This window comes from Campylobacter concisus UNSWCS, from assembly GCF_000466685.1.
Classification (GTDB): Bacteria; Campylobacterota; Campylobacteria; order Campylobacterales; family Campylobacteraceae; genus Campylobacter_A; species Campylobacter_A concisus_A.
In genome coordinates this window covers 115344-156117 of record NZ_ANNG01000010.1, presented here as the reverse complement: position 1 = coordinate 156117, position 40774 = coordinate 115344, and the positions used below count along the sequence as shown (strand labels likewise).

At 40.3% G+C, this 40774-nt stretch carries 46 protein-coding genes and 1 pseudogene; 27 read left to right on the top strand and 20 right to left on the bottom strand.

Annotated features, from left to right (window positions below):
• The 7 genes and pseudogenes from UNSWCS_RS03955 to UNSWCS_RS03930 all read right to left on the bottom strand — a co-directional run.
• Positions 1-1137: cache domain-containing protein (locus tag UNSWCS_RS03955; protein ID WP_035143435.1), on the bottom strand; the 1137-nt coding region annotated here is incomplete at its 3' end.
• 148 nt (positions 1138-1285) lie between these two features.
• Positions 1286-2104 (bottom strand): pyridoxamine kinase, encoded by an 819-nt coding sequence (locus tag UNSWCS_RS03950; RefSeq protein WP_021087326.1) that lies wholly within the window; start codon positions 2102-2104, stop codon positions 1286-1288.
• 3 nt (positions 2105-2107) lie between these two features.
• Positions 2108-3022, bottom strand: coding sequence for a radical SAM protein (locus UNSWCS_RS03945; RefSeq protein WP_021087327.1), 915 nt, complete (start codon positions 3020-3022; stop codon positions 2108-2110).
• Entirely contained in the window at positions 3012-4034 is a 1023-nt protein-coding gene (hemE, locus tag UNSWCS_RS03940; protein WP_021087376.1) for a uroporphyrinogen decarboxylase, read from the bottom strand. Before hemE ends, UNSWCS_RS03945 begins: the two co-directional genes overlap by 11 nt.
• Positions 4035-4126: 92 nt before the next feature.
• On the bottom strand, positions 4127-4633 hold the full coding sequence (locus UNSWCS_RS03935; protein WP_021087398.1) for a YqhA family protein: 507 nt from the start codon (positions 4631-4633) through the stop codon (positions 4127-4129).
• Positions 4634-4725: 92 nt separating this feature from the next.
• A pseudogene (locus tag UNSWCS_RS12455) lies at positions 4726-4812 on the bottom strand (hypothetical protein); the annotation flags it as partial.
• A 205-nt stretch (positions 4813-5017) separates the two neighbouring features.
• Positions 5018-5947 carry a ribose-phosphate pyrophosphokinase gene (locus UNSWCS_RS03930; protein WP_021084389.1) on the bottom strand — a complete coding sequence of 310 codons (930 nt, stop codon included), beginning with the start codon at positions 5945-5947 and terminating at the stop codon, positions 5018-5020.
• A gap of 173 nt (positions 5948-6120) precedes the next feature.
• On the opposite strand from UNSWCS_RS03930, the gene UNSWCS_RS03925 reads away from it, so the two are divergent.
• A complete protein-coding gene (locus UNSWCS_RS03925; RefSeq protein ID WP_009294214.1) occupies positions 6121-6483 on the top strand; it encodes a DUF488 domain-containing protein in 363 nt (120 codons plus the stop codon).
• On the opposite strand, the gene mnmA is transcribed toward UNSWCS_RS03925, so the two are convergent.
• Genes mnmA through aroQ form a run of 11 tightly spaced genes read right to left on the bottom strand, consistent with a single transcriptional unit; the run spans position 6470 to position 15311 of the window.
• Entirely contained in the window at positions 6470-7522 is a 1053-nt protein-coding gene (gene mnmA / locus UNSWCS_RS03920; protein WP_265182489.1) for a tRNA 2-thiouridine(34) synthase MnmA, read from the bottom strand. The two genes, UNSWCS_RS03925 and mnmA, sit on opposite strands and share 14 nt — an antisense overlap.
• A 16-nt stretch (positions 7523-7538) precedes the next feature.
• Positions 7539-8129, bottom strand: coding sequence for a TIGR00730 family Rossman fold protein (locus tag UNSWCS_RS03915; RefSeq protein WP_021087418.1), 591 nt, complete (start codon positions 8127-8129; stop codon positions 7539-7541).
• Positions 8129-8983, bottom strand: coding sequence for a flagellar motor switch protein FliY (fliY, locus tag UNSWCS_RS03910; RefSeq protein ID WP_021087313.1), 855 nt, complete (start codon positions 8981-8983; stop codon positions 8129-8131). Before fliY ends, UNSWCS_RS03915 begins: the two co-directional genes overlap by 1 nt.
• Positions 8973-10076: a flagellar motor switch protein FliM gene (gene fliM / locus UNSWCS_RS03905; RefSeq protein ID WP_012140115.1), complete on the bottom strand. Its 1104-nt coding sequence runs from the start codon at positions 10074-10076 to the stop codon at positions 8973-8975. The genes fliY and fliM overlap by 11 nt, the downstream gene beginning before the upstream one ends.
• Positions 10076-10780 carry an RNA polymerase sigma factor FliA gene (locus tag UNSWCS_RS03900; RefSeq protein WP_004317527.1) on the bottom strand — a complete coding sequence of 235 codons (705 nt, stop codon included), beginning with the start codon at positions 10778-10780 and terminating at the stop codon, positions 10076-10078. Before UNSWCS_RS03900 ends, fliM begins: the two co-directional genes overlap by 1 nt.
• Positions 10752-11096, bottom strand: coding sequence for a hypothetical protein (locus UNSWCS_RS03895; protein WP_012140116.1), 345 nt, complete (start codon positions 11094-11096; stop codon positions 10752-10754). Before UNSWCS_RS03895 ends, UNSWCS_RS03900 begins: the two co-directional genes overlap by 29 nt.
• 13 nt (positions 11097-11109) lie before the next feature.
• Positions 11110-11976, bottom strand: coding sequence for a P-loop NTPase (locus UNSWCS_RS03890; RefSeq protein ID WP_021087392.1), 867 nt, complete (start codon positions 11974-11976; stop codon positions 11110-11112).
• Positions 11969-13327 (bottom strand): flagellar biosynthesis protein FlhF, encoded by a 1359-nt coding sequence (gene flhF / locus UNSWCS_RS03885; RefSeq protein WP_021087296.1) that lies wholly within the window; start codon positions 13325-13327, stop codon positions 11969-11971. Before flhF ends, UNSWCS_RS03890 begins: the two co-directional genes overlap by 8 nt.
• Positions 13328-13336: 9 nt before the next feature.
• Complete coding sequence (gene folK / locus UNSWCS_RS03880) at positions 13337-13813, bottom strand: 2-amino-4-hydroxy-6-hydroxymethyldihydropteridine diphosphokinase (protein ID WP_021087347.1); 477 nt, start codon at positions 13811-13813, stop codon at positions 13337-13339.
• Positions 13810-14835: a M24 family metallopeptidase gene (locus tag UNSWCS_RS03875; protein WP_021087325.1), complete on the bottom strand. Its 1026-nt coding sequence runs from the start codon at positions 14833-14835 to the stop codon at positions 13810-13812. The genes folK and UNSWCS_RS03875 overlap by 4 nt, the downstream gene beginning before the upstream one ends.
• Complete coding sequence (aroQ, locus tag UNSWCS_RS03870) at positions 14832-15311, bottom strand: type II 3-dehydroquinate dehydratase (RefSeq protein WP_004317604.1); 480 nt, start codon at positions 15309-15311, stop codon at positions 14832-14834. The genes UNSWCS_RS03875 and aroQ overlap by 4 nt, the downstream gene beginning before the upstream one ends.
• An 84-nt stretch (positions 15312-15395) precedes the next feature.
• Here aroQ and UNSWCS_RS03865 point away from each other — a divergent pair, with 84 nt between their 5' ends.
• Positions 15396-16613: a metal-dependent hydrolase gene (locus UNSWCS_RS03865; protein WP_021087374.1), complete on the top strand. Its 1218-nt coding sequence runs from the start codon at positions 15396-15398 to the stop codon at positions 16611-16613.
• Complete coding sequence (gene sppA, locus UNSWCS_RS03860; RefSeq protein WP_021087400.1) at positions 16601-17464, top strand: signal peptide peptidase SppA; 864 nt, start codon at positions 16601-16603, stop codon at positions 17462-17464. Before UNSWCS_RS03865 ends, sppA begins: the two co-directional genes overlap by 13 nt.
• A gap of 54 nt (positions 17465-17518) precedes the next feature.
• On the opposite strand, the gene UNSWCS_RS03855 is transcribed toward sppA, so the two are convergent.
• Positions 17519-17659, bottom strand: a complete 141-nt coding sequence (locus UNSWCS_RS03855) for a hypothetical protein (protein ID WP_021087382.1) — start codon at positions 17657-17659, stop codon at positions 17519-17521.
• Positions 17660-17983: 324 nt separating this feature from the next.
• Between UNSWCS_RS03855 and UNSWCS_RS03850 the strand changes: the two genes are divergently transcribed.
• From UNSWCS_RS03850 to UNSWCS_RS03745, 23 genes are all read left to right on the top strand, one after another.
• On the top strand, positions 17984-19543 hold the full coding sequence (locus UNSWCS_RS03850) for a hypothetical protein (RefSeq protein ID WP_021087366.1): 1560 nt from the start codon (positions 17984-17986) through the stop codon (positions 19541-19543).
• A 159-nt stretch (positions 19544-19702) separates the two neighbouring features.
• Positions 19703-21376 carry a hypothetical protein gene (locus UNSWCS_RS03845; protein WP_021087329.1) on the top strand — a complete coding sequence of 558 codons (1674 nt, stop codon included), beginning with the start codon at positions 19703-19705 and terminating at the stop codon, positions 21374-21376.
• Positions 21377-21452: 76 nt separating this feature from the next.
• Complete coding sequence (locus tag UNSWCS_RS03840) at positions 21453-21977, top strand: hypothetical protein (protein WP_021087315.1); 525 nt, start codon at positions 21453-21455, stop codon at positions 21975-21977.
• A 13-nt stretch (positions 21978-21990) separates the two neighbouring features.
• The gene (locus tag UNSWCS_RS03835; RefSeq protein ID WP_021087417.1) at positions 21991-22509 is read left to right on the top strand and encodes a hypothetical protein; all 519 of its coding nucleotides are present in this window, start codon (positions 21991-21993) and stop codon (positions 22507-22509) included.
• 14 nt (positions 22510-22523) lie between these two features.
• Positions 22524-23450, top strand: coding sequence for a DUF5309 family protein (locus tag UNSWCS_RS03830; protein WP_021087328.1), 927 nt, complete (start codon positions 22524-22526; stop codon positions 23448-23450).
• Position 23451: 1 nt separating this feature from the next.
• Positions 23452-24135: a hypothetical protein gene (locus UNSWCS_RS03825; RefSeq protein WP_021087352.1), complete on the top strand. Its 684-nt coding sequence runs from the start codon at positions 23452-23454 to the stop codon at positions 24133-24135.
• A 3-nt stretch (positions 24136-24138) separates the two neighbouring features.
• Positions 24139-25194 carry a hypothetical protein gene (locus tag UNSWCS_RS03820; protein ID WP_021087409.1) on the top strand — a complete coding sequence of 352 codons (1056 nt, stop codon included), beginning with the start codon at positions 24139-24141 and terminating at the stop codon, positions 25192-25194.
• A 9-nt stretch (positions 25195-25203) separates the two neighbouring features.
• Complete coding sequence (locus tag UNSWCS_RS11470) at positions 25204-25644, top strand: hypothetical protein (RefSeq protein ID WP_021087332.1); 441 nt, start codon at positions 25204-25206, stop codon at positions 25642-25644.
• On the top strand, positions 25641-26000 hold the full coding sequence (locus UNSWCS_RS03810) for a DUF1353 domain-containing protein (protein ID WP_021087291.1): 360 nt from the start codon (positions 25641-25643) through the stop codon (positions 25998-26000). Before UNSWCS_RS11470 ends, UNSWCS_RS03810 begins: the two co-directional genes overlap by 4 nt.
• Positions 25987-26142 carry a hypothetical protein gene (locus UNSWCS_RS11795; RefSeq protein ID WP_021087321.1) on the top strand — a complete coding sequence of 52 codons (156 nt, stop codon included), beginning with the start codon at positions 25987-25989 and terminating at the stop codon, positions 26140-26142. Before UNSWCS_RS03810 ends, UNSWCS_RS11795 begins: the two co-directional genes overlap by 14 nt.
• 42 nt (positions 26143-26184) lie before the next feature.
• Entirely contained in the window at positions 26185-26673 is a 489-nt protein-coding gene (locus tag UNSWCS_RS03805) for a DUF2829 domain-containing protein (protein WP_021087404.1), read from the top strand.
• Between the two features lie 47 nt (positions 26674-26720).
• Positions 26721-27047, top strand: coding sequence for a hypothetical protein (locus tag UNSWCS_RS03800; protein ID WP_021087279.1), 327 nt, complete (start codon positions 26721-26723; stop codon positions 27045-27047).
• Entirely contained in the window at positions 27031-27318 is a 288-nt protein-coding gene (locus tag UNSWCS_RS03795) for a hypothetical protein (RefSeq protein ID WP_021087389.1), read from the top strand. Before UNSWCS_RS03800 ends, UNSWCS_RS03795 begins: the two co-directional genes overlap by 17 nt.
• Positions 27311-27535 (top strand): hypothetical protein, encoded by a 225-nt coding sequence (locus UNSWCS_RS03790; RefSeq protein ID WP_035143427.1) that lies wholly within the window; start codon positions 27311-27313, stop codon positions 27533-27535. Before UNSWCS_RS03795 ends, UNSWCS_RS03790 begins: the two co-directional genes overlap by 8 nt.
• 2 nt (positions 27536-27537) lie before the next feature.
• Positions 27538-27867, top strand: a complete 330-nt coding sequence (locus UNSWCS_RS03785) for a hypothetical protein (RefSeq protein ID WP_035143424.1) — start codon at positions 27538-27540, stop codon at positions 27865-27867.
• Between the two features lie 228 nt (positions 27868-28095).
• The gene (locus UNSWCS_RS03780) at positions 28096-28650 is read left to right on the top strand and encodes a glycosyl hydrolase 108 family protein (RefSeq protein WP_035143422.1); all 555 of its coding nucleotides are present in this window, start codon (positions 28096-28098) and stop codon (positions 28648-28650) included.
• On the top strand, positions 28647-28895 hold the full coding sequence (locus tag UNSWCS_RS03775) for a hypothetical protein (protein WP_021087414.1): 249 nt from the start codon (positions 28647-28649) through the stop codon (positions 28893-28895). The genes UNSWCS_RS03780 and UNSWCS_RS03775 overlap by 4 nt, the downstream gene beginning before the upstream one ends.
• Positions 28892-29494: a hypothetical protein gene (locus UNSWCS_RS03770; RefSeq protein ID WP_021087362.1), complete on the top strand. Its 603-nt coding sequence runs from the start codon at positions 28892-28894 to the stop codon at positions 29492-29494. Before UNSWCS_RS03775 ends, UNSWCS_RS03770 begins: the two co-directional genes overlap by 4 nt.
• 52 nt (positions 29495-29546) lie before the next feature.
• Positions 29547-30785 (top strand): hypothetical protein, encoded by a 1239-nt coding sequence (locus UNSWCS_RS03765; RefSeq protein ID WP_021087390.1) that lies wholly within the window; start codon positions 29547-29549, stop codon positions 30783-30785.
• A 59-nt stretch (positions 30786-30844) separates the two neighbouring features.
• Positions 30845-31144: a hypothetical protein gene (locus tag UNSWCS_RS03760; protein WP_021087367.1), complete on the top strand. Its 300-nt coding sequence runs from the start codon at positions 30845-30847 to the stop codon at positions 31142-31144.
• Positions 31110-31916: a hypothetical protein gene (locus tag UNSWCS_RS03755; protein ID WP_155242295.1), complete on the top strand. Its 807-nt coding sequence runs from the start codon at positions 31110-31112 to the stop codon at positions 31914-31916. The genes UNSWCS_RS03760 and UNSWCS_RS03755 overlap by 35 nt, the downstream gene beginning before the upstream one ends.
• Complete coding sequence (locus tag UNSWCS_RS11940) at positions 31917-37280, top strand: LPD23 domain-containing protein (RefSeq protein WP_021087415.1); 5364 nt, start codon at positions 31917-31919, stop codon at positions 37278-37280.
• A 9-nt stretch (positions 37281-37289) separates the two neighbouring features.
• A complete protein-coding gene (locus tag UNSWCS_RS03745) occupies positions 37290-39575 on the top strand; it encodes a hypothetical protein (RefSeq protein WP_021087280.1) in 2286 nt (761 codons plus the stop codon).
• Positions 39576-39648: 73 nt separating this feature from the next.
• Here the strand turns inward: UNSWCS_RS03745 and UNSWCS_RS03740 are convergent, their stop codons facing one another.
• A complete protein-coding gene (locus tag UNSWCS_RS03740; RefSeq protein WP_021087304.1) occupies positions 39649-40182 on the bottom strand; it encodes a hypothetical protein in 534 nt (177 codons plus the stop codon).
• Between the two features lie 280 nt (positions 40183-40462).
• Between UNSWCS_RS03740 and UNSWCS_RS03735 the strand changes: the two genes are divergently transcribed.
• On the top strand, positions 40463-40699 hold the full coding sequence (locus tag UNSWCS_RS03735; RefSeq protein WP_155242294.1) for a hypothetical protein: 237 nt from the start codon (positions 40463-40465) through the stop codon (positions 40697-40699).
• Positions 40700-40774: the final 75 nt, after the last annotated feature.

Genomic DNA, 40774 nt, shown 5'->3' with positions numbered 1-40774 from the left:
CTCTTTAGCTGTTGATACTGATTGATTAACAGCAGTAGCATCTTGATTAGCAGTGTCTTGTATCTTTTTGATGTTTTCGTTTATGAGTTGTGCCATGACACCGAATTCATCTTTAGAATTTATATATATAGGATCTGCTTTATTTGTCTTATAGTTAAGTAGATCAAAGAAAGATAGTAGGCCTGTTTTTAGTTTGAGGATGATTTTTAGGAGGTAAGACGACATTAGAAGTGAAACTATCACAGAGATGATGATCGCTGCTAAGATAACGCCGATAGCTGAGTAAAATAGCGTATGCAAATCTTTTAAAAGTACATCCTCGTCCATCTCTCCAAATAGGTACCAATCAAGGCTTGGGATATATTTTGAGCCAATTATCAAATTTCTAGTGCCATCAAAGTGACGGATGACGCCGCCATTTTTATTCATCAAGACATCAAATTTCTCTTTGCCAAGGACATCTTTTACATTTACTTTGCCGACCCTGTCGCTCTTTTCTATCTTTACGATGCCACTTGAATCAACCATTAGGAATTTACTGCCCTCACCCATGGTTTTTGAAGTGACTAAATTTAAGATGTCATCAAGGTTCATGCCTATCGCGCTGACGCCATAAAATTTGCCGTCTTTTTCAACCTTGCTATTTACATAAAGCGTTAGCGAGCCAGTAGCTTCTGAGACTTGGATGTTTAGAGAATTTACCTCTTTGCCATTTTTAACGTCAAAGTACCAGCTATCACGTGGATTGTCCTTGCTAAGCTGCTTTAAAATTTTGTCGTTTGTGTAGTAGTTTAGAGTTCTATCAGAGACAAACATCGCCGTTGAGAGGTTAAACGCCTTCATAAGGTCGGTGTTGTAGTTAAAAAGCGTTGCTAATCCGTCTTTTGACTCGCCTTCGTCGATCCACTTAAGAAGATAGTCGTTTTTAGTCATCTGATAAGAGGTGTTAATGACCTTATCTATGGCATAGCCGATCTCACCTGCAACATTTGAGACGGCTAGTGGTAGCTCATCTTTCACAACTTTTTCTGTATATAGATTACGAGCTATGTTGTAACTAATGATGCTAACACCAACCAGTAGCAGCAAGATCACAGCTGTCAAAATAACAGAAATCTTAGTCCTTATTGATTTCATAAATCACTCCTTGATCAATATTTGCGTAATTATTCAACTTTTTATATAAAAGTAAAATTAATTTAAATAAATCTGAAATTTTGTTTTAACTATGTCACTTTGAGGGGTTATAATGACACAAATTTAAATCACTCCCTGCCATAAAGTGCTAAAAATTTCTAAGCAATTTTTCAAACTGCACACCATAGCTTGTGCGATTATTATCTTTTAGCGTGATCTTGATGCTCTCAAGCACAAAATTTGCTGCCTTTTTGATAGCATTTTGCATGCTTTCGCCATTTATAAGCGAGCCAAAAAGCACTGAAGCGAAGATATCTCCAGTGCCGCTTGCGTGAAAGGGCAAATACTCGTGAAAATACTCCACTTTTTCTTTCGTCTTTGCATCGTAAGCTATGATACCACACTCATTTTGCTTGTATCTAATGCCCTTTAAAACGATCTTTTGCGCGCCAAAACTAGCCAAGCCCTCAAGTAGCTCCAAAATGTAGTCCTCGCCGTATTCCTCGCTTAAAAATGACTTTTCACACATAAAACTTGCCTCAGTTATGTTTGGCGTGATTACATGTGCCTTTGTGCAAAGCTCTCTCATCTTTGCCACAAATTTCTCATCAAATCCGTGATAGAGCTTGCCATTATCGCCCATGCAAGGATCAACAAGCCTTAGCAAAGAGCCGCTATCAAATTCAGCAAAGACCTTTTCTATAAGCTCAAGCTGCCTAAAACTACCTAAAAATCCAGTGTAAATTCCATCAAAGCTGATGCCCTCTTTGTGCCAAACCTGCGTTATAGCGTCAAATTCATCAGTTAGATCACGAAAAGTGAAATTTTTAAAGCCAGTGTGAGTTGAGAGCAGTGCCGTTGGCAAGATGCATGCCTCGATGCCTTGGGCGCTGATTATGGGAAGTGCGACGGTGAGCGAGCATTTGCCCACGCACGAGATGTCTTGTATAGTTAAAATTCGCTTCATCTATCATCTTAATTTATAAAATTTAACGCCAGCAACGTCAGTTTGACAAACCACGCCGTCTTGCAAAAGGCTGTTTAAGATTTGCTTTGAGTGCTCTGAGAAATTTTCTTCGACATTTGCCATAGTTTGCGGACGGCGCTCTAGCATGGCTAAAATTTCACTCTTGCTAAATTCATACTTTTGCTCTATCTTGTGAGCCCTAGCTATGGTGACTGGCACGCCTTTTATCTTGCTTGCAAGCTCTTCAAGCCTACTAGCATCAACGCCTTTTACGTTGTAAGCTGGCGGGCGATCTATCGTACCCACATCCACTCGGTGCGGAGCTATCTCATTTATAGCCTCATTAAGCGCTATAAATTCCTCTTCTTTGTCGTTAAATCCAGCCACGACCAAAATTTCAAGCACAAGCTCACCCTTAAATTCCTTGCGAAATTTAGCCATTGCTTTTATAAGTTCATTTACTTCTATGCCACTTTTGTTGCGGTCTATCTTTTTAAATGTGCTTTGCACAGCGCTATCAAGGCTAAATTTAACTATATCAAGCCCTTTTAGCGCTTCAGAAATTTTTTGATCTCTCGCGCCTGAGCCGTTGCTTAGGATTAGAGTTTTTGCCTTGCCTTTTATCTCATTTACTTTTGCCACCAGCTCTTTTAAGTGCGGATAAAGAGTTGGCTCGCCATTTGCTGTAAGCGTGATGACATCGATGTTTTGATGAGATTTTAAAGCTTCTTTTAAAGCGCTTATGATTTCATTAACGCTTGGTGGATTTTCTATCTCTTCAACCGGCTTTGCGCCCTTTAGCTCGCAATAAACACAGTCAAAATTGCATGATTTTTGCTTTGGACTTAGATCGATGCCAAGGCTCATGCCAAAACGGCGTGAATTTATCGGCCCAAAGACCGGAGTGCTATCTTGCACTTTTTCTTTGAACCTCTTTTATGAAATATTTTGCGTTTTCAACTGGCACATCTGGCAAGATCCCATGACCAAGGTTGAAGATATGCGGTGCGCCTTTCATCGTGCTTAAAATTTTATCCACGCCCTCATCGATCGCCTTCTTGCTATATAGCCTTGTTGGCTCCATGTTGCCCTGAAGGACGTATCTTGGGCTAAGTTTTTCTTTCGCTAGTTCGATCGGCGTGCTCCAATCAACGCCAAAAACATCAAATTTACCTGAAATTTTATCCAGATATCCGCTGATACCTTTTGGAAAAACGATGACTGGGATATCTGGAAACTCAGCCTTGACGCTATCAACTATCTTGTTTATGTAGTTAAATCCAAACTCAAAATATGCCTGCTCTTCAAGCGCAGCCGCCCAGCTGTCAAAAATTTGCACCGCATTTACGCCAGCTTTTATCTGCTCTTTGACGTAAAGGATGAGCGCTTGCGTCACTTTTTCTAAAATTTGATGTAAAAATTCTGGATTTTCATAGAGCATCTTTTTGCAGACCGCATAGTTTTTGCTGCCTCCACCCTCTATCATATATGTAGCTATCGTCCATGGTGCGCCGCAAAAGCCAATTAGCGCCTTATCTTTGGCTAAATTTTCTCTTGTAAGTTTGATCGTGTCATAGACGTATGCTAAGCTTTTGACTGATCTTTCGATACTAAGTGCATCAAGTGCGGCCTCATCACGCAAAGGCTTTGTAAAAACTGGTCCCTCGCCCTTTTCAAAGCGCAGATCCATACCCATTTCAAGAGGCACGACAAGGATGTCGCTAAACAAAATAGCCGCATCAACGCCCAAGATATCAACTGGCTGAAGCGTGACCTCGCTAGCCTTTTTATAGTCTTTGCAAAGTGATAAAAAGTCCCCTGCTTTAGCTCTTACAGCCATATATTCTGGTAGATATCTACCAGCTTGGCGCATCATCCAAACAGGCGTGTATGGCGTAGGTTTTTTAAGGCAAGCGTCTATAAAAATCATCAAATTTCCTTTAAATTTTTAAATGGATATTATCCAAAAATAGCTAAAGAAAAGATGTAGGAGAAATTTTAAGCGTAAGAACGCTTAAAATTTTAGTGATCTCCCTTGTGAAGAAAGTAAAGTCCAAGACAAAGTGCAAGGATAGAAGCCGCAAGATAGGCCATCTCAAGCGGAGTTGTGAAATTTGCGTGAAGCACTCTTTGGAAGAAATTTACGATTAAAACCATGACGATCACTTTGCCAAGCTTGTCTTTTAGCTCATCAAGCGAATGCACTTCAAGCACCTTGCTCTGCTTTGACTGCTTTAGCTGTGTGATCTCTGAGATGAAAAGCTCGTAAATTCCAAAGCTAAATATATAAAGAACAAGCGCCATCAAGTATAGATCGATCGCTCCAACTATCTCGCCAACGACCTCTGAGTGGAAATTTTCAACGTGAAAATCTGCAGCAAAGAAATATTTATAAACCTCTAAAAGCACCTTGCCGACATCATAACTTGCGATGATGAAAAGTACGATCGCACCTAAAAGTCCAAAGACTACTGGAAAAAGCGTGAAACTGTTGCTTGCAAGCAAAATTCTCTCGAATATTTTACGCAATAAAAACCCTTTTTGTGAAATTTAAAAAGGGGGTATTTTATAGTTTTTTCCTTAAAATTTAGGTGCAAAATCGCAATTAATTTTAGCTCAGGCTACTCCTGCATCGCGATCCATTTTTGCGCGATCCTGACGGCATTTGTCGCAGCTCCTACGCGGATCTGGTCGGCACTGCACCTTAATTACGGCTTATTTAAATTTTAGTGGCTAGCATGTAGAAATTTAGCGGCGAGATTTCATTGTGATTTTTGTTTATTTGACTTTAAATTTAGGCTTGTTACAAGCATGATTTTAAGTCTTTTGGGCTAGAAATTTAACTCAAAAGACAAATTTCAATTAGCCAAAACGGTAAATTTAGCAGGCTAACGCTTTAGCCTGCAAGGGTTACTAAAACAAGCTATTTACGCTTTCGTTGTGATAAACACGGCGTATCACTTCGCCAAAGAGTGAAGCTGTGCTTAGCACTTTTATACAAGGGAGTTCTTCTTTTAATGGGATCGTATCAGTCACCACTAGCTCGTCTAAAAAGCCAAGTTTTAGCCTATCATAGGCTGGTCCGCTAAGCACTGGGTGCGTGCAAAACGCCATTACGCTCGTTGCGCCACGCTCTTTAAAAATCTCAGCCGCTTTTACTATAGTGCCAGCAGTGTCGATCATATCATCGACCAAGATCACATCTTTGCCTTTAACATCGCCGATCACGTTCATCACTTCGCTCTCGTTTGCCTTCTCGCGACGTTTATCAACGATGACCATATCTAATAAATTTAGATTTTTCGCCAAGGCTCTAGCACGAGCCACGCCGCCTACATCTGGGCTTGCGACGACTGGATTTGGTAAATTTTTAGCTTTTACGTAATCGTTAAAGACAATGCTACCATAAAGGTTATCTACTGGGATGTCGAAAAATCCTTGAATTTGTCCTGCGTGAAGGTCCATCGTCACGACTCTGTCGATGCCTGCTGTTTGCATCATATTTGCCACTAGTTTTGCAGTGATAGGCACTCTTGGGGCTGCTTTTCTATCTTGTCTAGCATAGCCAAAATACGGCACGATCGCTGTTATAGAGCTTGCGCTACTGCGTTTTAAAGCATCAGTTAAAATAAGAAGCTCCATTAAATTTATATTTGCTGGGGCGCATGTTGGTTGGATGACAAAGACATCTTTTCCACGCACGCTTTCGCCGATTTGCACGCTGATCTCACCATCGCTAAATCTTTTTATGCTAGCTTCACTGAGCGGAAGCGACAAATATTGCGAAATTTTCTTCGAAAGCTCGATATTTGCGGTGCCTGAGAAAATTTTATAGCCTCTCATAATAGTAACCTTTTTTAGTGATTTTTATGTTGGGATTTTATCAAAATGAGCTTTAAATTTAAATTTATTTACCAACTAATTTTAGCCAAATTTTATACTCCAAAAGGCAAAATTTACACCAAATTTTTAAACTATTTTATATTTATAAATTTATAAGGACTAAGATAACAAGCATGTTTAAGATATGTAGAATTTACGACTTTATTAAAAGCGACGACGAGAGTTTTAAAGGTGTCTTTATCGATAGACTTTATCCTAGAGGCGTGAAAAAAGAGATCTTTTCTAGCTTCATCTGGCTAAAATCAGTCACTCCATCAAACGAGCTAAGGTCATGGTTTCATGAGGATAAGGAGGCTAGGTTTGATGAGTTTTGCAAAAGATTTAGGCAAGAGCTAAATGGCAAAGAGGAGCAAGAGGGGCTAAAAGAGCTTAAAAAGCTAGAAAAAGAGTATAAAAACGTGGCGCTTCTAACTGCTGTCAAAGAGCCAGAATTTAGCCACGTTAAGGTGATAAAAGAGGCGCTTAGTTCTTTATAAAGCCACTTGCGATGACGCGATCACCTTCATACATCACGCAAAGCTGACCTTGCGCTACGCCAAGTGCGTTTTGATTTAGCGTTAGCTTTGCGGTTTTGCTAGCTTTATCAACCTCTACAAAAGCCTCAAGTCTAGGGCTTCTATACCTTATCTTTGTTTCGCACTCAAATTTATCTTCATCTATAAATAAATTTACGTTTTCAAGCTCAACCACCTTTTGAACAAGGTCATCTTTCGTGCCGACAACGATCTCATTTTTATCAGCGTTTATCTTGATGACAAAGTGTGGCTCATGAGCGCCAAAAACCTCAAAACCACGGCGTTTGCCGATAGTGTAGTGCATGTAGCCTTGATGGCGGCCGATGATATTGCCGTCTTTATCAACCACATTGCCTGGTAAATTTGTGTTGTAGTGCTTGTTTAAAACCTCGATGTAGGTATTTTCCACAAAGCAAATTTCACTGCTTTCTGCCTGCGTAGCGAACTCTTCAAGCACTTTTACGCCTCTTGCTAGCTCTTTTATATCTTTTTTAAATTTATCTCCAAGTGGAAAAATGACATCTTTTAGCACCTCTTTTGGCACCTGAGCTAAAAAGTAGCTTTGATCCTTGCTAGGATCCTTGGCGCAGGTTATAAAACCATCAACCACCTGCACGTAATGCCCAGTAGCAAGCTTCTCGCAGCCATTTGCCTTTGCAAAGTCAAGTAGCGCACCAAGCTTTATAAATTTATTACACAAAGCGCAAGGATTTGGCGTTTTGCCCTCTTTGTAGAGCCTGACAAATGGGTCATAGACATATTCGTTAAATTTATCCTGCAGATCGAGTATATGCACCTTGATGCCAAGATATTCGCCCACTTTTTTGACTTTTCTGATGTTTTCTTCGTGGTATCCTGGCTTTTGATGAAGCATCATGTAGCAGCCTTGCACCTCATGCCCAGCCTCTTGCAGAAATTTAGCCGTCATCGTGCTATCTACTCCGCCGCTCATTGCAACCATTATTTTCATATTTTTACCTTTTTTAAATTTAAAGGCGATATTTTATATCTTATTTTTAAATAGCCAAAATTTCGCTTACGATAAGCTCCAGATCATCGGTGATTTTATATAAGCTTAGATCTTCTTCGTTTATCGTTTTTTGAGGGATCAGCGTCTTTCGTATAAACTCATCAAGCCCTTGCCAAAACTCGCATCCATAAAGAAAAATTTTCACTTTTTTGCTGCCAACATGAGCAAGTACCAAAATTTCAAATAGCTCATCAAGTGTGCCAAAGCCGCCAGGGAAGACGACAAATGCGATAGAGCTGTCAGTTAGGGCAAATTTTCTTGGGCTTAAATTTGAAAAGAGATATTTTGCGGTGACGTATGGATTTGTTTGTTGTTCAAACGGCAGCCTCACGTTTAGTGCGACGCTAGGGGACTTTGCGCTATCAAACGCACCCTTGTTTGCCGCTCTCATTATGCCATCTCCTCCGCCAGTTAAGATGGCAAAACCTAGCTCATTTAGCTTGTAAGCTAGCTCGTATGCCTTTTTGCAGTAGAAATTTTCTTCATCAAATCTAGCCGAGCCAAAGAAGGTTACATTTTTGTTTTTATACTTTAAAACGCTTGGAAATTTTAAGAGATCATTTACTAATTCATTCATTATTTTAACTGCTGAAGCCTCTCGCGTTTTGAGCCTATCTGAGTGATCTGTATGCCGAAGTTGCCATCTATTATGACCACTTCGCCAAGAGCTATCACCTTATCTCCTATCAAAATTTCAAGCGGGTCGTTTGCTAGCTGATTTAGCTCGATGACTGAGCCTATATCCATAGTGAGCACATCTTTTAAGAGCATCCTTTTTGAGCCGATACGAACACGCATTGGTAGTCTAACGTCCATGATAAGGCCGATATTTCTCATCTCTTCTGCGCTAAATTCGCCCTTTAGTGCATGAGGAGCGGCTGCAGCTTTTGCGCCATCTGCTGGCTCACTTTTAGCAGGCTCAAAAAATCTCATAAGCGTGTGATCGCAGACAAAAGCCACATGCTCATTTAGATCCTCGATCTTTATGTTAAACAAAAAAAGCTTTTCAAAAACGCTAAAATCAAGCGATGAGTTTTCATCTAAGAAATTTACATTTATCACCTCAAAGCTGATCTTTGGCATGCCTTTTTGCGCTCCAAGAGAGGTGCTAAATGCGCTAAAAAGGTTTGAAAATATCTCTTTTGCAGCGTCAAGCTCGTCGCTACCGAGGTTTTCATTCTTTGAAATTTCCTCTTCGCCCATCATCCACTCGCTAACTGCGCTTATGAGTACCGGCGTGCAGGCGATCTCAGCTTTTGCATTGATGTCGCCACTTAATGTCACGCTAGCCATGACAACTGGCGGTTTTATCCCGTTTTGCGCTGGCGCGTCAAATTCATTTCTCTCACCGATCTCTGGCGCTCTGCCAGTTAGCCCTTCGATGGTCGCTTTTAACTCATTTGAAAAGATGTTAAAAAATTCATTCGTCATTATCTTCGCTCTCTTCTTCGTTGTTGTGTTCGTTGGCCTCGTCGTATGCCATTAGTTTTGCTTTTCGCTCTTCTTCGTATTTTTCTAGGATGTGTTTGATCTCGTCTTTGTCAGAGCGGATTAGCTGCTCGATCTTGATAGACTTTCTAAATCTATGAAGCCCAACTTCAGCCAAAAATACCTCTTTTTTATCGATGCAAACGATCGCCTTATCATCAGCACCTCTATCAAGCCTTAAGATATCGCCCTCTTTTAAATTTAAAAACTCATTTACGCTAACTATTGATTTACCAAGGATCGCCTCATAAAGCACCTCGGCACGGCCTATTAGCGTTTTTAGCTCTTTGTTTCTACTCTTTTTAGCGCTCGTTTCGCCAAGCATGATGTCTCTGTTTGCAAGGCGCGATAGGATCGGCTCTAGGTAGATGACTGGATAGCATAAATTTATCATGCCGCTTGAGCCACCAACGATGATCTCCATGACGACCATGATGACGATCTCGTTTTGAGATACGATCTGCACGACGTTTGGACTGCTCTCTTTTGCTTCGACGTTTGGATACATATCAGTTATCATCGACCAGCTCTCTTTTAGACGCTGCATGATCATCCTAAGCACCGCATCTAGTAAATTTACCTCGATGTCAGTTAGCTCTCTGTTTGCCTCGAAATTTTCTCCAGTTCCGCCAAGTAAGCGGTCTATCATAGGAAATGCTATGCTTGGATTTATCTCTAAGATGCAGTTTCCATCAAGTGGCTTGATAGAAAAGACGTTAAAGCTAGTTGGACTTGGCAAACTCATCAAAAACTCGCCGTATGTCATCTGATCGACGCTGTGAAGCCTAAGCTCGACGATACTTCTCATAACGCTTGAAATTTGACTAGCTAAATTTCTAGCAAGCTTGTCGTGGATGCCTTTTATCGCGCGGAGCTGCTCTTTACTAACGCGGTTTGGACGCTTGAAGTCATAGATAATGATCTGTTTTTGCTCGCCTTGTGGGCTCTCTTCTATCTCGATATTGCTCGTATCGCCGTCTTCGTCGACGACTTCAAGTAGCGCATCTATCTCTTCTTGACTTAAAATATCAGCCATTAAACCCCCAAGCTGCGTCTGATGCGATCAAGCAAACGTTTATGAATTTGTGAAATTCTACTCTCGCTGATGTTCATTATCTCGCTGATCTCTTTTAAATTTAGCTCTTCGTAGTAGTAAAGCTGAACTATCATCTGATCACGCTCGTCAAAGTCTTTTAACGCACTTTCGATCTTTAAGATAAGATCCTCTTTTTCTACGCTTTTTTCAACATCGCTTTGACCGATTAGCTCCATTTGCTCGTCTATTGGCAAAATGGTGATGATACCGCTAACGCCTCTTGCCTCCCTTATCTTTTCGATATCTTCATTTAGTTTTTCAGCCAGATACTCGTCGCTTGGCTCTTCTTCGTGCGTGTTAAAGTAGTTATCTATCTCGGTATTTATGCTCTTTACTAGCTTTCTGTCGCTTCTACTAACGACATCAAGCGCTCTTAGGTAGTCAAGCATCGAACCATAAATTCTCTTTTTGCCATATCCCCAAAATGAGTCGTTTTGCTCTTTGTCATACTTCCTGCTAAGCTTTATCATCTCTTCAACGCCAACGCTTATAAGGTCGTTTACGTCGATACTTGAAGGCAAGCGCTCCTTTAGCCTAAACGCCATCGCGCGCAGAGCTGGCATGTATTTTAAGACGATCTCGTCTTGCTCTTTTTTAATGGTGCTCTTATAAGCGTTAAGCTGCTTTTGCTTTAGTTCGTACATTTTGCTTACCAGAGTCTAAATTTTCGGTGGTTACTTTTAGCATGATATTTTCCATCCGTTTTTCCCTAACGTTTAGCTCAGAGATGAGATAGTCTGCGATCTCCTCATGTCTTTGCTTGTCAAAAAATTTCTTCAAAGTCCTTTTTACATCGACGTAGTTCATTATCACGATGTGAATTATAAGGTAAAAAAACAAAGTAATAACTAGCGTATAAACGAGCATTTCGATAGGCTCACTCACCTTTAGCAAGGTAAAAACTATGCCTATGAAAAATCCACAAACCGTAAAAAATGCTATAAAATTTTCTGCACGCAAAGCTCAATCTCCATTAAAATTGTTCTATCAAACGCTTAAAGAAGCCCCCAAAGCTCCTGCTTTGCTCATCTTTAAGCACTTTTCGTTCCAACCTATAAAGCAAATTCGAAGCTATCTGCTTGATCTGCACGCTAGCAGAGCCGTAAGCTTCGTCATCTGTAAAGAGTGTCCTTTGCTTTATGCTCCTTGCCACGCTCTTATCAGAAGCCACGTAGCCAATTAGCTCTAAATTTAAGTTTGGTCCGATATTTGCATTTGCCACTCGCTTTACATTTTCATAAATTCTAGTGGCCTCAGCCTCGTTTTTTACCATATTTAGTAGCAAAAGCTCGTTATTTTTAAATCTTGAGACGATCTTTATGACCGCATACGCATCGGTTATCGCCGCAGGGTCAGGCACGGTCACCACGACAACCTCATCAGCTGCCTCTAAAAAGAGCTGCGTACTGCCGCCTATGCCAGCACCGGTGTCGATGATCAAAAAGTCAAGCCCATCAAGCTCGCTAGCCTCATCTAAAAATCTCTCAAATAAAAATTGATTGTTAAATTTCAAAATTTCATCGCCGCTCTCGCCAGGGATGAGGATCAAATTCTTATTTATAGGTATCAAGATATCTTTTAAACTGCACTCGCCTTTTAGTACGTGAAGCAGGTTTTTGCCCATTTTGACGTTTAAAATAACATCAAGGTTTGCAAGGCCGATATCAGCGTCAAAAAGCCCTACTTTATAGCCATTTTGTGACAAGACATTTGCCAAATTTGCACTTATCGTGCTCTTGCCAACGCCGCCTTTGCCGCTTGTAATCGCTATAAAATGCGTATTTTTAGCCTTATTTTGAGACTGGACTAAATTTTGTAGTTTTTGCGCTTGGTTATTCATCGCTAGCCTTTTGCTTTGTAAAGCCGTCAAACACGCACTCTACTAAAAATTCACTCTTTGCCTCCACAAGATCGTCAGGCACCTCTTGACCCACGCTAAAGTAGCTAACTGGCGTGTTTGTCTCATATATCAGCGAAAAGACGTTGCCAAAAATTTTAGTCTCGTCAAATTTTGTGATTATTAAAGTGTCGATCTCTAAAAATGAAAATCCATTATAAATTTCTATTAGATCCTCGACCTTTGAGCCAGCTGAGAGGACTAAATTTACATCGATCTTTGCACCGCTATGCTTTAAAAATTTATCAAGTCTTTCAAGCTTTTCTTTGTCGTACTGCGAATTTCCAGTGGTGTCGATTAGTATCACGTCGCAGTAGCTAAGCTGCTTTATGGCGTTTTGAAAGTCCTCGACCTCTATGACGTCAAGGATCGGTAGCTTCATCATCTTAGCATACTGAAATAGCTGCTCGACCGCTCCGATACGGTACGTATCAAGCGTGATGATGCCCGTTTTATAGCGCTTTTCGTTGCCGTAAGCAAAACGAGCCGCGAGCTTTGCAAGAGTCGTCGTCTTGCCAACTCCAGTTGGACCAACTAGCATCATTATGCGCTGTTTTTTGTCACCGAGCTCTTTTCTGCAAGGTAGCATATTTCTTAAAAGTGAGTAGAAGTATCTTTTTACCGCGGTTGGGTTGCTTTTCATAGAGACTGGCAAATTTTCAAGCGTCGTTTGCATGATCGCCTCTAAATGCTCCTCTTTCATGCCGCTTTGTTTTGCGAGCTTGTAGATGCTAGCAAACTCTGGCGGGATCGAGAGATTGTTGCGATTTGGGGCTTTTTCGTCCCAGATCATGTCAGTTATCAGCCCTATTTTCTCGCTAAGCACGCTTACTTGCTTTGCCACGTCGTCTATTTTTTTATTCATGCCATTTGTATTTGGCTCTTTTATCTCGTTCATATCGACATTTGCGATCGCGCTTATCTCTTTTGCGACGTCTGAGATGTTTAAAAGCACGCTCTCATTTGGATCGTAAGGCTCAGGCGACGTCGTCTTTGGTTCAAATTTAGCAGGCTCCTCTTTTATCTCAAATTTTGGCTTTGGAGGCTCGTAGTTTTTACTAAATTTAGAGTAGGCATTTTCATAGTTTATAGCTTTTACATTTGGCTTTGGCGGCTGCTTTACCTCGTCCTCTTCGACGCTTACTAAAATTTCATAAAGCGGCTTTTTGTTTATCGTTTTGGCTTGAATTTGCTTTGTGGTAACGAGTATGGCCTTCTCGCCGCACGCTTCTTGAGCCTTTTTCAAAGCCTCGATGGTGCTCTCACCTGTAAAAGTATGAAATTTTGTAGCCATTTATATCCTTTAACCTCTCATAAGCCCTAGTGGCACGATCACGCTAAGCCTCTTGCTAGCCCCTGGATGCGGGACGATAAGGCGCGGCGTCTTATAGACTTTTTTACTAAAATACAAAATATCCAGATCAAGCGTGCGTGGCGCATTTTTAAACGTCCTCACGCGCTTAAATTTACTCTCATAATGCCCCAAAATTTTTAGCAAATTTCTAGGGCTCATAGATGTTTGTAAATTTATAACAGCGTTACTAAAATCATCCTGCGCTTCGTAGCCAAACGCCGCATTTATAAGGATCGGCGAAACTTCAACCACATGAAAACGCCTATCTTCACTAATCGCTCTTATAAATTTATCAAACCTCTTTGCGCTATCGCCGATGTTACCACCCATGCCAACTAGCGCCTCATACTTAAACTCATCTCTTTTATGAAAAAAACTAGGGCAAAAACGGCTTTTTACGATCTTTCTTGCTCCAGCTAGCCTCATAAAATTTCGCACCCACCTTCTCTTGCGACCACGACGTCTTCGATACGCACGCCAAATTCATTTTCTAGATAAATTCCAGGCTCCACGCTAAAGACCATGCCCTCTTTTATGAGCGTTTCGCTCCTTGCTGAGATGACTGGAAGCTCGTGTATATCCACACCCACGCCGTGTCCTGTCGAGTGAAAAAAGGCCTTTTCATATCCAGCCTTTGCTATCACACTTCTTGCTGCAAGGTCTATCTCGCACGCCCTAACGCCAGCTCTAGCGACCTTTATCGCAGCAACCTGAGCCTCTTTTACGATCTCGTAAATTTCTTGCATCTTGGCGTTTTTAAATTTTTGCTCCTTTGAGAAGTTAAAATTTTCATCAAAGCAAGCAGTTCTAGTGCGATCAGAGCAGTAACGCTTAAATTTAACCCCAGCGTCAAGTAGCAGCAAATCGCCCTTTTTTAAAATTTTATCACCAGGCAGCGCATGCGCCTTTGCGGCATTTTCATTTATCGCTACGATCGGATCAAAGCTAAGACCTAGCTCGTTTTTTTGCCTAAAGATGAGCGAGGCGTTAAAATGAAGCTCTTTTTCGCTCATTCCTTCGCCATTTTCACGCACAAATTTAGCAAATTCGTCAAAGCATTTCGCTCCAAATTCGCTAGCTTTTTTTAAAATTTTTATCTCATCTTCGCTCTTGCAAATTCTCTTTAGCCTAGAGAAATTTGCCTTTGGCTTGAAATTTATCTTAAATCCCTTGCTAAGCGCATTAAACTCGCTTAAGCTTAACTCGTCAGGATTAAAAACGAGGCTGCTTGGCTTCATCTTTCTTAAAAATGCTCTAACCTCGTTTATTAAATTTCTCTGCGCCAAAAGAACGACCACGCCTGCATTTACGCAGCTTTTTGCCTCAAAATAATACCTCGCGTCCGTGAAAAAGTATTTCACGCCATCAAGGCATAGCAAAAACTCATTGTCGCAGCTGTAGCCGCACTCGTAAAATACGGCGTTTTCGTCCTTTAAGATGAAATTCATTGTGCTTTTTGATTTGCTCTTACTGCTTTGATTTGCTCAAAAATTTGAAGCATGCCTATCATCGCCAAATGGTAGCCAACTGGTCCAAAGCCCACGATCTGGCCTGCTGCAACTGGTGCGATGAGGCTTTTGTGGCGGAACTCTTCTCTTCTATAAACGTTGCTGATATGCACCTCGATAACTGGTAGCGCAACCGCACTTAACGCATCACGGATAGCGATAGAAGTGTGAGTGTAAGCGGCTGGGTTTATGATGATGCCGTCAGCATCGCCCAAGCACTCTTGGATCTTATCGACTAGCTCGCCCTCAAGGTTGCTTTGAAAAAACTCTATCTCAACGTCATTTTGATCGGCAACGATCTTCATTTGAGAGTGGATATCCTCCATCTTCATAACGCCGTAAATTCCTGGCTCTCTAGCGCCAAGCATGTTGATATTTGGGCCTTGGATAACCATTATTTTTAGCTTCTTATCCATGTCACTCCTTTTTGATTAAATAGCCCAAATTATACATTTTCGTTCCTAAATTTTCGCTACAATAACAAAAATTTAAGGCTAGAAATGGAAATTTTAAAAGCAAAAAAGATCATCACTGGCGGAGAAAATCCAAAAATTTTAAGAAATTCTTGTCTAGTCATCGATGATGATAAAATTTTAGAAATTACAAGCGAAAAAGAGGCGCAAAAGAAATTTAAAGATGCGAAAATTTGCGACTTTGGTGATAGCGTGATCGCCCCAGCGTTCGTAAATACGCACGTTCATTTGGAGTTTAGCTCAAACGTTAGCACTCTAAAATATGGCGACTTTATAAAATGGCTTGGCTCTATCGTCGATAAAGGCGGCGAGCTAGCTAAAATGGATGCTAAAAAAGCGATGAGAGAAGCTATAAATTCGCTGCTAAAAAGCGGAGTTTGTACCATTGGCGAGATATCTAGCTTTGGCTCGGAGCTTGAAATTTTAGCCGCTAGTCCACTAAAAGTCGTGCTTTTTAGTGAAATTTTAGGCTCAAATGAGCAGATGGCTAACCAAAATTTACAAAATTTCTTAGCTAAATTTGAAAAAACAAAGAGCTATAAAAGTAAAAAATTCACCCCAGCTATCTCGCTGCACTCGCCCTACTCTGTGCACCCAAAGCTCGCCAAAGCCGCCCTTGATATAGCTAAAAAGGATGATCTTCTTGTAAGCACACACTTTTTAGAGAGCAGGGCTGAAAAGCAGTGGCTAGAGCACGGCAGCGGTGGCTTTAAAAAGCATCTTTTAAGATTTAGTCAAGATCCAAGGGCAATGTATGACACGCAGGGCTACTTTGCGATGTTTCGTGAGATAAATACGCTCTTTACGCACTGCGTTTATGTGAGTGATTTTGCTAAATTTAAGCCTCATCACAGCGTGACACACTGCGCCGTTTCAAATAGGCTACTTGGCAAAAAGGCGCTAAATTTAAAAGAAATTTTCAAAAATAACGTCAGTCTAAACATCGGCACAGACGGCCTTAGCTCAAATATCAGCCTAAATTTCTGGCATGAGCTACGAGCCGCCCTATTTACCCACGCTAGCCTTGATCTAAACGAACTTGCCACCAGGCTTTTTGTCGCTGCAACGCATGGGGGCGCAAGGGCGCTTAGGACAAATAACGGCGAGATAAGAGCTGGACGCGCGGCTGATATCGCAGTCTATAACGACCTAGAGTGCGATGATAGCGAGCTAATACTTCAGCTCATACTTCATACAAATGAGGCTAAAAAACTATATATCGGAGGCAAAATTTGCAAATTTTAAGGCTTATTTTTAGAGGATTTTTGGGAATTTTTAAATTTATCAACAACTACTTTAAGTCGCTCATATTTTTACTCATCTTATTTTTTATTTTCACGCCAGATAGCAAGATAAAAGAGCCAAATTTAGCCCGCATAGACATCACCGGTACGATAATGGACACAAGCGAAATTTTAGAAGCGCTCGAAAAAGCAAGGAGTGATAGCAACATCAAAGGCGTGCTACTCTACATCGACAGCCCAGGCGGCGCGCTAAGCCCTAGCGTGGAGCTAGCCATGGCGGTCAAGCGGCTAAAAGAGAGCAAAAAAGTGCTCGCATACGCTGCTGGTAACATGGCGAGCGGCAGCTACTACGCTGGCGTAAATGCCGACACTATCGTAGCAAACCCGGGCGCTTTCATCGGCTCCATTGGCGTCATTATGCAAGGGGCAAACATCGAAAATTTAGCCAAAAATTTAGGCGTGAGCGAGCAGGTGGTGAAGGCTGGCGAGTTTAAAGAGGCTGGCACTTTTATGAGGAGCTGGAGCAAGCAAGAGCGTGAGAGCTTGCAAGGGCTCGTAAATGACGCTTACACGCTCTTTGTAAGCGACGTGGCGGAGGCTAGAAATTTAGATATCAAGAAAAAAGATGAGTGGGCAAACGCAAGGGTCTTTTTGGCACACAATGCCCTAAAAATGGGGCTAATTGACAGCCTTGGTAGCTACATAGACGCTCAAAACGAGCTAGCAAAAATGAGCCTTGTAGATGAGCCCATCTGGCAAGAAAAACCGCAACTCGAAAAGATAATGGAGAAATTTACAAAGCAAGGCATAAACTCGCTTTTTAACGCATTTTTCGAGACAAAGCTTAGATAATGAAAAACCAGCCAAGTTAAATTTAACTGGCTGGCAAAGCTTTTTGTAGCTAGCTTATCTAAAATTCCCCTCGCTATCCACAAAGAGTTCTCTCTCTGCTATTTTTATCAAAAAAGTAGTTTCATTTATCCTTTGAAGCACCTCAAATTTACCATAAATGCTATTTTTGATAATGGCATTAAAGTTTTCATCCAAAAATCCAAATTTATCACCTAGTCGTTATAAATAGAAAAATTCGCTAGCAAAATCAAATTCATTTTACATATCTTTTTTCTTTTTATAGGTCGTGGTTGTTTTTAATTTATGCTATTTAAAAAGTAAGTAAATTTGAGAGAAATTTAAAAGTAGATGGTGGAAGCGAGGGCTACCATATTTAAAATAAATATACCTATAATAGAGGATATTAGAAAAATTTTTTATTTTTAATATCCGTAAAAATATCCGTTTATTTTTTATCGTATAACTTTATAAAATTTAGGAAAATATTATCTATCCTTTTTAATTAAAAAAGGATAATAAATGAATCTATCTCCTGAACTATATCTAAAATTTGCTAAAGATGTTGAGCCAGAAATTTTTGAAAACAAGACACCTAAATTTCATTTAGAAATAATCCGTTTTATTGACGGTGAAGGTCAGTATAAAGCTATAGCGGTTTTTCGCGGCGCCGGCAAAACTACCCTACTAAATAAAATTTACGTATTAAGCCGCCTATATTTCGCTGCCGAGCCTTTTATCATGATCGTTTCGGCCAACGAGGACAAAGCGACAGCATTTTTGGAAGCGATCAAAGGGAGTATCGACAAGGCAGCTGCTAAAGGCTACGCCCTAGCCCGCGGCAAGGCTTGGAATAAAGGGTTTATTGAGGTCATCGTAAATCAAGGCATGAAAGACGAATGCGGTAAAAGTATAGAGAAAAAATGCTACGTAGTATCTCTCTCGGCCGGGCAAGATCCTCGTGGTATGAATATCGACAACATGCGCCCCACATTGCTGATCATAGACGACTTGGAGAGTAAGGTCGGCAGATACCCTATTGATTCAAGCGCCAACCGCCAAAAGCTTCGCAGTTGGTTTTACGCGGACTTGCTCCCTACTCTGCATCCTACGCGCGGCAAGGCCGTGATACTAGGCACCATACTAAACGGGGACAGCATTCTAAACAATATCGTAAATAACACAGAAGAGATGGATGCCAAACAAGACTGGACCTACATAAAAATCCCTATCATCAGGAATGGTGCCAGTTCATGGCCGTCTCGCTTTTCGATGGATAAAATCAAAAAAATACAAAGCACCCTAGTTTCAAAAGGGCTAGCAAACGAATTTTATCAAGAGTATATGTGTGCTGCGATAGATCCGCAAAAAGCTATCTTCAAGCGTGAATATTTTAGATATTTTAAGGGTGTAGAATATAGGGCTGACGAACCGTTTACGACCATAACTGTAACCGATGGCGTGAATAAACAAGAGTTAAAAATCAGGCGAGCAAATAAGATAGAACTAGAAAATGGGGAGAAAATTTGGCTAAAAGAGTGCCAAATTTATACCGTAGCCGACATATCAAGTGGAAAAGGTAGGGATCAGACCGCCTACGTCACCTTTGCGATAGATAGACAAAATAGACTTTTTATCATCGATATCACGAGCGGATACTTTACGCCGTTTGAGAGAAGTTTACGAGTAATCGAAATTTATCTCACATTTGGCCCAACGCGTATCGGAATAGAAAAAGCTGGCATGCAAAACGACTTTTTCTACACAATCGACACTATTCAAAAATTAACGGGCGTAAATTTGCCGATAGACCCGCTCAGCCATGGCGGCAACTCCAAAAATAAACGTATCTCAAATGTAGAGCCCTACTACCGCACAAGACAAATTTATCATAATGCAAATTTAAACGCTACCGACGAATTAGAGGCACAGCTGCTTGGATTTGACCCGGAGACGGAGAGCAAGAGCGACGATATCATGGACGCGGCTGCATATATTTTACAGTACATTGCGGGACGATTTTTTGACGAGAGCTACGATGAAATTTATGATGAATATGCAGAGGAAGAGAGCTGGGTGTAAAAGTATCAAATATATTTTTAAAAATAGTAGATTGTAGTACTGTTATTGATGCCATAGATAGCGAGCTAGTCATAACGCAGATAAACTAATCCTTAGATAATTTTATACGTTTTTTAGGAAAACCATAGATTAGACTACACTTAAAAAACGGAGTAGTCTATGAATGAGGATTTAAATTTAATCGAGCGAGCATTTAGTGATCTTGAGCAACATAAAAATAGATTCTTAGAGTGTGAGCGGGCGTTTCGTGCCGAGTACGAGGGCGAAGATAACCGCACTACAAAACGCAAAAACTCTGAGAGAAGCCGTTCTAAACTATATATCCCACTAATAAAAACTACCATCTTTATCATTCATGCGATTTTTAAAACAAGCTTCATGAGTGATCGTTGTCCAATAGAGATCACTCGTGTTGGCCGTAGAAGCGATAATGACCTAATCTTACAAAATGCACTTACTGCTGTATTGAAAAACAGATGGAAGAAAAAAGAGCATCGCGTTGGTTTAAGTAAAGCTGTCATGAGCGCACTATATCTACCTCTTGGCATAGTAAATTTATTCTATGACAAAGAGCAAGGCGATATCGCTACACGTTTTATACCCATTACTGATCTGGCATTTGATAGGCATGCAAGTGATATCAACGACATAGAATACGTCTGCTACAAATGGCGTCAATCAGTACGCCAAGTCGAAGAAAAAATCAAAACTAAATTTTACAAAAGTAAAGACAAGGATCGCATTTTAGGCTCTAAAACAGAGTGGAGTCAAAGAGTACAAATGAAAGATATCTATAAAAAGATATATGTAAACGGTCGCCAAATGTGGGAATTAAAGAGTTTTGCCAATGATTATTTAGTCAGAGAGACTAGATTTTCAACTTTGCCATTTCATTTTGGATATTGCATGGATGCGATGCCTAGCATTGACGAGAGCACGCGTGAGAATGAAAATGCAGTATATGGCTCATGTGTGCCAGAAGTGGTAAAAGAGATACAAAAAGAATACAACATCAAACGTAATCAAAAGATAGATATCACTGAAAACCAAATAGATCCATCCTTTATCGTAGATAAAACAAAAGGTGTCGTAACAGTAAGCGACGTGATGGCTAGAAAAAAGGTCATTAGAGTAGAAACTGATATGGGCACTAGAGTAAGCGATGTAATAATGCCATTTCCAGTGCCACCAACATATCAATTAAGCGAAGAGATCGCTATGCTAAGCAAAGAGTATGAGATAGCCACTGGCGTAAATAGCGTAATGACTGGGCAAACTGGGCCAAGTGACCGACGCGCAATGGGTGCGTTACAAACTGTAAACGCGGCTAGCTCAATGAGAATAGAAAGCATGATGCAAACACTACTTGAAACAATGCTATCAAGCTATGCTCAGCACTTTGTGGAGCTACTTTACCGCTTTGTTAGCGATGATGAATTTATAAAGATAACTGAAGATGAAAACATTATAGAAGCGATCGGTACTTTGGCAGAAAGAAAAGCCAATCGATTAGATTTTGATGTTTCTGTAAATTTTGGCACCACGATAGCAAATGAAGTAAAAATAAGTCAGTTAAATGGCTTGCTAGGAGTACTTGCACAAAATCAAATAAGCTCACCACAAATAACAGGCGAAATCGTAAAAGAAGTACTAACTTTAATTCTTGGTGAAAATGCGCCAATAGAGCAAGTTGATCAAGCTATGACACAGATGATGGCAGCACAAGAAGCGGCACAAGCAGAGGCTGTGACGCAAGATGAAGAAGCACAAATAAAAAACGAACCTAGCGAAGAAGATATGGAGATGGCAGCTTTAGTAAACGGCGGAATTTGAAAGGACATGACTTGAAAATTTTTACGTTTTTTAGGATGCAGACAAATAAAATAATAAAAATTTTAAAGGAGAAGAAATGGCATATAAGGACAAATACGAGGTTCTTGGTGTTATCGTCGCTTTGGCTACAAACGGACTTAGAGTCTATAAAAAAGGCGAAGAAGAGGGGCAGATTAGCGGTGGAAACATCGGCGATGTTGTGGTTAGGGCTAAGGGCGAGGATGGCTTTGCCACCGTAGGCATTATAGGTGAGCAAGAGTGGAAAGAGATGCCACAAAACGAGGCGGCCGAGACCGAGCTGAAAGAGATCGTATCTGGGGCAAAAAATCTCGCACCAGAGCTAGCTAAAGCTAAAAACGAAATTGAACGCTTGAAGGCTGAAATTTTAGAGGCAAAAGGTGAGGCAGAGCGTTTTAAAGAAGAGTGTGCAAAATTACAAGACCGCGTGAGTGATTTGGCTGGCGAAAATTTAGCTTTATCACAAAAAATTCAAAAACTTGAAGCTGAAAACAAAAAACTAAAAGAAGCGACCAAGAAAGAGGACAAAAGCAAGACTGATAGCGCTTCTAAGACAAATGAGTCGCAACAAGGTTTAATTTAGGAGGTAATGAGCAATGGATTTAGATGGGATCTATGATCAAGATTTGGAGGGGCTAGCGGCTGCGGAGGAAACACAGACGCAAGAGGTAAAATCCAGCGTAAAAGATAGCCAAAAGCCTGGGCAAGTTAGTGAAAAAAATGCACTAACTACATCAAATAATGATGATGTAAAGCTTAACAAAGAAGAGTACGCAGATTTTCAAAGAATGCGTCAAGCTGCGCAACTTTCGCAGATGGAGACAGATTTTAGGAAGAGTTATCCGGACTTTGATATGCAAAAAGTCACGGACAAAATTTTAGAGATGGATGAGAAAAACCCTGGCACTGGCGATGCGCTGCTGACCCCAGTAGGGATTGAAAACGTCTATCTAAAATTTTTCCATGGCAAGGCACAAGCGCAAGTTGATGATGAATTTGACATAGCAAGAGGGACTGGTGGCGGCGTTGATAGGTCGGAAATGATGAAACGCATAAATAAAGGCGAAATAAGCCAGAGCGAAAAATACGCGTATTTAAGCAAAATTTTTAACTAAAAAAAGGAGATAAAATGCCTATTATTAGACAAGGAATAATGACTAGCGATGAGGCTTTCGGAAAAAAAGGCACTGAGTTTTGGAATACGATAAAAGAGATGGGATGGAAGCAGACGCCGTTTTTGACGTCTATCCAAGATGGTTCCCCAATAGATAGGAGTACGAATGCGGCGGCTGGGCATACGTGGTTTTATGACGAGACTCCAGACGGCGAAGCCGATAACGCGCACTTGGAAGGTGGTGTTCCGGCTGCTTTGAAATACGGTACAGGTGGACAACTAAGGAATCACTACCAAATCGTAAAAAATACTTACGGCGTTTCGGGAACGGAAGAAGACAGTAAGAGGGTAGACGGGAACCTAATCCTAACTAAAAACGGCGAGATGGAGTCCACTAGACATAAAAAAACGCTAGAGAAGATACTGCTTTCCGATCAAGTCGCCGTCCAAAGGGTCAATACTGGCGTTAAAAAAGAAGGAAAACTTGGCGGGTTAAAAAGCTTTTCCACTGCAATCAATACCTTTGACGCCGCAGGAGCGGATATGTCTATGCAGTTTATTAGGGACCTGCTCAAGATTGGACATTTAAGGGGGTTGCCTTATGATTTCTTGCTAATGGGTGATAGACAAATGGATAGGGTGACGGATCTGCTCGATAAATACAAGCAAGCCAACTACACCGTAGAGTATCTGAATGACAAGGTTACGGCGATAAACTCCCAATACGGCGAGAATGTAAAGCTACTTTTGTCTCCGGAGCTTGCAAACAACGAGGTGATAGCCTATAGGTCCGAGGATATTTACGCGCTCTACTGGAGAATAACAAAAAAAAGAGATCTGCCTAGCGAAAACGACGAGATCAAAAAAGAGATACTGACCGAGCTTACTCTTCGCGTGTGTACACCAGTAGCGTTTGCTTGGCTAAAAAATTTAAAGGTGTAAAATGAATTATGAGGCGTTTTTGCAACGTTTAAAGGTATCCACAAGGGGAGATATAAAGCTCCCTGATTTTGAAGAGTTAAAATCTTTGGTGGAAGAGACGGCGGCAGATATATCGCGTGCGGTAACGCCTCTTGAAATGATCGAGATAGATCATAGAAATTTTGGTATCGAATACCATATAGACAAAAGACGTTTTGTGAGGAAATTTAACACACCAAAAAATGAAAATGATAGGGTTGATTTTCTTGATGAATCGCTTTTAAAGGCGCTTATTTATGGAGTGGCCAAAAAAAGAGCACATGCTGAGTTTTATGCAAAATATAATAAGTTTTATCTACAAAATTTATGTGAATATGAGCTAAATAATTTTAATGAAAATTCATATAACTTAACAGAAGCACTTAGAATAAAGGGTTGGCTAAAGCCTTATAAAATAGATTATGCCTTAGATCCTTACTATTCATGGGATGAAAATTTTATAAAAAGACTTGATTATTACATGGCTAATATCATTTATGGCCAAATCGATAACTCCGAGCATCCAGAGAAATTTTTAAATAGTAGTGAGCTTGGATATAGGAAATTTATATATCTTTTTGTCGCCCATCAAAATGGCGAATATGCCGATAGAGAGGATCTAAGAGCGCTTGATAGGCTAATGAGCAAGAAAATTTTAGGAGAGTGAAAGATGGCTGATAAAGAATTTACTCAAATTTGTAAGGAAATTTTAGGGATAGGCAAAAGGCTTGAAAAGATAGAGCCTGATGAGCTAAGAGAGATAAAGGCTAGCATAGAAAGGGCAAATGAGGCTTTTAATGCTAGTAAAGCATCATTTGATGAGAGCAAGGGTGATTTTGATAGTAAATATAATAAGGTAGCTCAAATAGTAGAAACTTTTGATACTTTAAAGGCTCAAATAGAAGAGGTTTTAAAAAGTGGAATGATAAACGATAGTGCAGAGGCCTTAATTTCTACATTCTCATCAAAAAAAATTATGGATCTTTTAAATGAAGCAAAAAGAGTAGTAGATGAAAAATTTAGCACTATACATAAAAATGGTATAACCCCTTGGAACTCTACATTAGAGTATCCTGCTGATGCCATTAGTGTTTTAAACGGTAAGCTCTATCAGGCAAAAACACAAAATACAAATAAAAAACCTAGTGAAAATAAAGAAATATGGCATGTTATAGTTAACAAAGAGTGGTGCGAGCAAACTTTTTTAAATAAAGATGAAAAAATCGACGCATACAACAAAGAGCAAAGCGATGATAAGTTTGCACCAAAAAAGAGCTTGCCATCACTTGCAACCGAAGCTAAAGCAGGCATCACAAAGCTTAAAAACAGCGTAACATCCAAAGCAGAGGACGCAACAGTAACCGAAAAAGCACTGGTAGATTTCGTGCAAAGCCATACACCACCAGCTCTTGGCGTAGAGCAAACTTGGCAAGACGTTACAAGCCAAAGAGATACAAATATCACATATACAAATACAACTGACAAACCCATAATGGTAATGATCTCAGGAGAGCCACGTATGGAGGGGGATCTATTTATTTTCGTAAATGGTGCAAGGATATACATGCAAGAGCTTGATGCCTCAGCTGAAACTTCAATCAGTTTCATAGTGCCACCAAAAGCAACATATAGAGCTGAAGCATATTACGGCAATGGCGGAAGCTCTAGGAGAAGCCTTAGTGATGTTTTTAACCCTAATTATAAACTATGGGCAGAACTTAAATAAGGAGAAGCGATGAGATACTACAAAGATAAAAATAGTGAAATTTACGCATATGAGGATGATTTGAGTGATGAGGAATTGGCTAAAAGTATTAAAAGACTTTCTCTAACACCTTTAACGCAAAAGGAGCTAGAGAAATTTTTAGCACCAAAGCCAACAAGAGAGGAAAAGATAGAGCGTTTAAAGCAAGAGTTTTTAGCAAGAGTTGATGCTACTCTAAACACTACCGCGCACGCTCATGGATATGACAACATAAACACCGCCGTAAGCTACGCAGGATATGAGAATAAATTTCAAGCTGAGGGCATAAGCTTTGGTAAGTGGAGAAGCAAGGTATATGAGTGGGGATATGGTCTGCTTGAAAAGATAATGAAGGGCGAGCTAGATATAGATAAGACGAACATCGATGAAGTCTTGCAGGCTATGCCAGCATATCAAGGAGTAGGTAAATGAATAGAGTAGTTTTAAAACCTTACAGCAAAGACCAGTTTATAGTTGTAAATGAGTATAAGTATAAAGAGTGGGTAGTGCCTGAGGGTTATATAACAGATGGTGCTAGTGTGCCACGCATCTTTTGGAGCATATTCCCACCAAATCGCCCTGAGTATCTAAGTGCTGCTGTGCTTCACGACTACCTTACAGACTTAGCACAAATAGGGCAAATAACCACCTTTAAAGAGGCTGATGATGCCTTTAGGGAGGCACTTTGCGAACTTGGTGTTGCTAAGTGGAAAGTGTGGGTGCTTTATGTAAGTGTAAGGGTCTATCATGCGCTTAGGTATAGAAAGGATGCAGATGCTAAGTCCTAGTTTATATCTTAGTGGCTTCTTGCTACTAACTACTCTATTTCTTGGGTATAGGTATCAAAGCTTAAATAATGAGCTTAGCGTTACAAGAGCTAATCTAAAGGCTAGCGATGAGATGAACCTTAGGCTAGTTGCCGTCTATTGACGGCTGTATTTTTTATAAATTTTATCAAACAAAGGAGACACAATGCAAAAGTACATAGGAACAAAAGAGATCAAATCGATGCCAATGAGTCGTGGAGAATACAACAAACTACGTGGCTGGGAAGTGCCTACGGATGAAAATCCAAATGATGAGGGCTATCTTATAGAGTACGCTGATAGTAAGAAAAATCATCCAAATTTTGACGGCTATATCTCGTGGTCGCCTAAAAACATTTTTGAAGCTGCCTATCAAAATATCTCTGATGGGTTTGATTTTGGCTCTGCAATACGTTTTTTAAAACAGGGTAAAAAGGTAGCTCGCAAAGGCTGGAATGGCAAAGGGATGTTTTTATTTTTAGTCAAAGGATCTAAATTTATCGCAAATCGCGAACCACTTTTATCTATCTTTGGTGAGGGGGAGGAGATTGATTATTGTCCTCACATCGATATGAAGACGGCTGACGATAAGGTTGTGCCGTGGCTTGCTAGTCAAACAGACGTTCTTGCTACTGACTGGGTGCTAGTAGAATGAATTTCTTAATTGCAAATAAACTTTGGCTAATCGTAATTGGTGGGTTAATGGGTGTAATGCTAGGACTTGGAGCTGAAATTTATAGTCTAAAAGGTGGTATTAAAGACGCTAAGGCTGAACTAAAAGAAGCACAAAACGAGCTAGCGATAAAAGAGGCAATTGGCGCAGTTGTTAAAGCAAATCTCGAGGCGTGCAACGTAAAGATAGAGTTGCAGAATGCTAAATTTAAAGAGCTTGAAATAAAAAAACCTGATGTAAAAAAGACACAAGAAAAAGCTAGGAGCAAATTTGATGGTATCAAGCCACTGGTTACGCAAAGCTGTGAAGAGAAGCTGGAGCGTTGTGAAAGGATTTTTGATGAGCTGGCACGTTAAGATCACGCTTTTTCTTGTCGCTATATTTTCAGGCTGTGCAAGTAAAGAGCCGCAAATCATTAAGCAAACAGAATATCAAGATGTATATATCACAGTATCTTGCATTGACAAAATGCCACAAAAACCAGAGCGAGATAGAAGCGATCCAGACAATCAAAAAAAGATAGCAGAGTATTTTAAAGCCTGCGAAGATCTTCTAAGGCAATGTGTGCATGCAAATGTGCCACAATCTAGTACGTCCGCAGCAAAATCGGGAGAAAAAAATGAGTGAGATTAAGCTACTACCAAAACCAAAAAGCAAAATTAGGCGCTGTTTAGTGCTGTTACTTGGTGGTTTATTTATGGTTGTGTTTAGTATCGCCCTGTACCGCCTTTACGGCAATATTTTTTACAATGAAGAGATGAAGCTCACAGCGTTGGCCATCACTCAAGGTGTAGTAAATGTTCTATTGAGCCCGGCAAAGATAATTAGTATCTTTAGAGCATAGCTGTGGAATTACATTATTTATTTTATGTATTAATCATAGGTTGTGCAGGCTCTATCACCGCTTTTATAAAAAATGGTGGTGGAGGTATAAAAATTTTACTCAAACGAACATGGGATGGCTGTTTTAGTGCATATGTTGTTTATGAGATAGCTTACTTTTTTGCCAAGGACGAACACGTGAGTTTTGCGATTTGTGGTGTGGGTGCTTGGATGGGAAGTGAGGCACTGATATTTGTTAGAGACTTTGTATCAAGCAAGGCTGGAAGGAGATACGATGGCTATGACGACTACGGCGGAAATTTTAAACACGAGGAGTTTGGCGATGATAAGTAGTGAAATATTGCAAGGCATGCAAGCACAGCGCACCAGATGCACCGTATGGAGTAGAGTTATGGGAGAGTGAGCGCCTTTAGAGGACGACGACTGCTCGTCGTCCGTGCGCAAGCGAGTGAGCGAAGCATATCGCTTACGCGATGCTAGCGATGGGGTATTTGATGAAAATTTTAACACGTCAAAGCAATGTGTTAAAAAACCTTAAAAAGATTAACACATGGAGCGAATATGGCAGATTTTAACAACGCTTTTCAAATTTTAATGAGTTTAGAGTTTAGTCGCCCCGAAAAAGCTTTACACAAAAATCCTACCGAGCGTGAGTGGACATTTATGGGGATATATCAAAAGTATCATTCAGCCTGGAAAGGTTGGAATGAGATACTTGCTGCGTTAGCTTATGGTGGTGATATCGAAAAAATATCAAGGGTACTGTTTGATAACAAGGATCTTCGTGATGAAGTTTGGAAATTTTACAAGCAAATGTATTGGGATATGATGAGACTAGGTGAAATTAATAGTCAGTTAAAGGCCAATGAAATGTTTATATTTGGCGTAAATGCCGACACAAAACCTGCCATAAGAGCTGCACAACGAATAGCTGGTGTAGTAGATGATGGCATAATGGGTGAGATAAGCTTGGCCGCTATAAATAAAGTAGATGAAGAGAAATTTGACAAAGAATTTGATAGAGCGGAGCTTGAGCACTACAACATGCTAATTAAACAAAATCCAAAATTGAGAGTCTATGCCAATGGCTGGAGAAGAAGGGCGGAGGCAGTATGAGCTTAGAAGAGTTAGATGAAAAGATAAAAAAACAGCAGACGCAAATAGATGATCTAAAAAGTAAGGTTTTATCTTACGAGAGCTCATTTGGTGATATAAATAATGCCATAAATACGCTATCTAGTAGGATAAGTGATATAGAAAATAATGGTATTAAGACGGCTGTTGGTGACTTGCAAGAAGATATAGCCTCACAAAGGCTAAAGATAAATAAATTAGACAGGATAAGAAAGGGGCTAGCATGAGTGTGATAAATTATAAAGAAAATTTTGTAGAAAATTTTGAAGCGATTTTGGCAAGTAGCACTGGCGAGCGCTCAATATATCAAAAGGCTTTAGTGCATATAAAAACGGAGTTTGACAACTTTCAAATCACAGATGATGCGAGGGCTAAATTTATAACCTCGCTTATGGCTGAGATGACTATAGCTTTTACGACAAAAGCGATGGAGGCAGCTAGCGATGTGGCAACTAAGGCTTTGACGCTAGAAAAAGAGCTTGAGGCTTTGGAGCTAAAAAATCAAGGGCTTAGAGATAGGCTAGAACTTGATAAGCAAAATTTACAGATGCAAATAGAGCTAACTAAAGCTCAAACGGAAAAGACAAAGGCCGAGGCTAAGCTAGCCCAGGAGCAACAAGCAGCCGTAAATGAGCAGGTAAAGGATAATAGAATAATTAAAGCTGGCATGATGACTGGGGATTTTATGCAAAATGTCTCTAATGGACAGCTTAGCGTGCCTTCTGATATGTTTGAGTTCTTTTTTAACATAGTCTATGAGATAGTTAAAAAGGGCGGAGTAGATATCAAAAAGGTAGCAAATTTTAATCTACCAAAAACAAAATGAGCAGCGCGGCCCCAAAGGGGGCATTTCTAAGCGAGCAAAGCGAAGCGGGTAAATGAAGCAGTTTATAGCCTTTGATGATGAGCTAAATATAACAAATAAAGAGCCAGATGATGCCTTTAGCTATCTAGCTGGCGGAGAACTTTATGCTAATACCTTCGCTGCCGGTGCTGGTTATATGATCGGCAGAACCTCCCAAATAAACTACACTTCTATATTTTTACCTTTTTTTGTAGATGAGATCTCATCTATGTTGGAGCTTAATGAAGACTTTGCCGAGTTTGCGCTGATGCCTATGCAAATGATCTTTTATAAGTCAGCTGATGAAAAGAGGCGTGGCTATGAGAAATTTGATGAGATAAGTGAAGATGCCCAAAAGATAGTAAAGCTAGCTAAAGATTTGTATGAAAGAAGTGGTGGCAAGATAGGTTTTACTATGGATGATGAGCCTATTAGCCAAAGAGTTAATAACGAAAATTTCTTAAAAGAGTTAGTGGAGCAAAGGCAAAAGAGCGCTTTTAAACAGCTCTTGCAAAATATAGCATATGCTAAATTTGGTGTCGTTGGTGCGATAGTGGCTGGCTGGGTCTATGATGGAAGAGTAAGTGGCGCTGTCGTGGTGGATGTTGTGGAGCGAGTGGTAAGTGCAAAGATAGCTGATGTGGCGGCCGGTCTTTTGGCAAATGCTGTTGGTTTGCAGGCTGGTTTTGCCACGCTCGGGCTTAGTATGGTCGTGGGATCTGTTTTAAATGAAGCCTTTGAGGTGGCTAGCGGGCTTGATATAAGCTTTGGTTTTGGTGGAGATATAGCAGGCTTTAATGAGATAGGACAAGGCATATATGAAGCTCCTTTGTCATTTTGGGAGGGTGTGAAGTCTATGTTTGGAGGAGTGCCAACAAAGGATCTAGCATATGATAAAGAGAGCTATGAGAGAACTGGGCAAATAGCTGGCGTAAAAACTAAATATGGAATGTATATAGCTCAAGTTGGCGATAATCTAGTAAGTGGCAAAGGCATGGGGCTAAATAAAAAAGAGAGAGATAGCGCTTTAGGCATGGCAAAAAGCATGGCAAGAGATCTTGATAAAGCCTCAAAGATGAGCCGTAGCGAAAAGAGTAGGCAAAGACAAGCTGAGAAACATGGTAGCTCTAGCCGTGATGGCTCTTCAAAGATGAGTAGAAGCGAAAAGAGTAGGCAAAGGCAGGCTGAGAAACACGGCAATACTGGCAGAAATAGCTCACATGATAGAAATGGTGCTGGAAGAAATAGCGCAAGCGGTGGCGCTATGGCATAAAAATATACGTTTTTTAGGAAATGTCCTAGTAATAATATCACTAAAAAAAGGAGCTTAGCATGTGGGATTTTTTAAAAAATTTAGGAGATAAAGCTAGTCAAAATGCGGATGGACTAAAGGCGTTTGGCTCTCTTCTTGGTGCTGGTGCTGGGATATGGAGTGCAGTAGAGCAAGGCAGACAAGCTAAAAAACAAAATGATCTAGCTATGAAAAACTATAATCTAAATATGCAAATTTTAAAAGATGAGAAGGCACGTCAAAAGAAGATGCAACAAAATTTAGAGCAAGGCTGGGCAGGTGCTACGGCAAATGTAATGAGCAAGGATGAAGAGGAGAGAAAGAGAAATGGGCTACTTTAATATAGAGTTTCTAAGACGTCCAGAGCTAAGCCCGCTAAGTCCTAAAGCCGGATATGCTGCAGGGCTTGGTGCTGTTGCAAATGGTATAAAAGATGTGGGAAATATAGGGCTAAATCGTCAAAAGATAGATGATGAAAATAAGAGGTATCAAGAGGAGAAACTCTTTAGAAATGATGAGCTAAATTTTAGAAAAAGCTCACATGCGGACACGATGAAAGCAAAGGCTGATGAACTTTCTTATCAAAAAGATAAAGACGAAAAAGACCGCATTTTTAACGAGAAAAAGCTAAGTATGGATGAGCTTAGAGCAAATAAAGATAGGGCTGTGGATATTGCTAGGGTTAATGCTCAAGCTAACTACAACAACACTCTTGCCATGGAGTACGCTGATAAGATAGAGCGACAAAAACAAGAAGATGCGGCAAATGTTGCGGCATTTAAACAACTTTTCCCAAATGAGACAAAGGGCAAGAGCGATGCAGAGATCCTGGCCATAGGAAATATAATGCAGCGTTTTAGCAAAAATAAGGCTACCACAGGTGATGATGACTGGGTGAAGGTAAACGCGGCTACATATAACGAATATGCACACCTTGGCGTGGCAAGAAATACCAAAGATGGATACTATCTTAATAAAAATTTTGTAGATGAGCTAACAAGAGAATCATCTGCTAGAAGTGAGGCAAAGGGTAACCAAGCTGAATATAAAGATAGACAAAAAGACTTATCAAAGAAAAAGCCACTTATTTTTGGTGATGATGGAGAGATGTAAATGGCTATTACCATACGTGAATATTTGGGCGATGAAAAGATAGCACAATTAGAAAGCATGGGCTTTTTGCCAAGCCTGAGCACAGATATGGCTAAACGTCAGTATGCTGCCGATAAGCAAGCCAAAAGAAAGGAACTTTCAGATGTTGGCTTGGATGGAAAATTGGTTCAAAGTGTAATGCGTGGGGATATCAATGAGGAAGAAGCTAAAAATGCACAAAAATTTGAAGAATTTGGCTCTAAAAAACATGGCTTCGCACTTGGCGCTGCTAAGACGGTAACAGGCATAGCAAACACTGTTGAGCGAGTTGGTGACTTTATAAATCCATTTTATGAAGGCAAACATGATAAAGATGAAAACTATATCTATCAAAACGGCTTAGAAAAGTCTCTACGCCCTAAGATAAAAAACGTTGAGAAGATGCGAGATGACTACGAAAAGGCAACTGGCGAGACGTCATGGGGTAGCCGTTTGGCTGAGATAGGCACGGAGATGGTTGGCGATCCTATAAATTTTGTAGGTGGAGTTGGACTACTTAGCAAGGGTAGCAAACTAGCTCAGTTTGGTAAAAAGACCTTATACTTTGCAGGCACAGGTGCTGCAAGTGGAGGAGTGGCAGCTCTTGGCGAGGGTAAAAATGATGAAGAGACATTAAAAAATATAGGCTATGGCGCAGCTGGTGGGTTTGTTTTGGGACACGCGATAGATCAAGGCATCCAAGGCATAAGTAAGCTCATAGCAAAGCGTCAAGCAAGCAAAATGGCAAATGAAGCTGATGCGATAGAGAGTGCTGAAAATAGCGAGTTTTTGGGTGGTGAGCGAGCGGAGATAAATACGGCTGAAATCACTGCCCGCAAGGATGAGCCTTTACTTCACGCAGAGCGCTCGCAACGAGACTACGCTACGAAGGGCTCGCCTGCCCAGATAATGACTGCTAAGGAATTTGCTACAAAAGAGGTGGGACTTGATGAAGACACAGCCACAAATGTTTTAAAAGAGGCTATGCAGGGCAAAGAAAAGAGCGAGTTTATAGACGCAGATAGCTACAATGATATAGTTAAATTTAAAAACTTTGAGGTGCAAAGAGAGTATGCTAAAGCTTATGACGAGAAGATACAAACTGCACAAGCTAGTATAAATAATGCAAGAGAGCAATCGGCCATAAGATACGCAGATACTCAAAAAGCAATTAGTGAATATCAAAAACAAGGTATGTCACCAAGTGCAATAAGAGAGCTAATCAATGCTAAATTTAAGCCAAGTGCGGATGAGATAGACTACACTAGAGCTTACAATGACGGCGCAGATGTTGATGCTAGACTTGCTGGGCAAGGGATATTTTACGCACTTGAAAAAGATATCGCAGCGCAGGCTTATACTCCAGAAATTTATGCCACAAGGTTAAAACAAAGAGGTTTTAGCGATGAGAGCGTGCAGGCTTTTACGCAGGCATATGCAAACAAAGATATAGATATCGCTAAAGAGTATGTAAATAAAAAAGTAGCTGATGCGTATGAAAGTAGAATTCAAAGAGAAGTAGCTGATGAGATAAATTCAGAAAATAGAATAAATATAAATAAAGACGGGGCGTATAGCGGGCACCCTATGCTCCACCCCGATGAGCCTAGTATAGGGCAAGGAGACTTAAAAGGAAATTTAATTAATGAAACAACCAAACAAGAGGATCTAAGCTCACTCAGGGCAAAGATAGAGCAAGAAAACAACATTGTGCCTATTAAAGAATTTGGCACTAATTACGCTGAGTTTTATCATGACGGCAAAGGTGCAATAGATAAACTTTTGACTGAAAGAGATGGTCAGGTTGCAGGTGCTTTTTATAGAAAAGAGTTAGGCGATATAGATCTTGTTTGGGGAAATGAAAATTTTGGTTTAGCGCATATTTTAAAGCGTAGAAGTGAGCAATGGGGTGAAGAAAAAGCTATTAAGTTTTTATCACATCTTGACGAAAATATAAAAAATGGCGATATAAGCCAAGCACAAAATAAAAGAGTTGCCATTAAGACAAATAAAACAACGATTATTTTAGACAATATGGGTGAGAATAAATTTGTTTTAAGTGCGTATCGAGATAGAAGTAATGCAAAGTCGGAAAACGCTAAGTTTGTTCAGTCTAGCGATATTATAAGCAAAGACATTGAAGCTAACGCAAAGGATAGTTCTGTTCTTTTGCCAACCGACGATCACATTATATCCCAAAAAGGAAATTTAATCAATGAAGAAGCAAAGAATAGCGCCTTACCAAACGGCGTTTCTGGTATCGGCGATAATGCAAGCGGAGCAAGAGGGCGACAAGGAGGCGATGAGGAGATATTACGCCAAAGCGGACGCAATACTTCAAGCGCTAGCCAGACAAAGCAGACAGCCAAGAGCGATGAGCAAATGGAGCAGCGATCAGCCTTTAAAACAGATGGCGATACTGATGCCACAGCTTCAAGCAAGCAAATGGTGGAAGAACAAGGAAGCAGCGCTAGCATCGGCAGCGAGCTGAGGGTAAACTCAAACGCTCATCTAGGTAGCGGCCTAGTCGCAGGCACGCTAAATTCTATCGATGAAGATGGAAACTTTAATCCTGATAGATTTACCGCAGGATTTTTGGCTGGGCTTGCTGGCAGTAAAGCAGTGGCAATAGCTGCAAGAAAGATGACACCACAACTTTATAATAAGATCTTGGGAACAGCTAAAAAGATGCCTCAAATGGCAAAAGATAATCCTAAACTTCTAGGCAAGCTTTATGCAAACGGCAAGGACGTAAGCTTAAATTCTTTTGCTGGAGAAAAAGCGATCACGGCAAACGTCGGCAAGCTAGATCAAGCTAAAGCAATGCTCGAAAAGGGCGCGGACGAGGTAGAAATTTGGCAAAAGACTGGGTGGTTTAAAGATAAAGACGGTGCTTGGAAATTTGAGATAGGAGACAGCAAAGCAAGGCTAAATCCAAATTTTAAAAGTGGCGGACGCCTTGGCGAGCTACTGGAGCATGAAGAGCTATTTAAAGCATATCCAGAGCTAAAGGACGTTGGGGTTGTAAAAATAGAAGATGAAATACCGAGCGGAGCTGCGCAAAGCGTAAAAAACGTAGCACAAAGAGAAAAGCGCGGAATATATAATGTAGCTTTTAATAATAAAAAATCAACAATAATCCGCAAAGATTTAGAAACAATAGATGAGATAATAAAATTTGAAAAAGGTGAAGCTGACTATATAGCTAATGGCGAACATAAGAGCGGTTATGGGGCTTTGCATATCAAAAAGCACTTAGAAGCTCAAAATAATGGGTGGGTAAGCAAACAAGAGTATCTTAATATGGGTCAAATGTTGCGTAAATCTACAATGCAAGAAGCAGACAATAAACGCATATATACATATTTTAACGATGATGGCGTGAGGTTTAGAGTAGTAGTCGCAATAGGTAAAAATAAAGAGAGGGTCATTAGCTTTTACTCAAACAGAAAGCCGTTAAAGGCAGGGTTGAGCTATAATAGTCAAAATTACGATGGCAACCTGCCTTTAAACGACGATATTATAGCACAAAATGGCACTAAAGGATATTACAGCCCTGCAAATAATGAAATAGGGCTAAGCGATCTAAGTGATAAATCAACGCTTATGCACGAAGTGCAGCACGCCATACAAGAGATTGAAGGGTTTGCGAAAGGTTCGGGTGCTAAAGGCGAAAACTACCGCCTAAGTCACGGCGAAGCTGAGGCTAGAAACGTTCAAAATAGGCTAAATTTAGGGGATAAATTTAGAGTAAAAATAGTAAAAGATAATAACCAAGTCGGTGATGATTATCATACTTGGATACGGGACGAGAGCGACATAAAAACGTTTAAACAAGCTTACAATGACGATGGTGGAGGAGACCTTACCCCTGATTTTACAGAAGCTATGGCAAAAAAAGCTATCGATAGTGGTGAGATAACTGTATATAGCTCAAAGCCTATAAAAGCAGGTAATTTTGTGACGCCTTCAAAAATGGAAGCTAAAAGCTATGCTGGAAGTGGCAAGATATATGAAGAGAAGCTAAATTTAAACGATATATCGTGGATTGATGCATTGCAAGGTCAAGTAACTAGAAATAAAGATATACATCCGCATGAAACTTTTGACGTAAATCCAAACGAGACATTTGTAAGTAGAGAAAACGGAGTAAATTTAAGCCACGAGCTTGAAAAAAAGTATATCCTAAAGGACGGAAGTATCAATGAAGCCGCCGTAAGAAAAGAGGCAGAGCCATTTATAGAAAAAGAGTATAGCCTGGAAAATTTTAAGGCCGAGTTTCCAAACGGTAAGGTAGATACGCCGATAGGAGAGGTGGCTGTAAGTAATTATCAATTTGAAAAATTAAATTTTAAGGGTCGCGAAAAATACTTAGGGCTAATAAAGCCAACTCTTGAAAGACCTGCGTTTGTAGTGGATTTTGAAGATACTACGTTTTTCTTTAAGCCTTTTAGAGATAAAGACGGCATCGTTAAATTTGCTTCCGTGATCAAGGAAAGAGACGGAGGATTAGATGTAACTTCTAATTATCCTATGGCGAATAGAAAATTTGAGCTGATAACAAGAGAAGGCAAAGTAAGATATGTCCAAGGCTCTGTGGCGAAGCCCGTAGAACACTCCTTGGACAATAACGTCCGAAGCTCTGCGACTAAAAGCCCAATAGAACACTCTTCGGACAGTAAGGGTATTATACCGCAAAATGAGGAAAAAGTCTATCACAGCCGCAATATAGAAGAGATAAAGCAAGAGCATCCAAACGTTGAAAAAGAGCTAGACGAGAGCATAGCGGCGATGAAAAAAGAGAGCTTTAATGACGTAAATTTCAAAGATGATCTGATAAGTAAAATCAATGCAAAAGATATAACTACCAAACAACTTGGTAAAAGCGTAGATCTAAGTGATAAACAACTAGCCGTTTTAAAAAATGATATAAAAAATGCAGACTTTAAGGTAATCAGCGATAGTAAAATTTACTTTGACAAGATGGGCAAAGATGGAGATAAAAAGAGATTTTTTATAGATATAGCAGAGGATGGAAAAGTAAGAGTGGATGGGTATAGTAAAAAAGATATAGATACTATCCCGGTAAGACAAAGTGCGCTTGAAGAGCTTGCAGGAGTTGGAGATAGGGCAAGGCTAAAAAATATGAGCTTTGAGGTAAAGGCGGCGTATTTTAATGAGCTAGATCCTATCAAAAAAGAGGCGATACTAAAGACGGCTGAGCTAAATAAGCTAAAAAAGGCAGCTCAGAGCGGAGATAAGTTGGCTGTAGCTAAATTTGAAGAGTTTAAGGCTAGAAATTTAGATGAAAACGGAAATATAAAAGACGGACTAAGCTTGTGCTAGGAGTAAAAAATGAGTGAAAAATGTCCATTAAAAGAGATCCAAAAAAGATCAAATAAGCTGCTTGATCGCTGGGCGCTAAAGGTTGATGATGCCTTTGATAAGTCAAGCGAAAAATTAGACGAGGCTGCGAAGTGGATCGATGAAAACATACCATTTGCTGGCGAGCTACTAAATATAAGAGAGCATGGCAAAGAGATAGATGAACTGCTTGGAGAATACCACAGAACAACGGCTGCTATATATACTCAAGCTGGGCAGTTTAAAGAGTATCTAGGAAAACTTAGCTTAGAAAACAGAAAGGCGATGTTTAAGGCACTAGATGGCGAGATGGATCCAGAAGAGCTAGCAGAACATGTAAGACCACTATATGAAAAGGTGCGTAAAACTATCGATGATGGGGCGCAGGCGCTAGTTGATGCTGGAGCGCTTGAGTCAAAAAATGTCATCAAAGACTACATCAAACATTACTATAAAAAGCATATGGATGAGGCAAAGGAGAATAGCCGTATCGCAAAGGCGCTAAGGCAAAGTAAATTTTTTGCTAGAAAACAGATGAGTTGGGAGCAAAAGCAGTTAAGACAGATCGAGGATGATGCGGCTTTTGCAGTCACAAACACGATCTTAGAGCAAAAAAAGCAACTCCTTAAGGCTCAAACCCTAAAGCTGTTTGCGGATAAATTTGCTAAAGACGCACCACCTGAGGGAGCAGAAGGGCTAAAGTGGGTAAAGATGAGTGATGAAAGTGCAGGCGGTGGCATCAAAAAGTATGGAGCACTAGCTGGCAAATATGTCCCTGAAGATGTCGCTAAAGCTCTAGCAGAGGCTGAGATGCTAGGGCGTGAGATGGCGAAATTTAACAATATGTATTTTAAACTAATCGATCACATCAAGGTAAATGTGACTGTAAAAAATCCCTTTACGCACCTATATAACTTTGGCTCAAATATGGCTCTAGCCTTTTTGCATGGCGACTTTAACGAGGCTATGAAGACAACTGCTGCATTGATGAGAGGAGATAAGCAGTTTAAAAGGTGGGAAACTTTGGCTAACTCGCTAGGGCTTGATAGTCATCTAAGCGACCTTGAAGGTCTGGTAAAGCCTTTGCAAAGTGAGGCAAAAGATGGCATCTTAACCAGGGCGCTAAAAGAGGCGTATATGGCTGAGGGAAGCTGGAGCGGCGAGAAAGCAAGGTATTTTTACTCGATGGAGGATAAGGTATTTAAAATAGCTAGGTTTAAGAAAAATTTAGAGCTGATTGCTAAAGACAAAGGTTTTGACGTAAATGACTTTAGTAAATTTAGTGCAGATGAGCTAAAGGCTGCGATGAAAGATGCGCAGTATAGCTACGTGGACTACTCAACTCACTTTAATGGCACTTTAAAAATGCTTGATAAAACGGGAGTTCAGCCTTTTTTACACTATACTGTAAAATCAACACCAATGGTGCTAAAGGCTGCATTAAAGCGACCAGATAGATTTTTGATGATGCAAGCTGTGCTAGCTTTTTTTGGTGGCAGTGCATGGCTGGGTGCTGATAATGAGCGAGACAATCTAGCAAAGCCAGAGTGGGCAGAGAGTGGCGCGCTGCCAAACTTGGTGGGTGTGAAAAGTTGGATGGAGTTATTTAATACTGGTTGGTATTTTAACTCTGGTCGTTTGGTGCCTGGCTTTAGGTTTGATGGATTTGACAAACTAGAGTTTAATGGAGGCTTTGTCGGAGGCGCTATAAACATAGCAAGTGGCAAGAGTACGCTAGGCTATAAGATAGAAAGTGATGATGATCCTAATGCCGTAAAGATAACAAAGAGGCTGCTCGAGATAGCTAAAAGCTACTTCCCACCGCTCTCGCCTCTTGGACGCTACGGACAGCAGTTAGGAGCGCAGGCTACGGCCGACATTACGGGGCTAGACGTCGCACCTAAAGACTACAATAAAGAGGAGCTAGGCTTTGGCGGTATAATGGCAAGAGGTGCTGGCGTGAGGCGTTTTGATAAAGAAAAAGAGTATGGCAAGGAGCTAAAAAAGGTTAGAAAAGAGTATGAGCAGTTTGTGCCTGTAAAGATACCAAACTCAAAAGATGAAGAGAAGGTGGCAAAGGCAAAAGCTCATAACGAGAGGATCGCAAAGCTAAGCGTGGAGAATCTGCGCGAGGCTAAGGCGAGGGCGGAGGATAAATTTAAACGTATAAAAGAGCACGCGAGTGCCGACGGCGTGAAACTAGACATAGGGCTTTTGCGTCAAAGCAGGCAAAGTGGCGGTTCTTTTGGAAGCTCTAAGATCAAATTTCCAGAGTAATGGGAGCTCCTTTACTTTTAATAAGATTTCGGTTATAATTAACCTACAATTCACCGGGGGCGCTTTAAAGCCCTCACTCAAGATATCCCTTTAAATATTCATTAAAACAGCATAAAATATCATCTATAAAAAGCTTTAGATTTTCAGGATCTATACCCACTACTATGCCATCTAAGTTGGTCGATATACGCGGTGTGCCATCGGTGTTTAGCTTATATAGATTTTCCCAATGTAAAGCCCTATTTCTAATGGTCAGAAGTAGCGAATAACATATCTTTACTTTTTTATAATTTAGCATAGTGCTTTTGCTTTGCCGATTAAATTTAGAGTATTTTGATAAATTTAATCCACGTAGATCGAGTAGATCGTTGTGTATTTTGTTTTGGTCTATCACTCTACACCAATAACCAAATGTTTGGCGTGATATGAAAATGCTATCCATGTCTCCTAAAATTTGTGCTGTTTTATTTCTAGTAATGATTTCGATGATACCAAGTTTTGGTGCTAGCTCGCCAATAAGCAGTAGATTTGCTCTATGCTCATCATCACTAGCGTATGCTTTTAGTCTATCTTCTGAAAAAAGCTCATTAAGTTCTTTTGTCTGCATGTCTAACCTTTTTTTATTGTTGTGCAATTTTATCAATTTTTTATTCAAACCGATTCAACTTGTGTTTCGTTTAAGGTTTGTCTGCCTCAATTACTGGGAGATTGCCAAAGATTATCGTAGGGTGATCACAAGCAAGTAGCGGTGCGGAGCCGGTTTTTCACTTAGGAGCGGTGGCGCAAGTTCGAACACCAGTAGCGGCCAAAGCAAGTAATGAGATAGCTTGTCGGAGTGGGGGGAGAGTGTGAGTTTTTGAGAGCAAACCCAGCCCATTTTGTGGCTTTTGGCTTGGTTTTGGTGTGGTTTTGATGTGCTGGCTGGTGGCGGAGGTGTGATCTTAGTGGCAAAGTGGTTTAAGGTTAGTTTTGGAAAAATGGTCAAAAAATGGCTTGAAAATTTAGTTATGGAAATCATACTTTTCAATACTAAAAATAAAAGAGTGCCTAAAATACGGCTTTTGCTTGTGGTAAAGAAAAGTGCTTTAAGGTTAGAGCGAGTAAATTTGGCTAATTTTTTATGAAAAATGGCGATTTTGTTTAAGGTTGGAGTGGCTTTTTGAAAGATAGATTAGTTTTATTTTTTAAGCTTTGGTATG

Excerpts from the sequence above, each read along its gene's own strand:
- UNSWCS_RS03950 (WP_021087326.1), bottom strand. The coding sequence starts at position 2,104 with ATGAAGCGAATTTTAACTATACAAGACATCTCGTGCGTGGGCAAATGC.
- hemE (WP_021087376.1), bottom strand. The coding sequence starts at position 4,034 with ATGATTTTTATAGACGCTTGCCTTAAAAAACCTACGCCATACACGCCT.
- UNSWCS_RS03930 (WP_021084389.1), bottom strand. The coding sequence starts at position 5,947 with ATGAGAGGCTATAAAATTTTCTCAGGCACCGCAAATATCGAGCTTTCG.
- UNSWCS_RS03925 (WP_009294214.1), top strand. The coding sequence starts at position 6,121 with ATGTTTAAGATATGTAGAATTTACGACTTTATTAAAAGCGACGACGAG.
- UNSWCS_RS03915 (WP_021087418.1), bottom strand. The coding sequence starts at position 8,129 with ATGAATGAATTAGTAAATGATCTCTTAAAATTTCCAAGCGTTTTAAAG.
- fliY (WP_021087313.1), bottom strand. The coding sequence starts at position 8,983 with ATGACGAATGAATTTTTTAACATCTTTTCAAATGAGTTAAAAGCGACC.
- fliM (WP_012140115.1), bottom strand. The coding sequence starts at position 10,076 with ATGGCTGATATTTTAAGTCAAGAAGAGATAGATGCGCTACTTGAAGTC.
- UNSWCS_RS03900 (WP_004317527.1), bottom strand. The coding sequence starts at position 10,780 with ATGTACGAACTAAAGCAAAAGCAGCTTAACGCTTATAAGAGCACCATT.
- UNSWCS_RS03890 (WP_021087392.1), bottom strand. The coding sequence starts at position 11,976 with ATGAATAACCAAGCGCAAAAACTACAAAATTTAGTCCAGTCTCAAAAT.
- flhF (WP_021087296.1), bottom strand. The coding sequence starts at position 13,327 with ATGGCTACAAAATTTCATACTTTTACAGGTGAGAGCACCATCGAGGCT.
- folK (WP_021087347.1), bottom strand. The coding sequence starts at position 13,813 with ATGAGGCTAGCTGGAGCAAGAAAGATCGTAAAAAGCCGTTTTTGCCCT.
- UNSWCS_RS03875 (WP_021087325.1), bottom strand. The coding sequence starts at position 14,835 with ATGAATTTCATCTTAAAGGACGAAAACGCCGTATTTTACGAGTGCGGC.
- aroQ (WP_004317604.1), bottom strand. The coding sequence starts at position 15,311 with ATGGATAAGAAGCTAAAAATAATGGTTATCCAAGGCCCAAATATCAAC.
- UNSWCS_RS03865 (WP_021087374.1), top strand. The coding sequence starts at position 15,396 with ATGGAAATTTTAAAAGCAAAAAAGATCATCACTGGCGGAGAAAATCCA.
- UNSWCS_RS03850 (WP_021087366.1), top strand. The coding sequence starts at position 17,984 with ATGAATCTATCTCCTGAACTATATCTAAAATTTGCTAAAGATGTTGAG.
- UNSWCS_RS03845 (WP_021087329.1), top strand. The coding sequence starts at position 19,703 with ATGAATGAGGATTTAAATTTAATCGAGCGAGCATTTAGTGATCTTGAG.
- UNSWCS_RS03840 (WP_021087315.1), top strand. The coding sequence starts at position 21,453 with ATGGCATATAAGGACAAATACGAGGTTCTTGGTGTTATCGTCGCTTTG.
- UNSWCS_RS03835 (WP_021087417.1), top strand. The coding sequence starts at position 21,991 with ATGGATTTAGATGGGATCTATGATCAAGATTTGGAGGGGCTAGCGGCT.
- UNSWCS_RS03830 (WP_021087328.1), top strand. The coding sequence starts at position 22,524 with ATGCCTATTATTAGACAAGGAATAATGACTAGCGATGAGGCTTTCGGA.
- UNSWCS_RS03825 (WP_021087352.1), top strand. The coding sequence starts at position 23,452 with ATGAATTATGAGGCGTTTTTGCAACGTTTAAAGGTATCCACAAGGGGA.
- UNSWCS_RS03820 (WP_021087409.1), top strand. The coding sequence starts at position 24,139 with ATGGCTGATAAAGAATTTACTCAAATTTGTAAGGAAATTTTAGGGATA.
- UNSWCS_RS11470 (WP_021087332.1), top strand. The coding sequence starts at position 25,204 with ATGAGATACTACAAAGATAAAAATAGTGAAATTTACGCATATGAGGAT.
- UNSWCS_RS03810 (WP_021087291.1), top strand. The coding sequence starts at position 25,641 with ATGAATAGAGTAGTTTTAAAACCTTACAGCAAAGACCAGTTTATAGTT.
- UNSWCS_RS11795 (WP_021087321.1), top strand. The coding sequence starts at position 25,987 with ATGCTAAGTCCTAGTTTATATCTTAGTGGCTTCTTGCTACTAACTACT.
- UNSWCS_RS03805 (WP_021087404.1), top strand. The coding sequence starts at position 26,185 with ATGCAAAAGTACATAGGAACAAAAGAGATCAAATCGATGCCAATGAGT.
- UNSWCS_RS03800 (WP_021087279.1), top strand. The coding sequence starts at position 26,721 with ATGGGTGTAATGCTAGGACTTGGAGCTGAAATTTATAGTCTAAAAGGT.
- UNSWCS_RS03795 (WP_021087389.1), top strand. The coding sequence starts at position 27,031 with ATGAGCTGGCACGTTAAGATCACGCTTTTTCTTGTCGCTATATTTTCA.
- UNSWCS_RS03790 (WP_035143427.1), top strand. The coding sequence starts at position 27,311 with ATGAGTGAGATTAAGCTACTACCAAAACCAAAAAGCAAAATTAGGCGC.
- UNSWCS_RS03780 (WP_035143422.1), top strand. The coding sequence starts at position 28,096 with ATGGCAGATTTTAACAACGCTTTTCAAATTTTAATGAGTTTAGAGTTT.
- UNSWCS_RS03775 (WP_021087414.1), top strand. The coding sequence starts at position 28,647 with ATGAGCTTAGAAGAGTTAGATGAAAAGATAAAAAAACAGCAGACGCAA.
- UNSWCS_RS03770 (WP_021087362.1), top strand. The coding sequence starts at position 28,892 with ATGAGTGTGATAAATTATAAAGAAAATTTTGTAGAAAATTTTGAAGCG.
- UNSWCS_RS03765 (WP_021087390.1), top strand. The coding sequence starts at position 29,547 with ATGAAGCAGTTTATAGCCTTTGATGATGAGCTAAATATAACAAATAAA.
- UNSWCS_RS03760 (WP_021087367.1), top strand. The coding sequence starts at position 30,845 with ATGTGGGATTTTTTAAAAAATTTAGGAGATAAAGCTAGTCAAAATGCG.
- UNSWCS_RS03755 (WP_155242295.1), top strand. The coding sequence starts at position 31,110 with ATGAAGAGGAGAGAAAGAGAAATGGGCTACTTTAATATAGAGTTTCTA.
- UNSWCS_RS11940 (WP_021087415.1), top strand. The coding sequence starts at position 31,917 with ATGGCTATTACCATACGTGAATATTTGGGCGATGAAAAGATAGCACAA.
- UNSWCS_RS03745 (WP_021087280.1), top strand. The coding sequence starts at position 37,290 with ATGAGTGAAAAATGTCCATTAAAAGAGATCCAAAAAAGATCAAATAAG.
- UNSWCS_RS03740 (WP_021087304.1), bottom strand. The coding sequence starts at position 40,182 with ATGCAGACAAAAGAACTTAATGAGCTTTTTTCAGAAGATAGACTAAAA.